This is a genomic window from Azospirillum sp. SYSU D00513 (assembly GCF_017356015.1).
Classification (GTDB): Bacteria; Pseudomonadota; Alphaproteobacteria; order Azospirillales; family Azospirillaceae; genus Azospirillum.
On sequence record NZ_JAFIQV010000009.1, the window covers coordinates 1 to 55,897 of the forward strand.

The window sequence follows — 55,897 nt, forward strand, 5'->3', positions numbered from 1 at the left end:
GACCTCACCTAAGCGTCAGAAACTGTATCGTCTCTAAAAACCTAGCCGAGATGCGTCACGGCAACCGCTGGCCCAATCCCCACTCGGGACCGGACCCGCGTCAACGGCCAAACCAAGCCGCCGCCTGCGCATCCCTTCTCACAACACGGTCTTCACTTTTAAAAGATCCCGCGGCTCAAAGCTCTGAGCCGCATCGGCCTGCCCCCGGGCAGCTAATGCCAGGGCAACATTCGGCCGGAATTTCAAGACAGCAACCGCCGGAGACACGCAAACCGACGCACCCTTTCAGGTTCGCTTCGATCCGCCGTTCCGGAGGTTTTTCCGACCCGCCGCCGTCTCAGTCTTGAGCGGCCACCGCGTCGGTGAGCGGTTTATATGCCCATCCCGCCTCGGCGCGCAAGAGGTTTTTTACAGTGGCGTGAATTTTTGTCCGCCCCCCTCCCCGACCGCACGCACCGGCGGGTCGCCGGGGAACCGGATGCCCCAGCCCCGGTTGGCTGCTTCGCTCTCATACGATAAGGACGGAGACGGCACATGGAACTGAAGGGCAAGGTCGCGCTGGTCACCGGCGCGGGATCCGGCATCGGCAAGGCAACCGCGGTGCGCCTCGCCGAGGAGGGGGCGAGCGTCGGCGTGCTCAGCCGCACCGAGGAGGAGGTCCGGGAAACCGTCCGCGAAATCGAGGCGAAGGGCGGCAAGGCGGTGGCGCTCCTCGCCGACGTCGCCGACGCCGAGGCCATGAAGCAGGCCGTGGACAAGCTCGTCGGCACCTATGGCCGGCTGGACATCGTCTTCGCGAACGCGGGCATTAACGGCGTCTGGGCTCCGGTCGATGAACTGCAGCCGGAGGAATGGGACCAGACCATCAACGTCAACCTCCGTGGCACCTATCTGACGGTCCATCACACCGTGCCGCACCTGAAGAAGGCCGGCGCCGGGTCCATCGTCATCACCGCCTCGATCAACGGCACGCGGACCTTCAGCAACGCCGGCACCGTCGCCTATGCCAGCACAAAGGCGGCTCAGGTCGCCATGACGAAGATCCTGGCGCTGGAACTGGCCAAGCACCGCATCCGGGTGAACGTCGTCTGCCCGGGCCGGATCGACACGGAAATCAACGACAACACCCAGCCGCGCCACACGGAGGAGGCGGTGGTTCCCGCCGAATATCCGGAGGGCAAGATCCCCCTGACCGGAGACACGCCGGGCAGCAGCTTCGACGTTGCCGAAACGGTGCTGTTCCTGGTGTCCGACCGCGCCAAGCACATCAGCGGCACGCCCGTATGGATCGACGGGGCTCAATCCCTCCTGGTCTGATGGTGATGCGGGCCCCCTCCCCGGACCGCCCTCGCCTCACCGCCGCCGCAGCCCGCGGACCGCCGTTTCCATCGCCATGCGGCCGCCGCCCTCCACGACGTCGGCCACCGTTCCATGGAAGCGGGCAAAGGCGCCGGCCGCGCGGCCGACCGCCGTGTCCGCCCCGCAGCCTAGCCGGTCGAGCGCCCCGCAGGCCCAGTCGTAATGGCGCGCCTCGTCCTCGGCGCAGCGGTTCAGCAGAGCCGCGACCTCCGGCGGATGGGGCCGCGCCGCGTGGCGGGCGTATTTCTCCTTCGACTGCCATTCATTCGACAGGAACGCCAGCAGCACCGCCCGTTCCCCGCCCGGAAGGCCCGCCGTCTGCACAGCCAGCTTGAACAGCCCGGTGGGGAGATGCGGCATGGCGATCGGCATACCGTTCAGGTCACGGATCAGCGCGGTCAGCTCGCGCACATGGCGTTCGTGATCCTCCCGGAAGGAGGTGAGCGCCTCGCGGAATTCGGGTGTCCGGAGCCCGGAGATGGCCACGGAATAGGCCGGCAGGGCGTCATGCTCGAGTTGCAGAAGATCGGTCAGTTCGGCGTGAAGTGCTGCAGTGTCGCCCCCATTCCTATCCATTGCATCCCTGTCCATCGCGGATCGCATGGTCTGCTCCCTCTGTCCATCTCGTCTGGTTCCGCCGTGAAAACAAGTGCCGCAGGCCTTTGTTGCCCGCCAGCGAGGGCTCCGCACCCAAGGGCGAGACCTTCTCCAAAGGAATTCACGTGTCGGTAACCTCTGGGATGAGATAAGGAGAGGTATATGCAGAAAGTTTGAGCGAAATCCCCAGCAATGTCCCTGCGCGCCCGCATTCTCCTCCTCTGGTCCGCCGCCGTCAGCATCCTGCTGGCGCTCTGCGCCGTGCTCTTCGTCAACCTGGAACATGCGGTGGAGGATGCGGAATGGGTAGAGCGCACCAAGGACATCGTGCTGCTGATCAGCCACATCCAGTCGGACGTGCGCGACGCCGAGACGGGGCAGCGCGGCTATCTCCTGACCGAGCGCTCCACCTACCTTGCCCCCTATGAGAGCGCGGTCAGCACGACCTGGGGCAAGTTCGACCGCGCCGACGCCCTGATGACCAACCCCGGCCAGAAGGCCCGCCTCGCCGCACTCCAGGGGCTCATCCGCGAGAAGCTCGACGAGCTGGGGGAAACCGTGCGGCTCGGCCAGGAGGGCAAGTTCGCCGAGGCCCGGCGCCTCGTGCTCGAGGACCGCGGCCTCGTCCTGATGGGGCGTATCCGCCTGCTCGTCGGCGAGATCGAGGCCGTGCAGGCGGAGCTGCTGGAGACGCGCCGCCGGAACGCGGCCGAGCAGCTTCAGCAAGTCCACAACATCGTCCTGTTCGGCGGCCCGCTGACCGCCGTCTGCCTCGCCCTGCTGGGCCTCACCACGGCGCGGCGCATCGGCCGGCCGCTGGAAGGCCTGCTGGAAGGCACGCGCCAGCTCAGCGCGGGCCGGTTCGAGCATCGCATTCCAGTGGTCCACAACGACGAACTCGGCCTGCTCGCCAAATCCTTCAACGCCATGGCCGAAAGCCAGGCGGAAAGCCTGCGCGCCCGGGAAAGGGCGGACGCGGCGCTGCAGAGGACGAACGTCGAACTGCAGTCGCATGGCCGCTCGGTCGAGCTGCTGGGCAAGATGGCGCAGCGGCTTCAGAGCGTCACGGACGAGCGCGAGTTCGGCGCGGTCGTCCAGCAGTTCGTTCCCAGGGTGCTCACCGGGCTGCCCGGCGCGCTCTACGCCCACAACAACTCGCGCAACCTGCTGGTCCGGCTGGCCGTCTGGGGCGGTGCCGACGCGCCCGCCGAATGCGAGCCGGACGATTGCTGGGCGATGCGCCGGGGGCAGCCGCACGTCGTCACCGGCCATGAGCCGGACATCCGTTGCGCTCACATCGGCGAGGATCACGCCGGCCACGGCGCCGCCGGCTATGCCTGCCTGCCGCTCTCGGCCGGCGGCGACATGATTGGTCTGCTGCACCTGGAGGGCGAGCTGGGCGACGCACAGGCGGACGTGGCTTCGGCCCTGATGGAGAACGTGGCGCTTGCGCTCATGAATCACCGCCTGCGGGCGAGGCTGCGCGAGCAATCGATCCGCGACCCGCTGACCGGCCTGTTCAACCGCCGCTACATGGAGGAGGCGCTCGCCCTGGAGTTCGCCCGGGTAGAGCGCACCGGCGAGCCAGTCGGCATCATCATGGCCGACATCGACCATTTCAAGCGCTTCAACGACACCTTCGGCCACGACGCCGGCGACGCCCTGCTGCAGGCCGTTGGCAAGCTGCTGCATGAGCTGTTCCGCAACGGCGACATCGCCTGCCGCTACGGCGGCGAGGAGCTGACGGTCATTCTGCCGGGCAGCGGCATGGCCGCGCTGGAGGCACGGGCCGAGCAGCTGCTGCGCGCCGTCCGCGAGCTGTCGCTGGTCCACAAGGGCCAGCCGCTGGGCCGGATCACCATCTCGCTCGGCCTCGCGATCCGGCCGGACCATGGCGCCACACCGGCCGCCGTGCTCGCCGCCGCGGACGCCGCGCTGCTGCGGGCCAAGCGGGGCGGACGCGACCGTCTGGAACGCGCGCCGCTGCTGGTGGCCGAACCGGTTTGACTCAGGCCGCCTCGGCGGCCTCGCGCGGAACCAGGGCGGCCGCCGCGAGCATCACCTCCGGCCCAGCGCCAGGGCGGTGGGCGTTTTCGCTGAGATGCCGGCGCCAGGAGCGGGCGCCGGGTAGCCCCTGGAACAGCCCGAGCATGTGGCGGGTGATCGCCGACAGCTGCTGGCCCTTGGATAGCTGCGCCTCGACGTAGGGCACCATAGCTTCCACCACGGCGTGACGTTCGAGGCCGGGCGCACCGCCGAAGAAGCGGCGGTCGGCGTCGGCCAGCAGGTAGGGCGCCTCGTAGGCGGCGCGGCCGATCATCACGCTGTCCACATGGCCCAGCTGCTCCGCCGCCTCGTCCAGCGTGCGGATACCGCCGTTGATGGCGATCTCCAGATGCGGATATTCCCGCTTCAGCCGGTGGACCAGATCGTAGCGCAGCGGCGGGATGTCCCGGTTCTCCTTGGGGCTCAAGCCCTTCAGCCAAGCCTTGCGCGCATGCACGATGAAATGCGTGCAGCCGGCCGCCGACACGGCGCGGACGAAGCCCTCCAGCGTCGGCCATTCCTCCATCTCGTCGATGGCGATGCGCGACTTCACGGTCACCGGGATGGAGACCGCGTCGCGCATGGCGTCGACCAGCCGCGCCACGAGGTCCGGCTCCGCCATCAGGCAGGCGCCGAAACGCCCGGACTGCACGCGGTCGCTCGGGCAGCCGACATTGAGGTTGACCTCGTCATAGCCATGCTCCTGCGCGATGCGGGCGCAGGCCGCGAGGTCCGCCGGCTCCGACCCGCCGAGCTGGAGGGCGACGGGATGCTCCGCCCGGTCGAAGCGCAGGTGCCGCTCGCGGTCGCCGTGCAGGATGGCGCCGGTGGTCACCATCTCGGTGTAGAGCAGCGTGTTCCGCGACAGCAGGCGGTGGAAGTACCGGCAGTGCCGGTCCGTCCAGTCCATCATGGGCGCAACGCTGAGGGGAATAGCCTTTTTCATCAGTAACTTAGCTCGCGCTTCTGCTCGTTCGGTGCCGCCTGGAGCCACAACATCGCCCCACATTTTCCAACATTCCGTTGACGCGGCTCCAACAAGGTTGTCAGGCCGGTACCCATGTTGTCAGGCGACAAAGGCTTTCCATGGGTGCCATGACCGAACGCGTCAAAAAGGACGGAAGACGCTTCTACTTGGCGCAGATCAAGATTGTCCGCAAGGGTGTGATCGTCCATCGGGAAAACCAGACCTTTGAGCGCCGACGGGCGGCGGCTTGGCTGGGAAAGCGCGAGGCGGAGCTGAACGCGCCGGGGGGATCCGGCCTGCCTGAGGCGTGCTCCCCTTCATGCTCGAACACCATCCGAACCGCGCGCTCGCGGACTTCAGGGGCGTATTTGGGTATGCCTGTTTCGTCATGATGACCCCACTCTCTCAGAAAATGGAGCCTCCGGGAAACCCGGCGCGGTTCAATCTGGACCGGAGCGTCAGCCGTGAGCGGGCAGCCAAGCGCGACCATCCCGAAGGCGATCCCCGCCGACTCGAAAGCCCGCGCCGCCTGCTGGAGGATTTCGCGCCGATGGCAGACGAACCAGACCGGGCCAAGTGGCAGCGCGCGATCTCGACGGCGGTCACGGTCTTGCCGGAGCCGGTCGGCATCTGGAGAACGACGCTGCCAGCCTCGACAAGCGCCGCGCTCACGTCGTCCATGGCCTTGATCTGTTAGTCACGCAGATTGCGGGTCATTCGGTCTTTTCCCGTTTCGGTATGCATATGGTGTATCGCGCACTCGTTCAGGCGGGTAGGGGCGGCGTGATTGCGCACCCCCGCCTCGGACTTTCACAGCAAATCGCCCTGGAACTGTGCGGACGACAGGTCGAGGTTCAGGCCCGCCTTGGCGTAGACCGCCTTCAGGTTCTCCATGGCGGCCCGCCGTCCGCCGGTTTTTACGATGTGGTCCATGGTCCGGTTGGCGGCGTTCAGTTCCATCACCCGCACCCGCCGCTCGGCGAGCGTGAGCGTGTTCACAGCCGGCGCGGTGCCGTCCAACACGTCCAACGCCCACTGCCGGAACTTCTTGGCCCGCTCCGTCTTCGCCAGCATCGCCATCAGGTAGCATCCGCGGGCGGAGAAGATGCGAACCTGCTGCGGGCCGCAGGCCGTCTCCATCGTCAGTATCGTGGTCATGGCGTCCGTGAACTCGTCACGGTTCTTGTCGTAGACCCGGCGCAATGCCCCAGGGCTCCGAATCCAGGTTAACGGATTTTCACGTTGAGGATGCCGTGGAGGTAATCAGTGTCCCATCCCGCGATTTTTCGTCGGAGCTTGATGCTGGTGGGTTTTGGTTGTGCGGACGTTGCGGTGCGACGCCGCAAGCCGGACCGTTGCCTCGAAGGCTCCTGGGCGGTTCGGACGAGGTTGATGGCGAAGTGGCGGATGACAGCCATGTTCATGGCGCCATGGCCTTTGCGCAGGCGGGACTGGTCGTCCTTGAAGACGACGTCGAGAACCCAGTGGAGTTGGTTTTCGATGCCCCAATGGCCGCGCACGGCCTCAGCGGCCACCTGGGCAGAGAACGTGGCCGAGGTGATGTAGTAGCGGGTTTCGAAGCGGCAGCGGTCCTTCAACTCGACTTGACTGCGCACGCGCACAAGAGCGGCGACGTCGGGCAGCCTCAGGTCGCCGGGAAAGCGGCGCCCACCTTGCAGCCAGTCCACTTCCCGGGCGAGCGTGACGGTCCGTTGCTCGATCCGCCCATGGCCCTTGTCGACGCTGACCACCTGCTCCAGCAGGGACTCCGGAGCCGTGGTGAAATAGTCCTCGATCTCCGCGCGCAGACTTGGCTGGTTGGCTTTGACCGCCAGCAGATACTCGGCCCCGGCGTCCCGGACCGCCTGGGCGATGGTCGCGTTGCAGGCGATGGCGTCGATGCTGACGACCGCGCCCTTGAGCCCGTCGGCCGCCGCCAGCCGCTCCAGCAGCGGTGGAATGGCGGCGAGTTCGTTCGCCTTGTCGGCCACGGCTTCCTGGCCGAGGACCAGCCGGCTGGTGGTGGCGAAGGCGGAGACGAGGTGCAGTGGCGGCTGACCGGCACCGCGGTCGTGGCTGCGCCGGGAGGTCTTACCGTCAATGGCCACCAGGTCGGGCCGGTCGGGCCAGACCTCGCGCACCCAGGCCGTGAAGCAGTCCTGGAACAACGCCGGGTTGATCCGGTTCATGAACAGGGTCAGCCAGCGGCCGCTCGGCACCCCGCGATCATAGGGCAGCAAACGCCGCAGGAATTCCAGCTGGCTCTCTCCCCATGCCGCGATCGCCTCGTAGTCCTCACAATCCGCAATCGTTCCGCATACCGTCAGGAGAAGAAGCTCCGGCAGCGGGTAGGCGACCCGCCAGGGCTCGCGCGGGTCATCGATCGCCGAAAAATGATCCAAAAGCGCTTTCAGCCGCGATGTTCCGCCAAACTCGGCATCCAGAGAGGTCATGGCTTCTCACCAAAGGTCGCGGTGACCCCACCGAATCAGAAACCCTCACCAGCGTAAAGCCTCGTTAACCCGAGTTCGGAACCCTGCGCAATGCCCGCTCGACATTGACAAAGGGGGTGACAGAAGTGTCATCCCCTTTGATGCCGTAGAGAGCGCGGACCAGATCGGGGAAGGCGATCCAGGGACGCCCCGCCCGATCCACAACCGACAGGCACACCCCGTCGAACTCCACCACAGAAGGGAGCATGTTTAGGTCTCCAGTACGGCGGCCGGTGGTCCACCCGACACGCTCAGGGATCGCATTCGCGATACGACCGCCGCATTGAAGCTCGGCAAATCTCATATCGCGTGTTCCGCCAGACCACCCAGCGGGGACCGAAGATCAATTCTAGGATTTCCGCCCGCTCGGCGGTATTCGCTGTAGGAACGATAGACGTTTGGCATTTTCAGGCCAAAACCACACCGAAGGTCTACATTCGCCCTATGCCACGCCCATGCTCTGAGCGGCCAGCATAACTTGCCAGACATGCCGGGCTCGCCAGTCGGTGCCCTGGACCGGCCCGCCCTCCTCTTCGGGGCGGGTGATCATCTGGTCGTAGAGAACCCGGAGCTTCACGGCGATCCCGCCGGATGTTTGCGGGTCCGCCTCCTCGATGGCCTCCTCCACCTTCTCCAGCCGGGCAGTCAGGTCGTCGTAGCGGGGCTCATTGTAACGCTTGGCCTCCCACATTATCCGGCGCTCCGCCTGGATCTCCCGGTACTTCTCCCCCAGCAGGAGGAGCGCCGCGTCGGGCTGATTGGAGTCGGCGACCGCGCACAGCCGCTGAAGGTGTTCGGCGAAGGCGGGTTCGGCGCCGGCGGCGGGGAGCGCCAGCGGGACGGACGCGGCAGTAGCGGCAACGGGCGGCGTGGCGGCCTGGGCGAGGAAGGCGCGGCGGGTCTTGTTCATGGTGGCGCCCTCCTTCAGGCGGTCAGCGGGAAGTTGAGCCGAGCCGCCGCGACCTTCCGCGACTTCTCGAAGAGCGGTCGGAGCAGTTTGTCGGTCCAGCCCGCATCATCGACCGGCGGGTAATCCACTTCGGTGACCTGCCTGTTGCTCAGCCCGCCATGTGTGTGGTGGAAGCTGGCATAGGTCTGGAGCAAGGCGTCCTCCCCCGTCGCCGGGTCCAAGGCCATCAGGGCTTCATAGGCGGCGTCGATCCGGACAAAGGCCGCGTCCACCTCCTCGTCGCTTATGCCGGGCACGGACGTACTCCAAAGCGTTTCAGCCCAGCGATCGAAGTACGCTCTCTTTTTTCAGAATGCCGGGATCGGATTGGTTCGAAATCAATTGGAACACGGCCAGCGTCGTATCTTGTCGACTTTTCCACGCTTACGTCCGGGAGGTTAATGGTGCCTTCCGCGTTGTCGAACGCTCATCAAAGGGCGAGCTATCCTTATTCCCGGTGAGAGTGCTGAAGCAGTCTCACTGGACGAACGGTTCATGAGCGCTACTCGCTAGCAGGGATCGTACTTGCCCCTACGAAGAAGGCCGCCCAGTGAGGGGCAGTCCATTTCTGTAACTACGATTAATGTGGGCGCCTCCATTTTTTGGCGCTACATTAAGTCCCATGAAGATCACCTGCGATCCCGCGAAGCGCGCCGCCACTTTAGCTGACCGAGGGCTGGATTTTGAGGACGCTGCCGAGGTGTTCGCCGGCTTCACCCTCGACGGGCCGGACGACCGCTTCGACTATGGCGAAACCCGCATGGTCACTGTCGGTCACCTTCGCGGTCGCATGGTGATCGTTGTCTGGACGCAACGTGGCGAGGCTCGCCACATCATCTCCATGAGGAAGGCCAATGAGCGAGAACAAGCACGATATCGGCAGCAATCTGGCGAAGGTTGACGCCCACACCATCCAGCCGGCGGAATACGACGAGGCCCCCGAACTGGACGATGAGTGGTTTGCCGACGCCACCATCCATGAGGACGGACGGCTGGTGCCGCGAGGGCGCCCACGGCTCGAAAACCCCAAGCAGCAGGTCACCCTGCGGCTGGACGCCGAGGTCGTGGAACGGTTCAAAGCGGACGGCCCCGGCTGGCAGACGCGCATCAACGACGCCCTCCGGAAGTCGGCTGGGCTCTGACGGCCACGCCCGAACAGACTGAAGACCACATGTGGGCCGCCCCGTAGAGGAGCGGCCCTTACCCTTCCTGCGCCCCCTGCTCCCGCTTCCAGGCCATCCGCTCATCGTCAAGCTGGGTGACTATCTCGTGCAGGAACTCGAACTCCTCTCCGACGATACCGTACCGGGCGGCGAAGCGGTCGATCAGCCGCCAGGGGATGCGCCCAGGGACCAGCTCCACCATCATCCCGTCCATGGGAAGGGCTGTCGGTAGGGAGTGCTGGGGCCGGTCTGCGTGGAAGCGCCAGAAGGCGTGCCAGACCGTCCCGGCCCATTCCGGCAGTTCGGCCGGCTCGGATCGTCCGCTTCCGCCTGGGCGAGGAGGAACGCGGCGTCCGGCTCCTCCTCCGCCACCTCAGCCAGCCAGTTGCGGGTTTCGGTCCTGCGCGTCAAGCGGTCGCGAAGGACGGCGCGGAGTTTCCCGCGACCTCCTCTTGGAACTCGACCTGGCGGCGTTACCCCTCGGCCGTCTCCGCCGCGTCGGGCAGCGTCGCCGGAGCCTGCGGGACCCGCGAGCGGAAGCCGGTGACGGTTTTGCGCAGTTCCTCCAGCACGAGGCTCTGCGTGGCGTCCAGCCCGCCCTTGGCCCGGTGGACGAGGACGAGCGGGTGGCGCGGCGCGCGGTCGAGCAGCGGCAGGAAGACCAGCTCCCCGCGCCGGCACTCCACATGCACGTCCAGCTCGTTGAGGAAGGTCACGGACTGGCTGCGCGAGGCCGTCTGTTTCAGCAGGTCGAGCGAGTTGGTCTCGATCGCCATGTCGGTCGGGATGCCGCCGCGCTCCAGCACGTCGGCGACCAGCCGCCCGATGGTCAGGCTTCGGTCCGGCACGATCAGCGGGTAGGACAGGCATTCGCTCACATACACCGCCTCCTTCCCCGCCAGCGGATGGCCGGGCGCCACGACGGCCCCGACCTGGAGGCCGATGGAGGCGGCGACGCGCAGCTTGGGGTCATAGGGCAGGCTGAAGCCGAAGCCGATGTCCGCCTCGCCCGAGGTGACCGCCCCCACCACCTGCGCCAGGGACTGCGCCATGATCACGAGCTTCACGAAGGGGTGGCGCTCGCGCATCCAGATGACCGTGTCCGGCAGCACCGTGTTGGCGAGCCCCGCCATGGTGGCGATGCGCACCAGCCCGCGGCGCTGCCCCTTCAGGTCCACCAGCCGCGAGCGCAGCAGCGCGTGCTCCCGCAGGGTCTGGCGGACATGGGCGATCATCAGCTCCCCCGTCGCGGTCAGCCGCAGCCGGCGCGGCAGCCGCTCGAACAGTGGCGCGCCGATCTCCTCCTCCAGCGCCAGAATCTGCCGGTTGATGGAGGAGGCCGCGACGTTGAGCTTGTCCGCCGCCTTCCGGATCGACCCCGCCCGCGCGACCTCGTCCAGATAGACCAGCATGCGGGAATGCAGCACCCTCAACCCCCTACCGATGCCTTTCAGGCAACAGTATGCATGCTTTTTGATGCTTCTCAAGCGTCGCTCCATCGCCTGTAATGAGGCCGTAGCGCACCGAACCGACGCCCTCGAAGGCCAGGTTCCTCTCCCGAAATGTCCCCCCTCTCGAACCGGCCCCCTCGGGCCGGAACGCAACCGCCTTGCCAATTCGGCCCCTCGCCAATCGGTCCTTGTCCAAATTCGGAGTTGTGGAATGGGAATGTTCGATCCGGCCCGCCGCCGCGTCCTGTTCGGCGCCGCCGCCCTCGCACTGGCCCTCGGGGGCCAAAGCGGTCCCGCCCGCGCGGCGGAGAAGGTCACCTTCCTGACGAGCTGGTTCGCCCAGGGCGAACATGGCGGCTTCTACCAGGCCAAGGCGACCGGCCTTTACGAGAAGGCCGGGCTGGACGTCACCATCCGCATGGGCGGGCCGCAGGTGAACGGCCTGCAGCTCCTGGTGGCCGGCGAGGCCGACATCATCATGGGCTACGACATCCAGACGCTGAAGGCGATCGAGAACGGCCTGCCGGTGCAGACCGTGGCAGCCTCCTTCCAGTTCGACCTTCAAGGCATCATGACCCATGCCGACGTGGAATCGCTGGCCGGGCTGAAGGACCGCAAGATCCTCCTCGCCACCTCCTCGCGCACCACCTTCTGGCCCTGGCTGAAGGCCAATTTCGGCTTCACCGACGCGCAGAGCGCCCCCTACACCTTCAATCTCCAGCCCTTCCTGCTCGACCCGAACGCCGCCGTGCAGGCCTACCCGTCCTCCGAACCCTTCGAGGCGCGCAAGCAGGGCGCCAAGGTGAAATTCTTCGCCCTGGCGGGGGCCGGCTACCCGCCCTACGGCACGACCATGGTCACCACCCGCAAGACGGTCGCCGAGCGGCCGGACATGGTGCGCCGCTTCGTGAAGGCGACGCTGGAGGGCTGGAGGAGCTACCTGGAGAACCCGGCGCCGGCCAATGCGCTCATCAAGCAGGACAACCCGAAGATGACCGACGACCGGCTCGCCTTCGCGGTGGAGCAGCTCAAGGCCCTGAAGGCGCTGGACGGCGGCGACGCGGCCGTCGCCGGCATCGGCACCATGACCGAGGCGCGCTGGAAGGAGACCTACGATTTCCTGGTCGGGACGGAGCTGCTGAAGGCCTCCACCGACTGGAAGAGCGCCTTCACGACGGAGTTCGTGAAGGATCTGCGCGTCGGCGTCCAATGAAGCACCAGGAAGCCAGCTTGCGCGTGGTCTCGGCCTCTCCGGCTCCGACCGCCGCCGATCCGGCGGAAGCCCCGCCGGTCGTGGACATCCTTTCGGCGGAAAAGGTCTTCGCCAACGGCATGCGGGGCCTGGCCCCCATCGACCTGACCATCCGCCAGGGCGAGTTCGTGAGCCTGATCGGCCCGTCGGGCTGCGGCAAGAGCACGCTGCTGAAGCTGGTCGCCAACCTGCACCAGCCGAGCGACGGGCGCATCGCCTGGTGGCGCGGCGACTTCCGCCGGGTGGGCGAGGCGGGACGGCGGCTGGCCTTCGTCTTCCAGGACCCGACGCTGATGCCCTGGGCGCGGGTGGACGCCAACGTCCGCCTGCCGCTCGACCTCGCGGGCGTGCCGAGGGCCGGGGCCGCGCCGCGCGTCGCGGCGGCGCTGGAGCAGGTCGGGCTCGGCCGCCACGGCCGCCACTACCCGCGCCAGCTCTCCGGCGGCATGCGCATGCGCGTCTCCATCGCCCGCGCGCTCGTCACCGAACCGAACCTGCTGCTGATGGACGAGCCCTTCGGCGCGCTGGACGAGTTCACCCGCAACAAGCTGGACGACGACCTCGTCCAGCTCTCCTGGGAGCGGCAACTCACCACCGTCTTCGTCACCCATTCCATCTACGAGGCGGTGTTCCTGTCCACCCGCGTCATCGTGATGGCCGCCAATCCTGGCCGCGTCTTCCACGAGTTCGCGATCGACGAGCCGATGCCGCGCGGCGACGCCTTCCGCGGCAGCGCCCGCTTCGCGGAGCTGTGCCGCGGCCTGTCGGCGGTGCTGACCGAGGCCTCCATCGCCAGCCAGCGGAGGGACTGAGATGCGCCCGTCCATCAAGAAACCCCTGATGGGGCAGGAATGGTTCGTCCGCTTCGCCTCGCCCGCCCTGGTCGGCGTGCTGCTGCTCGCCGTCTGGCAGGCGGCCTGCCGGATGAACGAGGTTCCCGTCTATCTCTTCCCCGCCCCGACCGACATCATGGCGACCTTGGCGCGGGAATGGCCGGCGCTGATCGGCGCGCTCGGCAGCACATTGGCGGTGACGCTGAAGGCCTTCGCGCTGGCCGTGCTCTTCGGCACGGGCCTCGCCTTCCTCTTCGTGCAGAGCCGCTTCATCGAGTTCAGCCTGTTCCCCTACGCGATCCTCCTGCAGGTGACGCCCATCGCTGCCGTGGCGCCCCTGATCATCATCCTGGTCAAGGACACCTCGACGGCCCTGACCGTCTGCGCGGCGGTGATCGCGGTCTTCCCGATCATCTCCAACACGACGCTGGGGCTGAAGAGCGTCGATCCGGGCCTGCTGAGCTTCTTCCGCATGAACAAGGCCGGGCGGCTGCAAACCCTGTGGCGGCTGCGCATCCCCAGCGCCCTGCCCTTCTTCCTGGCGGGGCTGCGCATCTCCTGCGGCCTGTCGCTGATCGGCGCGGTGGTGGCGGAGTTCGTCGCCGGCACCGGCGGGCGCAGCGCCGGCCTCGCCTACGAGATCCTGCAATCGAGCTTCCAGCTCGATATTCCCCGCATGTTCGCCGCCCTCTTCCTCATCACCGTCACGGGCATCGGCCTTTTCCTCCTGATGGCCGGCCTGTCCCGCCTGCTGCTCGGCCATTGGCACGAGAGCGCAATGGAGAGCGAATCGTGAAGTCCCCCGTCAACTTGCCTGCAAAGTCTCTGGTCATCCGGGGCGCCCACGGCATCCTCACCGGCCGCGCCGGCGTCGGGGAGCGCGCCTCCGGCGACATCCGCGTCGCCGACGGCATCATCGCGGAGATCGGCGAAGTCGAGGCCCGGCCCGGCGACACGGTGCTCGACGCGCGCGGCTGCGTCGTCTATCCGGGGCTGATCTCCACCCACCATCACCTGTTCCAGAGCGTGCTGAAGGGCGTGCGGGCCGGGATCGACCTGCCGCTGGAGGGCTGGCTGCGCACCGTCCCCTACAGCCACTGGCACAAGCTGGACGAGGAGGCGCTGGCCGTCGCCGCCACCATCGGCTACGCGGAGCTGCTGCTGTCCGGCACGACGACGGTGGCCGACCACCATTACCTTTTCGCCGACAGCTACCGCTTCGATCCGGCGGAGGTGCTGTTCGACCGGGCGGAACGGATGGGCGTCCGGCTGGTGCTGGCGCGCGGCGGGGCGACGAAGGCCCGCAGCTTCGACATCCCCGGCACCCACCCCATGCCGACCGAGACGCTGGACGCCATGATCCGCAACGTCGGCGACCTCGCCGCGCGCTTCCATGACACGCGGCCCGATTCCATGCGCCGCGTCGCCTTCGCCCCCACCACCCCGCCCTGGGCGGTCGAGCCCGGCGAGCTGGACGTGATCGCCGGGGCGGCGCGCGACATGGGGGTGAAGCTGCACAGCCACCTGTCGGAGACGCGCAACTACGTGGACTATTGCCTGGAGGTCCACGGCATGCGCCCGATTCCCTGGGTGGCGGAGCATGGCTGGCTCGGCCCCGACGTGTGGTTCGCCCACCTCGTGCACATGGACGAGTCCGAGATGCGGATGCTGGCGGAGACCGGCACCGGCATGGCGCACTGCCCGCAGAGCAACTGCCGCCTCGGCTCCGGCGTGGCGCCGGCCGACCTCCTCGACCGCATGGGCGGCCGGGTGTCGCTGGCGGTGGACGGTGCGGCCTCCAACGAATCCTGCGACATGATCAGCGAGATGCACACCGCCTGGCAGGTTCACCGCGCCGCCAAGGGCGCCGCCGCCGTCCGGGCCGAGGACGTGCTGCGCTGGGCCACCGCCGGCGGCGCCGACGTGCTGGGCCTGCCCGCCGTCGGCACGGTCGAGGTCGGCAAGGCGGCCGACCTCGCCGTCTTCGACCTGTCGCTCCCCCGCTACGCCGGGCTGCACGACCCGCTCATCGGCCCGGTCATCGGCGGCGGCGGCGCGCTCGCCCGCCATGTGCTGGTCGCCGGCCGCCCGGTCGTCGAGAACGGCGCCATCCCCGGCCTGGACCTGCCCGCTCTGGCCGCCCGCGCCGCCCGCGTGGTCGCGCGCATCACCGCCTGACAATCCTCCTCCTCCCAAGGTGACCCCATGCTGACCACCAAGCAGAAGACCCTGCGCAAATTCTGGTACGCGGTGATGCCCGTCCACAGGCTGAACGACGGGCCGAAGCCCTTCCGGCTGCTGGGCGAGGACATCGTTCTGTTCCTGGACGCCGCGGGGCGGCCGGCGGCGCTGAAGGACCGCTGCTGCCACCGCACGGCGAAGCTCTCCAAGGGCTGGTGCGAGAAGGGCACCCTGGTCTGCGGCTATCACGGCTGGGCCTACGACCGGGGCGGCGAGGTCGTGAAGGTGCCGCAGGTCAGCAGCGAGCCGGTCGAATCCGGCTTCTCCACCCCCGCCTATCACTGCGAGGAGCGCTACGGCTACGCGTGGGTCGCGCTGGAGGACCCGATCCAGCCGATCTTCGAGATCCCGGAGGAGAACGACCCCGGCTTCCGCCGCATCTTCCAGTTCTACGACGAGTGGAAGACGGCGCCCCTGCGCATGATGGAGAACAGCTTCGACAACGCGCATTTCTCCTTCGTCCACCGCGCCACCTTCGGCCAGCCCGACCAGCCCAAGCCGCAGCGATACGACATCGCGGAGACCGACTACGGCTTCTACGCCGCCTCCACCGTCGAGGTGAAGAACCCGCCGGAGGCGCACCGCGTCACGGGCACGTCGGACCCGGTCACCAGCCGCAAGATGGTGAACCACTGGTACCTGCCCTTCAGCCGCCGCATGGACATGGAGTATCCCAGCGGCCTGCGCCACATCATCATCAACTGCGCCACCCCCATCGACGACGGCCGCATCCAGCTGATGCAACTCCTCTACCGCAACGACACGGAAAAGGACTGCCCGACCCAGATCCTGATCGACTGGGACTGGAAGATCACCTTCGAGGACAAGGAGGTGCTGGAATCGACCGACCCCGACGCCACCATCGACATCTCCCGCAAGGTCGAGGCGCACATGGCGTCCGACCGGCCGGGCATCATCATGCGCCGCCGCCTGCTGGAGCTGCTGCGCGCGCACGGCGAGGACGAGGTGACGGACGCGCGGGCCTGACCGCCGCCGGAACGGGAGGACCCTCATGAGACTGCTGGTCAGACAGGTCCGCATCGAGGCGGAGGACATCCGCTCCTTCGAGCTGGCCGACCCGGAGGGCGCCGAGCTGGCGCCCTTCACCCCCGGCGCGCACATCGACGTGCGGGCACCGGACGGCCCCATGCGCCAGTATTCCCTGTGCAACGGGCCGGAGGAGCGCGACCTCTACCGCATCGCCGTGAAGCGGGAGCCCTGGTCGCGCGGCGGCTCCAGGGCCATGCACGGGCTCCAGCCCGGACAGTTCGTGGAGGTGTCGGCGCCGCGCGACGCCTTTCCGCTCGACCACGGGGCGCCGCATTGCCTGCTGCTGGCGGCCGGCATCGGCATCACCCCGCTCCTCTCCATGGCCCGCCATCTCGCCGCAAGCGGACGCTCCTTCGCCCTGCATCACTTCACCCGCTCGCCGCGCCACGCGGCCTTCCTGCGGGAGATCGAGCGCGGCCCGCTCGGCCCGCGCTCGGCCTTCCATCACGGGCTGGAGGGGGAGGAGCTGCACGGCACGCTGGGCCGGCTGCTCGCCGAGCGCCCGGCCGGCGCCCTGCTCTACCTGTGCGGTCCGGCTGGCTTCATGGCGCAGGCCGCCGAGGCGGCCGCCCCGGCCTGGCCGGCCGAGTCCATCCGCCGCGAGCATTTCGCCGCCCCGGCCCCGGTTTCCGGCGATGCCGAGGGCGGCTTCTCGGTGGAGCTGGCGCGAACCGGCCGCACGGTCGCGGTGCCGCCGGACCGCAGCATCGTCGCCGCCCTGGCCGAGCAGGGCGTGCGCATCGACACCTCCTGCGAGCAGGGGGTCTGCGGAACCTGCCTGACCCGCGTGCTGGCGGGGGAGCCGGACCACCGCGACCTCTTCCTGTCCGAGGAGGAGCGCCGTGCCTGCGACCAGATCCTGCCCTGCGTGTCCCGCGCGCGGGGCGGGCGGCTGGTGCTGGACCTGTAGCGCAATCTCAGGTCCCTCTCAGGTCGCGCTCAAGTCACCGGGGCCGGGTTGAAGAGGGTCAGCGCGTTGCGCAGGCCCCAATGGTCGGCCCAGGTCTTCTTGCGGCCGCTCGCCACATCCAGGATGAAGCGGAACAGCTCCTCGCCCACATCCTCGATGCTGGCCTCGCCCGTGGCAATGCGGCCGGCGTCGATGTCGATCAGGTCGCGCCAGCGCTCGGCCAGCGCCGTCCGGGTGGAGACCTTGATCACCGGCGCCATGGCGAGGCCGTAGGGCGTGCCGCGGCCGGTCGTGAAGACCTCGACGTTGCAGCCGGACGCAAGCTGGAGCGTGCCGCAGATGAAGTCGCTGGCCGGCGTCGCCGCGTAGATCAGCCCCTTGCGCGTGGCGCGCTCGCCCGGCGACAGCACGCCGGCGATGGGGCTGCTGCCCGACTTGGCGATGGAGCCCAGCGCCTTCTCCACGATGTTGGCGAGGCCACCCTTCTTGTTGCCGGGCGTCGGGTTGGCGCTGCGGTCGGCCTGCCCGGCGCTCAGGTAATTGTCGTACCAGGCCATCTCGCGGATCAGCGCGCGCCCGACCTCCTCGTCCACCGCGCGGGGGGTGAGCAGATGGATGGCGTCGCGCACCTCCGTCACCTCGGAGAACATGACGGTGGCACCCGCCCGCACCAGCAGGTCCGCGCAATGGCCGAGCGCCGGGTTGGCGGTGACGCCGGAGAAGGCGTCGCTGCCGCCGCACTGCATGCCGACCACCAGCTCCGACGCCGGGCAGGTCTCGCGCCGCCGCTCGTTCAGCTCCGTCAGGCGCTTCTCCGCCATCTCCAGGATGGAGGCGATCATGTCGCCGAAGCCCTGGTGCCGCTCGTCCTGGAGCGTGACGATGGCGGATTCCACCCCGTTGGGCAGCAGCCGCTCCGGCTGGAGCTTCTCGCAACCGAGACCCACCACCATCACCGCCCCGCCCAGGTTCGGGTTGCGGGCGAGGTTCTGCACGGTGCGGATCGGCACCACCGCCTCCGGCGCGTTGATCGCCACCCCGCAGCCGTAGGTGTGGTTCAGCGCCACCACGTCGTCGACGTTGGGGAAGCGGGGCAGCAGGTCCCGCTTGATGCGCTCGACCGCATGGTCGAGCACGCCCGCCACGCACTGCACGCTGATGCTGATGCCCAGCACGTTCTTGGTGCCCACCGAACCGTCGGCGTTGCGGTAGCCCTCGAACGTCTGGCCCTCCAGCGGCGGCTGGGGTGCCGGCACGGCGGTGGCGAGCGGCAGGCTGTCGAGATCGGGGGCCTGCGGCATGCGCACCAGCGACTCCTCCACCCAGCTCCCCCGGGGGATGGCGCGCATGGCGTGGCCGATCACCTGCCCGTAACGGACGATCGGCTCGTCGGCGGCGAGGTCGCGCAGCGCCAGCTTGTGCCCCTGGGGCACGAAGTCGCGCAGCACCAGCCCGCAGGGGAATTCCGTCCCCGGCGGCAGCCCGCCGGCGTTGACGAGGATGGCGACGTTGTCGTCCGCGTGCACCCGGATGTAGAGGGGCTTGTCCGTCATGATGGGCTGGTCCTCAAGGCCGCGCGGGTTGGGCGGCACCGTTTCGAAGGGTAAGGGGAAAGGCGCGTCACCGCAGGGCGTCCAGGGCGAACATCCAGAGGGCGACGAAGACCGCGCCGGCCAGCACGTAGCGCCCGTTCCACTCGCGCCCGACCGTCTGGCTCGACACGCCAGCCAGCCGGGCGACCGTCAGGGTCGCGGCCCCGATGGGTGTGGTGCAGCCCGACAGGCCCCAGGCGCCGAGCAGGCCGCTCGCCAGCACCAGCGGGTCGATGCCGTGCTGGGTCAGGTCCGCGAAAGCGTGGCCGAGCAGCGTCACCGTCACGATCTGCGGTACGCCGTAACGCGCGAGGAACATCATCGACCAGGCCAGCAGCACCATCACCACCGCCGCCGGGAAGGGCAACAGCGCGACGACCCGCGCCGTCCATTCCGGGGAGATGAAGACCGAGGCGACCGTGCCGAAGAAGGTGGCGCCGCCAAGAATGACGAACTCGTTCCTGTAGCTCGGCATGCTGATGGTGAGCCGCACGCCGAGCCGGCGGGCCGCACGCAGTGGCGCCCGCGCCGGGCCGGCCGTCCAGTACTGCACCGTCAGCCAGACCAGCGCCGAGAGGGGCACGACGATCATCGCCCCGACGGCCGGCCGGATGCCGAGCAGCACCGCCAGCAGCAGCGACCCCGCCACCACGGCGGTGATCAGCGCCGCCAGCCCGGCCATCGGCCGCCAGCTCCGCTCCGGCCCGGGCTGCGGCGGCACGGTGGGGCGCGGGAAGGTCATGCGGTCCACCGCCCAGCCCAGCAGCACCAGCAGCATGCCCAGCACGAACTGGATCGGCACCAGCACCGACCAGTCCAGGTCCGGCACCGCCGTCTGGGTGACGACGAAGGCCACGGACAGCGGCGACCAGACCGGCATCAGCACATAGCCGCGCAGGATGGCGGTGAGCATCCTCTGCTGCCGGATGCCGGCGATGCGGGCGTCGCCGCCCGCGGCCTCCAGCGTGTTGCCGCGCTGGACCATGGCGCCCAGCAGGGTCAGCACGCCGAAGTTCAGCACCACCGACACCATGTGGCTGCCCAGGCTCAGCACCAGATAGCGGCGCCCCGGCGGCTGGCGGACCATCAGGTCGCCGCAGCGCTGGATAAGGGCCGAAGTCTCGGCCGCGTCGCGCAAGAGGCTGACCGAGGCGAACAGCCCGATCACGAAGGAGGCGTTGGCGAGGCCGCGCAGGATGACGGCGCCGGACTCCGGCCCCGGCAGGAACATCCAGGCGGCGAAGGCGCTCGTGATGCAGCAGGCCAGCATCACCCGCCCGCCACGCACGAGCGCCGGTGCTTCCAGCGCCACGAAGACCACCATCGCCAGCCCGGCCATGAGCTTCGCCGCCGGCGCGCCCAACAGTTCCCAGCCGATGGCGCCGAAGACCACGGCGACCACCGCGAGCGTGGAGACCAGGATCTGGGCGCGCCGCCGGAGCGGGACGGCAGCGGCTTCGGATGCAGGGGTGGCGGTCATTCGGTGTTGCGGCTTGGCGGGCAATGGAAAGGAATGAGCGGTTGTGTCCCGAGGGCGACGGTGGAGGCTATAGGCGGCAGCCGCGGCACCGCGCAATCTTCCCCGGCGCGGCACCCCACCCTTATCCCACCGGTGCCGGCTGGCCCGTCCAAGGGGTTTCTGGCACGGGCGTCAGCGGCCCCCGGCCCGCGAACCAGGCCTCCAGATTGTCCAGGAGGAGCTGCCCCATGGCCTGCCGGGTGTGCAGCGACGCCGAGCCGACATGCGGCAACAGAACGACGTTGTCCAGCGCGATCAGCTCCGACGGGACCTGCGGTTCCTTCTCGAACACGTCGAGGCCGGCGGCGAGGATGCGCCCCTCCGTCAAGGCGGCGATCAAGGCACGCTCGTCCACCACCGTTCCGCGCGCCACGTTGATGAGGATGCCGTTGGGACCCAGCGCATCCAGCACCTCCGCGCCCACGAGGCCGTCCGTCCCGGCGCCGCCGGGCGCGATGACGATCAGCACCTCGACCGCCCGCGCCATCTCGACCAGCGACGGATAATAGCCGTAAGGCACGCCCTCCTGGCGCGAGCGGCCGTGATAGACGACCTCCAGCTCGAAGGCGGCGCAGCGTTTGGCGATGGCCTTGCCGATGCGGCCGAGCCCGAGGATGCCGACGCGCCGCCCGCGCAAGGATGCGGACAGCGGGAAGGCGCCCTTCAGCCAGCGCCCCTCGCGCAGGAAGCGGTCGGCCTGCGGCAGGCGCCGCACCGTGGCGAGCAGCAGGCCAAGCGTCAGGTCGGCCACCTCGTCGGTCAGAACGTCCGGCGTGTTGGTCACCACCACGCCCCGTGCCGCGGCGGCGGCCACGTCCACCCGGTCGTAGCCGACCCCGAAATTCGCCACGACTTCCAGCGCCGGGAAGGTGTCCATGAAGGCGGCGTCGATCTCGACCTTGCCGCCCGCGGCGATGCCGCGGACGCGCGGGCCGACCTCGCGCAGCAGCGCCTCCCGGTCCGAGGCCTCCCACAGCTTGTGGACCTTGAAAGTGGCCTCGAACGCCTCGGGCGACCGTAGCGCGAAGGGCGAGGTCTGGAGGATCTCCACCGGCGCGCCGCCCGTTTCCTGCATGCTCATGAACCAACCCTTCCTGTGTCTGTCCGGCCGGCCCATGTCCTGATTCCGGCGGGCCGGCCGGGGTGCGGAGGCGATGCGTCGCGGCGGTCAGTTCGCCGTGATGCCCTTCTGCTTGATGATCTCGGCGTAGCGCTTGCGGTCGGAGTCGATCAGCGCCTGGAACTCCGCCGGACTGCTGCCGACGGGGGTGGCGCCCTGCGCGATCAGCTGGTCCTTGATGCCGCTGTCGAGCACCGCCTTGCGGACGTCGGCCGAGACCGTGTCAAGGATCTCCTGCGGCGTGCCGGCCGGCGCCAGCAGCCCGATCCAGGAGATGGCGTTGAAGCCGGGCAGCGCCGTCTCGGCCAGGGTCGGCACCTCCGGCAGCGCCGGCGAACGGGCCGCACTCGTCACGGCAAGTGCGCGCAGCTTGCCCGCCTTGATGAAGCCGCTGCTCTCCAGGATCGTCGCGAAGGACAGGTTCACATGCCCGCCGATCAGGTCCTGGATGGCCGGCCCGCCGCCCTTGTAGGGCACATGGACGAGCTTGGCGCCGGCGGCGTCCTCGAACAGGGCGCCGGCCAGATGCATCGAGCCGCCGTTGCCGGAGCTGCTGTACATCAACTCGCCCGGCTTGCCCTTGGCGAGCGCCACCAGCTCGGCCGGGTCCTTGGCCGGGAGGTCCGGATGGACCACCAGCACCTGCGGCAGCTCGGCGACCAGCGAGACGGCGGAGAAGGCGGTGTCCGGGTTATAGGGAAGCTTCGGATAGAGGATCGGGTTGATGGACTGGGTGCCGAAATTGCCCATCAGCAGCGTGTAGCCGTCGGGCTTCGCCCGCGCCACGATGTCCGCGCCGATGGCGCCCGCGGCACCCGGCTTGTTCTCGACCACCACCGGTTGGCCCCAGCGCTCCTGAAGCTTCTGGGCGAGCAGCCGGGTGCCCGTGTCCGTGCCGCCGCCCGGCGGGAACGGAACCACGATGGTGACCTGCCGCTCCGGAAAGGCGGCCTGGGCGGCGGTGGCGCCCAGCGCACCGGCGAACAGGGCGCCAGCGGTGAGCACGGTCGTGGCAAGCGCCAGAGCCCTACGGGACAATTGCATTGCGATCCTCCATTTTCGGTTTTTGTTTTCGTCGGGCCGGGCCGGACGGCACCAGCCCTGGACGCGGCATCGGGATCGCGGCTTCTTGGCCGCCGCTTCATCCCGGCGCTTTCTTCCGGCCCCGGCCTTCGTCGGGGCCTTGTTCCGGATTCTCGTTCTCGGGGTGCCTATTCCTGGAAGGCTTCCTCGCGCTTGCGGCGGATCGAGGGAGCCAGCACCGTCACCAGCATGGCGAGCGAGACCACCAGCAGCACCGCACTGATCGGCCGGGTCACGAAGACCGTCGGGTCGCCCTTGCCCATCAGCATGGCCCGGCGCAGGTTTTCCTCCATCATCGGGCCGAGAATGAAGCCGAGCAGCATCGGCGCCGGCTCGCACCCGACTTTGCGGAACACGTAGCCGAGCAGGCCGAAGCCGGCCATCAGCAGCACGTCGAAGGTCGCGTTGTTCAGGCTGAACACGCCGATGGCGCAGAAGACCAGGATGGCCGGGAAGAGCAGGTGGTAGGGAACGGAGATCATCTTCACCCACAGCCCGATCAGCGGCAGGTTCAGGACCAGCAGGAACAGGTTGCCGATCCACATCGAGACGATGATGCCCCAGAACAGCGCCGGCTGTTCGGTCATCACCGACGGGCCGGGCTGGATGCCCTGGATGATCATCGCGCCGATCATCAGCGCCATGACCGGGTTGGAGGGGATGCCGAGCGTCAGCATCGGAATGAAGCTGGTCTGGGCGCCGGCGTTGTTGGCCGATTCCGGGCCGGCCACGCCCTCGATGGCGCCCTTGCCGAACTCCTCCGGATGCTTGGACATCTTCTTTTCGAGCGAATAGGCCGCGAAGGAGGAGAGCATGGCGCCGCCGCCCGGCAGGATGCCGAGCAGCGAGCCCAGCACGGTGCCGCGCAGCACGGGGCCGACTATGCGCCGAAGGTCCTCGCGCGTCGGCATCAGGCCGGTGACGCTCTTCACCATGGCGCTGCGGGTGCCCTCGTTCTCCAGGTTGGAGATGATCTCGGCCAGCCCGAAGACGCCCATGGCGACGATGACGAAGTTGATGCCGTCGGCGAGCTGCGGCAGGTCGAAGGTGTAGCGCTGCACGCCGGAATTCACGTCGGTGCCGACCATGCCCAGCAGCAGGCCCAGCACGATCATCGCCAGCGCGTGCAGCAGCGAGCCCTGCGCCAGCACGATGGAGGCGACGAGGCCCATGACCATCAGCGAGAAATACTCGGCCGGGCCGAACTTCAGCGCCATGTCGGCCAGCGGCGGGGCGAACAGCGCCAGCAGCAGCGTCGCGACGGTGCCCGCGAAGAAGGAGCCGATGGCCGCCGTGGCGAGCGCGCGGCCCGCCTTGCCCTGGCGCGCCATCTGGTAGCCGTCCAGCGCCGTCACCACCGACGAGGATTCGCCCGGCAGGTTGACGAGGATGGCGGTGGTGGAGCCGCCGTACTGCGCGCCGTAATAGATGCCGGCCAGCATGATCAGCGCCGATTCCGGCGGCAGCCCGAAGGTGACCGGCAGCAGCATGGCGATGGTGGCGGTCGGCCCCAGCCCCGGCAGCACGCCGATGGCCGTGCCGAGGATCACCCCGAACAGGCAGTAGGCCAGGTTCCAGATGGAAAAGGCCGTTCCCAGCCCCTGGGCGAGATTCGCGAAAAGCTCCATGACGCCGGCCTCCTCAACCACCGAACCAGGAGCCGAACAGCGGCATCGGCACGCCCAGCCCCCTGACGAAAACGAACACGCAGAAGGCGACCAGCGCCACCAGCGCCACGGCCGCGCGCCATTCGAAGCGGAACATCCGGCTGGCCGAGGCGCTGAGCAGGATCAGCACCAGCAGCGAGACGACCAGCCCGGCGGGCTCCAGCAGAACCCCGAACAGGGCGGTGGCGCCGACCACGAGGGCGAGCCCCTTCCAGGCGACGGTGCCGACGGCCTCTCCCGGCACGAGGAAGGAGCGGATGACGGACAGCAGGCCGAAGAGAATCAGCATGCCCCCCAGCACCGTGGGGAAATAGCCCGCCCCCATCCGGCTGCTCGTGCCCATGGAATAGTCCCGGGCGATCCACACACCCGCCAGGCCGAAGGCGAGATAGAGCACGCCGGCCAGCAGGTCCTTGGGGTTGCGCGATAGCGATGTCACGTGTCTCGTCCTCGATTGCACGGCCGCCGCGGGGCCGGTCCCGGAAGATGTCCCGGCGAAGGGAGGCGGCCGGACCGGCCGGCCGCCTCCATGCTTCGTCACTCGGCCGTGATGTTGCCGGTCTGGACGACCTGCTTCCAGCGCGCGTTTTCCTTGGCGAGGAAATCGGCGAACTCGGCGCTGGTGTTGTTCACGACCTCGAAGCCCATGTCCTTGAAGCGGGCCTGCACCTCGGCGTCGTTCAGCGCCTTGGACAGGGCATCGGACAGCTTGGACTTCACGTCCGCGGGCAGCCCCTTGGGTGCGGCGACCGCCTGCCAGGAATAGACCGCCATGTCCTTGATGCCGGCTTCGGCCATGGTCGGCGTGTCCGGGAAGGTTTCGGTCCGCTTGTCGGCCGTGACGCCCAGCAGCTTCAGCTTGCCCGCCTTGATCTGGGTCGCGACCGAGCCCTGGTTCTGGAAGGAGGCATCGGCGTGGCCGCCGATCAGGTCGGAGATGGCGGGAGCGCCGCCCTTGTAGGGAACATGCAGGCCCGTGGTGCCGGTCTTCTGCCAGAAGAGTGCTGCCGTCAGGTGGTCGGACGAGCCGGCGCCCGAGGAGGCGAAGGTGACCTTGTCCGGGTTCTTCTTCAGGTAGTCCAGGAACTCGGCGACCGAGTTGGCCGGGAAGTTCGGGTTGGTGACCAGCACGTTCGGGGTCCGCACGGCGACGGTCAGCGGGTCGAAGTCCTTCGTCGGATCGTATTTCAGGCCCGGCTGCAGGTAGGGGATGATCGAATAGGTGCCGATGGAGGCGACCAGCAGCGTGTAGCCGTCCGGCTTGGCCTGGGCGACCAGCGTGGCGCCGATGGCGCCGGTGGCGCCCGGACGGTTCTCGACCACGACCGGCTGGCCGAGCGTCTCCGCCATCTTCTGGCCGATGATGCGCGCGGTGTTGTCCGACGCGCCGCCCGCCGGGAAGGGCACGATCATCGTGATCGGCTTCTCCGGGAAGGCGGCCTGGGCCGGCGAGGCCAGCGCGAGGCCGAGGCAGACGGCGCCGAGAAGCTTGAGGGTCTTCATGTTTCCTCCTGGATTCTGGATTGTTCCTGCGTGGATCACGGTCTTCCGCCGCTTTTCCCGCCACATGCGCGGGGCCGGTTCGTTCCGGCCCCCTGATCTTGGCAAAAGATTCTTGGCCCAAGGATCTTGGCCGAAGCCGGGCCTTGCCGCAGCCCGGTTCATACTGAGGCCCTTTTTACTGCGGGCCGAGCTTTTCGATGAGGGCGCGCAGCTCCTCATGCTCCTGCGGCGTGCAGTCCACCAGTGGGGCGCGCACCGGGCCGGCGGAATGGCCGACCACCGTGGCACCCGCCTTGACGATGCTCACCGCATAGCCGGCGCGCCGATTGCGGATCGCAAGGTAAGGCAGGAAGAACTCGTCGATCAGACGGTCCGTCGTCGCCGTGTCGCCCGCCGAGAGCGCATGGTAGAACTCCATCGCCGTCCGCGGAATGAAGTTGAACACCGCCGACGAGTAGACCGGAACGCCGATGGCCCGGTAGGCCGGCGCATACACCTCCGCCGTCGGCAGACCGCCCAAGTAGGCGAAGCGGTCGCCCATCTTCCGGCGGATCGTCGTCATCAGCTCGATGTCGCCAAGCCCGTCCTTGAAGCCGATCAGGTTCGGGCAGCGCTCGGCCAGGCGCGCCAGGGCGTCGGGGCCGAGCTTGCAGACCGCGCGGTTGTAGATGATCACGCCGATCTTCACCGAGCGGCAGATCTCCTCCACATGCGCCGCGACACCGGCCTGGTCGGCCTCGGTCAGGTAGTGCGGCAGCACCAGGATGCCGGCCGCCCCGGCGCGCTCGGAGGCTTGCGCCAGCTCGACGGCGATGCGCGTGGAGTAGCCGACGCCGGCGATGATCGGCGTGTCGTCGCGGCAGACCTCGACGGCCAGCTTCACCACGTCCTTGTGCTCGTCGGGCGTCAGCGAGAACAGCTCGCCCGTGCCGCCAGCGGCGAACAGCGCGGACGCGCCATAGGGCTTCAGCCACTCCAGGCGCCTGGCGTAGCCCTTCGGCTCGAAGGCGCCATCGGCGGTGAAGTCGGTGAGCGGGAACGAGAGCAGGCCTTGGCTGATCACGGCCTTGAGGGCATTCGGCTCCATGGGGTCTTCCTCGTCAGGCGCGCCTCTCAGCGGGCGCGGGGGTCTGTCCACATGTTTATAATGATATCAGTCATCATACAAGATGCTTTGTGGCGCGAACGGACGGTTTTTGCCCTCCGCTCGCCGGCGGGGGAGGAGCGGCAACCGCTCCCCCGCCATCACTCCGCGAAGGCGACCTCCCGCTTGCGGCGCAGGCTCGGCGAGACGAGCGCCACCAGCAGGGCCACGGCAACGGCCAGCAGGGCCGCGCTGATCGGGCGGGTCACGAAGACCGCGAGGTCGCCGTCCGCGATCATCATCGCCCGGCGGAAATTCTCCTCCAGCATCGGGCCGAGCACGAAGCCCAGCACCAGCGGCGCCGGCTCCACCCCGACCTTGATGAAGAAGTAGCCGATCAATGCGGAGCCCAGCATCACCCAGATGTCGAAGACGCTGTTGTTCACGCTGTAGGCGCCGATGCAGCAGAACAGGATGATCGCCGGGAACAGCATGCGGTAGGGAATCTTCAGCATGCTGACCCACAGCCCGATCAGCGGCAGGTTGATGACCAGCAGCATGAGGTTGCCGGTCCACATGCTGGCGACCACGCCCCAGAAAAGCGCCGGCTGCTCGGTCATGATCTGCGGGCCGGGCTGGATGCCCTGGATCATCAACGCGCCGATCATCAGCGCCATCAGGGGGTTGGACGGGATGCCCAGCGTCAGCATCGGGATGAAGCTGGTCTGGGCGCCGGCGTTGTTGGCCGCCTCCGGCCCGGCGACGCCCTCGATGGCGCCCTTGCCGAAGCGCGACGGGTCGCGCGCCACCCGCTTCTCGAGCGCGTAGGCCGCAAAGGGCGGCAAAGCCGCGCCCCCGCCCGGCAGCACGCCCAGCAGCGATCCCAGCACCGTGCCGCGCAGCATCGCCGGGAAGCCCTGGCGCAAATCCCGGCCGGTCGGCATCAGACCGGTGATCTTCTGGGTCAGCAGAGTGCGGTCCTGCGGCTTCTCCAGGTTGGAGGCGATCTCGGCCAGCCCGAACAGACCCATGACCACCGGCACGAAGCCGATGCCGTCCGCCAGCTCCGGCAGGCCGAAGGTCATGCGCGGCACGCCGGAATTCACGTCGATGCCGACGAGCCCCAGCAGCACCCCGATGACGATCATCGCCACGGCCTTGACCGCCGAGCCGTGGGCCAGCACGACGGCGGCGATCAGCCCGACGATCAGCAGGCTGAAATACTCGGCCGCCGTGAATTTGAGCGCGAGCGCCGCCATCGGTCCGCTCAGCAGCGCGATCACCAGCGTCGCCACCGTGCCCGCGAAGAAGGAGGCGATGGCCGCCATGGCGAGCGCCGGCCCCGCCCTGCCCTTGCGGGCGAGCTGGTAGCCGTCCAGGCAGGTCACGACCGAGGAGGTCTCGCCCGGCATGTTGACCAGGATGGCGGTGGTCGATCCGCCGTACTGCGCCCCGTAGAAGATGCCGGCCAGCATGATGAGCGCTGCTTCCGGCGTCAGCCCGAAGGTGAAGGGCAGCAGCAGCGCCACCGTCGTCATGGGGCCGAGCCCCGGCAGCACCCCCACCAGCGTGCCGATCAGCGCGCCGGTGAAGCAGAACATCAGGTTCGACGGCTGCATGGCCGTGGCGAGGCCGAAGGCGAGGTTTCCAAGCAGTTCCATGGCGCCCGCCCCCTCACCAGGGCCAGATCGCGACGGGCAGCGACAGCGCCGTCACGAAGAGAAGGACCGTCAGCGCGGTCAGCACGGCGGCGAAGAGCAGCGTGCCGAGCAGGCGCCCGCCGGGGGCCGCCGCACCGCCGATGAGGATGGCCGCCAGCGAGGCGGCGACCAGCCCCAGCGCCGGCAGGACCAGCGCGAAGGTCGCCACCGCCCCCAGCACCGCCACCAGCGGGCGCAGGCTTATGGCCGGCAGCGCCCGCCGGGGCAGGATCCCGGCGCGCAGGACGAAGAAGGCCCCGAAGCCCAGGATCGTCCAGGCGATGACCCGCGGCACGAAGCCCGGCCCCATGTCGGCGGCGGTGCCGGCGGCGAGCCGGGACGTCTGCCAGAAGGCGACGCCCGACAGCGCCACGAGGAAGAGCCCGAAGAGAAGCTCCTGTGCGTCGATGCCGTTCCTGAACGGCGTCCGGGGCCGCATCGCCCTTACTCGACCTTGATGCCGGCGTCGCGGATGGCGCCGCCCCAGAAGGCGATGCTCTCGTCCATCCAGCGGGTGAACTCGGCCGGCGTGTTGACGCGCACCTCGCCGCCCTGGTCCTGGATCTTCTGCTGCATGTCCGGAGCCGCGAGGATCTTGTGGATCTCCTTGTTCAGCCGCTCGACCATGGCCGGCGGGGTGCCTGCTGTGGTCAGGACGCCCTGCCAGGTGCCGGCGTCGGCCGCCGGGAGGCCCAGCTCCTTGAAGGTCGGCAGGTCGGGCAGGCTCGCCATGCGCTTGTCGCCGGTCACGGCGATGCCCTGGAGCTGGCCGTTGGTGATGAAGCTCTGCGTCGCCGTGGCGCCGTTGATGATGACGTTGCTCTCGCCCGCCACGACGGCGCGCGTCGCCGCCGCACCGCCCTTGTAGGGAATGGCCTTCCATTCGATGCCGGCGCCCTTGCCGACGAGGATGCCGGTGATGTGGTTGACGGCACCCACGCCCGCGTTGCCGACCGCCAGCTTGCCCGGGTTGGCCTTGCCGTAGGCGGCCAGCTCCTGGAAGTTCTTCGCCGGAACGGACGGGTGGACCGCCATGACGTAGGGGGCGAACATCACCATGCTGACCGGCGCCAGATCCTTCTGCACGTCGTAGGTCAGGCTGCTGAACAGGCTGGGCGAGGTGGCGAGGTTGCCGACATCCACCAGAAGCAGCGTGTGGCCGTCCTTGGGCGCCTTGGCGACGAGGTCGGCGCCGATGTTGCCGCCGGCACCCGGCTTGTTCTCGATCACGACCGGCTGGCCGATGGCCTCCGACAGCTTCGGACCGATCAGCCGGGCCAGGATGTCCGAGGTGCCGCCCGGCGCGAAGGGCACGATCAGGCGCACGGGGCGCTCGAAATTCTGCGCCTCGGCCCGGCCCTGCAGGCCCGGCACGAGGCCGCCCGCCAGCGAGAAGGCAAGGCCGAAGGCGGCGGACAGAAGAAGGGTGCGGCGGTTCATTGGATTTCCTCCCCAAGCATCGTTCTTTTGCGCGGCATGCCCTTGTTCCGGGCGGCTTTCCACGCGGCGGTGACCCGGCCGGACCGGCGGCTAAGCACCCCCTTTTCCGGCGAAATCATGTCCTACGGCTGTATCACGACATCAGTCATCATACAAGGCGAAACGTGGGGGTTGCCCACAATCAGGAGGCCGCACCTTTTCATTCGTCCTGGTTCATTTGGCCCTGATTCATTTGACTTTGGTGTCGCCACTGGCGCGCAGCCGTTCCCGACTGCCGTTCAGGTGCAGGCGGATGGCGGCGCGCGCGCCCTCCGGATCCTGCCGCTCGATGGCGGAATGGATCGCCGCGTGCTCCTGGTTGATGCGCGTCAGGTACTCCTGGCGCGAGGCCCCTTGCAGGTGGGCGTTCGGCACGCGCGCGCGCGGAATCAGCAGCGTGCCGAGATAGGTGAAGAGCGCCAGGAAATGCCTGTTTCCCGTCGCCTCGGCGATGGCGCCGTGAAAGGCGAGGTCGCTTTCCACGGCATCCTCCCCCGCCTCGATCGCGGCGGCCATCGCGGCCATGGCGGCGCGCATCTTCGCCAGATGGGTTTCGTCGCGGCGGATGGCGGCCAGATAGGCGGCCTCCGACTCCAGGCTGATACGGACCTCCAGCACGGAGACGGCCTCGTTCACCAGCTCCAGGGTCGAGGCGTCGATCCGGAAGGGCTGCACGGCGGCGCCCCGCAGCACGAAGGCGCCGACGCCCTGCTGGGTGGACACCATGCCGACCGCCTTCAGGTTGGCGATGGCCTCCCGCACCACGGTGCGGCTGACGCCGAACTCGTCGATGAATTCCTGCTCGCTCGGCAGCTTCTCGCCGCTCTTGTACTCGCCGCGGGCAATCCGCTCGGCGATGGCGTCGACCAGCTGCTTTGCCAGCGTGTCCCGGCGCTTCAGCGCTACCATGGGGCGTCCTCTCGTCTCCGGCGACCGGAGCCGTCAGCCCCGCGCACAATCCGGGACTGTAACACCGCCCAACCTTGTCCGACAAGAAAACAAGTGTGGCCAGACTTACGCCGGTATGGCCCGACGGTTCCTTCAGTCGCGGGAGAGCTTTCCGTCCACGAGTTTTCCGTCCACGAGGCGCCAGAGCTTCAGCGGGTTGCCGTCGCGCAGAGCCTCGGGCAGGAGCGTCTGGGGCAGGTCCTGGTAGCAGACCGGGCGCAGGAAGCGGCGGATCGCCAGCGTGCCGACCGAGGTGGTGCGGCTGTCCGAGGTGGCCGGGTAGGGGCCGCCATGCACCATGGCGTGGCCGACCTCCACGCCCGTCGGATAGCCGTTCACCAGGATGCGGCCCGCCCGGCGCTCCAGCGTCGGCAGCAGAGCGCGCACCTCTTCGGTGTCCGCCTCCTCCATGTGCACGGTCGCGGTGAGCTGCCCTTCCAGATGCTCGGCCACGCGCCGCATCGCCGCGATGTCCGGGCAGCGGATCACCAGCGAGGAGGAGCCAAAATTCTCCTCCTCAAGGCTCGGGTCCGACAGGAAGCTTTCGGCATCCGTCACGAACACCGCCGCCTGGCACTGGTGCGGGCCGTTGCAGGACGCACCACGGCCCAACTCCGTCACCTTCGGGTTGGCGGCGAGCTTCTCAAGCCCGGCGGAATAGGCGGCGTGGATGCCCGGCGTCAGCATCGTCGCCGCGGGCGTGGCGCCCAGCGCGGTGGTGGCCGATGTGAGGAACTCGTCCAGACCCGGCCCGTCCACCACCAGCACGAGGCCGGGGTTGGTGCAGAACTGCCCGGCACCCATGGCGAGCGAGGCGATGAAACCCTTGCCGATGGCCTCGGCGCGGCTCGCCAGTGCCGCCGGCATGACGAAGAAGGGGTTGATGCTGCTCATCTCGGCATAGACCGGGATGGGCTCGCGGCGCGAGGCAGCCACCTCCATCAGCGCGGTGCCGCCCCGGCGCGAGCCGGTGAAGCCCACCGACTTGATGTGCGGGTGCGCGACCAGCGTCGTGCCGATCCGGCTGCCCGAGCCGAACAGCATCGAGAAGACGCCCTCCGGCAGACCGCATTCCTTCACCGCCGCCTGCACGGCGCGCCCGACCAGTTCCGACGTGCCGGGATGGGCCGAATGGGCCTTCACCACCACCGGGCAGCCGGCGGCCAGCGCCGAGGCCGTGTCGCCGCCGGCGACGGAGAAGGCGAGTGGGAAGTTGCTGGCGCCGAAGACGGCGACCGGGCCGACGGCGATGTGACGCTGGCGCAGATCGGCGCGGGGCAGCGGCTTGCGCTCGGGCAGCGGCGTGTCGAAGCGCGCCTCCACCCAGTTGCCCTCGCGCAGCGCCTCGGCGAAGAGGCGCAGCTGCCCCACCGTGCGGGCGCGCTCGCCCTCGATGCGGGCGCGCGGCAGGCCGCTCTCGGCCGAGGCGCGCTCGACCAGTTCGTCGCCGAGGTCCAGGATTTTCTGGGCGGCGGTTTCCAGGAAGCGGGCGCGGTCGTCGGGGCTGGTTTCGCGGTAGCTGTCGAAGGCGGCCCAGGCCAGCTCGCAGGCGCGGTTCACCTCGGCCTCGCCGCCGCCGCCGAAGGCCGGCTCCATCCTCTCGCCGGTCGCGGGGTTCACCGCGTGGAACTCGGTTTCACGGCCGCGGACTGCGGCGGCGCCGATCAGCATGTCACCGGTGATGGGCAAGGCGGGCTCCTTGGAATGGGCTTCGGACTTCGGGGGAGGCGGCATTACTGTGTCGTAATTTACTGCGGGCCGAGCTTTTCGATGAGGGCGCGCAGTTCCTCATGCTCCTGCGGCGTGCAGTCCACCAGCGGGGCGCGCACCGGGCCGGCGGAATGGCCGACCACCGTCGCACCCGCCTTGACGATGCTCACCGCATAGCCGGCGCGCCGGTTGCGGATCGCAAGGTAAGGCAGGAAGAACTCGTCGATCAGACGGTCCGTCGTCGCCGTGTCGCCCGCCGAGAGCGCATGGTAGAACTCCATCGCCGTCCGCGGAATGAAGTTGAACACCGCCGACGAGTAGACCGGAACGCCGATGGCCCGGTAGGCCGGCGCATACACCTCCGCCGTCGGCAGACCGCCCAAGTAGGCGAAGCGGTCGCCCATCTTCCGGCGGATCGTCGTCATCAGCTCGATGTCGCCAAGCCCGTCCTTGAAGCCGATCAGGTTCGGGCAGCGCTCGGCCAGGCGCGCCAGGGCGTCGGGGCCGAGCTTGCAGACCGCGCGGTTGTAGATGATCACGCCGATCTTCACCGAACGGCAGATCTCCTCCACATGCGCCGCGACACCGGCCTGGTCGGCCTCGGTCAGGTAGTGCGGCAGAACCAGGATGCCCGCCGCCCCGGCGCGCTCGGAGGCTTGCGCCAGCTCGACGGCGATGCGCGTGGAGTAGCCGACGCCGGCGATGATCGGCGTGTCGTCGCGGCAGACCTCGACGGCCAGCTTCACCACGTCCTTGTGCTCGTCCGGCGTCAGCGAGAACAGCTCGCCCGTGCCGCCGGCGGCGAACAGCGCGGACGCGCCATAGGGCTTCAGCCACTCCAGTCGCTTGGCGTAGCCCTTCGGCTCGAAAGCACCATCGGCGGTGAAGTCGGTGAGCGGGAACGAGAGCAGGCCTTGGCTGATCACGGCCTTGAGGGCATTCGGCTCCATGGGGGTCTTCCTCGTCACGTGCGCCCCTCAACGGGCGCGGGGATCTGTCCCACTCTCTATAATGATATCAGTCATCATACAAGTGGGCTTGTGGCCCTGCCGTCCGTGCCCGGACATCGCCGCGCAGCCCCGCCGCCTGCCTGCGGAGAGGACAGGCGGCGGGGTCGTGGATGCCGGGGAGCGCCCTGCTTGCCCGTCTGTTTTGCTTGGGGTTTCCCCGGTCAGGAGCGGTTCTTGAACTTCGCCGCGAGCTGTTCGGTGCCGCGGGCGAGCAGTGCCTGGTCGGACCCGACCGCGACGTAGGTGCAGCCCATCTCGAGGTAGCGGCGGGCGAGCGTCTCGTCGCCGGTCAGGATGCCGGCGGGCTTGCCGCAGGCCAGGATGCGCTTGATGGCGTCCTCGATCGCCTCCAGCACCTCCGGATGCTTGAGATCGCCGACATGGCCGAGTGCCGCCGACAGGTCGCCGGGGCCGATGAACAGGCCGGTGACGCCCTCCACCGCCGCGATGGCCTCGATGTTCTCGAGACCGCGGCGCGTCTCGATCTGCACGAGGACCGCCAGCTCCTGCTCATAGACCTGCGCGTAGTTCTTGACCCGCGCGAACTGCGAGGCGCGCGGCGCCGCCGAGAAGCCGCGCACGCCCTTCGGCGGATAGCGTGTGAAGGACACGGCGTCGCGCGCCTCCTCCGCCGTCTCCACGGAGGGAATCAGCAGGGACTGCACCCCGATGTCCAGGTAGCGCTTGATCGTCACCATGTCGTTCCAGGGCACCCGGACGACCGGGTGGGCCGTGCCGCCCATCATCGCCTGAAGCTGGCTGTAGACCATCGGCAGCTCGTTCGGCGCGTGTTCGGTGTCAAGCACCAGCCAGTCGAAACCGGCCCCGGCCAGGATCTCCACCGTGACGTTGCTCGACAGGATCGACCAGAATCCGATCTGCGTCCGCCCGGATTCAATGGCGTGCTTGAAGCTGTTCTTCATGATGTCCATGGACGTTTCCTCTTTTGTCTGTTCGTTATCGTCTTGTTGGCCGTTTTCATCGCGCGCCGATGAGGATCGCGCGGAAATCATTGACGTTGGTAAGCGTCGGCCCCGTCACCAGCCGGTCGTCCAGCGCCTCGAAGAAGGCATGGGCATCGTTGTCCTCCAGCATGCCCAACGCGTTGAGGCCGAGGTCCCTGGCACGCGCCAGGCTGCCGGGACCGAGGAAGGCGCCGGCGACCTCCTCCTGTCCGTCCGCTCCGTCTGTGTCCGCCGCCAGCGCGTGCACGCCCGGCAGACCGTTCAGGGCCACGCCGAGCGCGAGAAGACATTCCACGTTGCGCCCTCCCCGTCCACGGCCCCTGACCGTCACCGTCGTCTCCCCGCCCGACAGCAACACGCAAGGGGTGGCAAAGGGCTGCCCGTGCCGCGCGGCATGCGACGCCATTCCCGCCAGCACCTTGCCGACCTCGCGGGCCTCCCCCTCCAGCGCATCGCCGAGGATGTGAGCCTCCAGCCCGGCCTCGCGCGCCACGTCCGCGGCGGCCTCCAGGGCCATCAGCGGCGTGGCGATCACGCGGGTCTCGCAGGAAGCCAGGCGTGGATCACCGGGTTTGACGCTTTCACCCCGTCCGCTCTCCAACAGCGCCGTCACCGCCGGCGGAACCCCGACACTGTAGCGCCTGAGGATCGCCAGCGCATCGGCGCCGGTCGTGGGGTCGGCCACCGTCGGGCCGGAGGCGATGTCGGCCGGGCCGTCGCCCGGCACGTCGGACATCAGAAGCGTGAGCATTCTGGCGGGGTGGCACGCCGCCGCCAGCCGGCCGCCCTTCACGGCGGACAGGTGCCGGCGCACGCAGTTCATCTCACCGATGGAGGCGCCGGACGCCAGCAGGGCACGGTTGACCGCCTGCTCGTCTTCGAGATTCAGCCCCTCCAGGGGCGCCGCCAGCAGGGCCGATCCGCCGCCCGAGATCAGGAAGAGCACGAGATCGTCGGGCGTAAGGCCGCGCGCCAGCTCCAGGATGCGCGCCGTCGCCGCCAGCCCCGCCGCATCAGGCACGGGGTGGGCGGCCTCGACGACCTCGATGCGATCACAGGCAACCGCATGGCCATAGCGCGTGACCACCAGCCCGGACAGCGGTCCCGGCCAATGTTCCTCGACCGCTCTCGCCATCGCCGCCGACGCCTTGCCCGCCCCGATCACGATCAGGCGCCCTTTCGGCGGGGCCGGCAGGTGCGGGGGAACGCAATGAGCCGGCTGCACGGCGGCCACGGCGGCGTCGAACATCCGGCGCAGCAGGTCGCGCGGGTCCATGGTCATCCCCTGCCCTCCCGCCGCCGGTCAGGCGGTCTGGCCGATCTCGAAGTTGGCCATGGTCTCCAGGGCGCGGACCATGGCCGAATGGTCCCAGCCCTTGCCGCCATGGGCGGCACAGGCGTTGAACAGTTCCTGGCAGGTGGCGGTGTTCGGCAGCGAGACGCCGAGCGAACGGGCGGTGGAAAGGGCCAGATTCAAGTCCTTCTGGTGCAGCTCGATGCGGAAGCCGGGATCGAACGTGCGCTTCACCATGCGCTCGCCGTGCACCTCCAGGATGCGCGACGATGCGAAGCCGCCCATCAGCGCCTGGCGCACCTTGGCCGGATCGGCGCCGGCCTTCGCGGCGAACAGCAGGGCCTCGCCGACCGCCTCGATCGTCAGGGCGACGATGATCTGGTTGGCGACCTTCGTGGTCTGGCCGTCGCCGTTGCCGCCGACCAGCGTGATGTTCTTGCCCATCAGCGCGAACAGCGGCTTGACGCGCTCGAAGGCGGCCTCGGGGCCGCCAACCATGATGGTGAGCGAAGCCGCCTTGGCGCCGACCTCGCCACCGGACACCGGCGCGTCCAGGTAATCGCAGCCGAGCGCGTTGATGCGCTCCGCGAAGCCCTTCGTCGCGACCGGCGAGATGGAGCTCATGTCCACCACGGTCTTGCCGGCGCTCAGCCCCTCGGCGACTCCGCCGGGGGCGAAGAGGACCTTTTCGACGTCGGGCGTGTCCGGGACCATGATGAAGACGATGTCGGACTTCTCGGCGATGTCCCGGGCGGTCGGGAGCAGCTTGGCTCCGCCGGCGATCAGCGCTTCCGGAACTGACCGGCTCGTGCTGACGAAGAGGTCGTGGCCGGCGGCCAGAAGATGGCCCGCCATCGGCGCGCCCATGATCCCGAGCCCGATGAATCCAAGCTTGCTCATGTTCCGTTCCCTTCTCTTTCGGCCCGCACGCTGGTCCGGACCGTGGTTTCCGGCACGGACGGGCGGACCGCTCACCGGCCCGCCCGCCCGTCCGTGTTTCCTCCTTCGGCCTCCCGTCCGGCGATCAGCGGACCAGGCAGGGGCGCTTGTTGTCGAACTTCCAGCCTGGGATCAGGTACTGCATGGCGATGGCGTCGTCGCGGGCACCCAGCCCGTGCTCCTTGTAGAGCGCGTGCGCCTTCTCGACCTCGGCCATGTCCAGCTCGACGCCGAGGCCGCCCTTCTCCGGCACGGCGACGAGCCCGCCCTTGATCTGGAACGGCTCCCTGGTCAGGCGCTGGCCGTCCTGCCAGATCCAATGGGTGTCGATGGCGGTGATCCGGCCGGGGGCGGCGGCGGCGACGTGGGTGAACATCGCCAGTGAGATGTCGAAATGGTTGTTCGAGTGCGACCCCCAGGTCAGGCCCCAGTCGTTGCACATCTGCGCGACGCGGACGGAGCCCTGCATCGTCCAGAAATGCGGGTCGGCCAGCGGTATGTCCACGGACTGGAGCTGGACCGCGTGGCCCATCTGCCGCCAGTCGGTGGCGATCATGTTGGTGGCGGTCGGCAGGCCGGTGGCGCGGCGGAACTCCGCCATCACCTCGCGGCCCGAATAGCCGTTCTCGGCGCCGCAGGGATCCTCGGCGTAGGCCAGCACGTCGCCCTTGCCCTTGCACAGGCGGATCGCCTCCTCCAGCGACCAGCCGCCGTTGGGGTCGAGCGTGATGCGCGCGTTCGGGTAGCGGCGCTTCAGGGCGGTGACCGCCTCGATCTCCTCCTCGCCGCGCAGCACGCCGCCCTTCAGCTTGAAGTCGTTGAAGCCGTAGCGCTCGTGCGCGGCCTCGGCCAGCCGCACCACCGTCTCGGGCGTCAGCGCCTCCTCGTTGCGCAAGCGGAACCAGTCGTCTCCGGCGTCGGGCTCGGCCCGGTACGGCAGGTCGGTCTTCCTGCGGTCGCCGACGTAGAACAGGTAGCCCAGCATCTCCACCGCGTCGCGCTGCTGCCCCTCGCCCAGCAAGGCCGCGACCGGCACCTCCAGCGTCTGGCCGAGCAGGTCGAGCAGCGCCGATTCCAGCGCCGTCACGACATGGATGGTCGTGCGCAGGTCGAAGGTCTGGAGGCCGCGCCCGCCGGAATCGCGGTCGGCGAAGCTTTTGCGCACCGCGTTGAGGATGTTGTTGTAGCGGCCCAGCGTCTGGCCGACGACCAGCGGGCGCGCGTCCTCCAAGGTCTGGCGGATTTTCTCGCCGCCCGGCACCTCGCCGACGCCGGTGTGGCCGGCGTTGTCGCGCAGGATCACGATGTTGCGCGTGAAGAAGGGCGCGTGCGCGCCGCTGAGGTTCAGCAGCATGCTGTCCTGCCCGGCCACCGGGATGACCAGCATCTCGGTCACGGTGGGGGCGCCGCTGTAGGCCTTGGTCGTCGGTTCGGTCACGGTTTGTCTCCTGGTCCCCGGAGCGGGTTTGCCTCGGCCCCGGTCACGCCGTCCGCGCGGCGTCATGATAGCGCTGTCAGCAGAAATGTTAGCGCTGTCAGGGCCAGCTTGCAAAGACTTTTGTTGGCATAGGACGCAGTTGCCCGTTCGGATAGGGGGCTGCTATGATAGCGCTGTCGTGACGCAGCCCCGCTCTGACGCAGTCCCGCTCTCAAGCCCAGGCCGAACCGTGAGTCATACCGATCCCCCACCCGGCCGCCGCCGGGGCGCCGCCCGGCCCCAGGCGGCCGGCGCCGAGGGCGGACGCGCGTCGGCGCGCTCGTCGGGCAGCGTCACGCTGGACGACGTGGCGAGGCTGGCGGGCGTCTCGCCCATCACCGTGTCGCGCGTGCTGAACCGGCCGGAGTTGGTGACCGCCGACACCATCGAGGTGGTCCGCGAGGCCATCGCCCGCACCGGCTATGTCCCGAACCTGCTGGCCGGCGGGCTCGCCTCGCGTCGCAGCCGCCTCGTCGCGGCGCTGGTCCCGACCATCTCGCATTCCATCTTCGCGGAGGCGATCGAGGCCCTGACCGACCGGCTGGGCGAGGCGGGCTATCAGGTTCTGCTCGGCCTGTCCGGCTACCCGGCGGCGCGGGAGGACGACCTGCTCGCCGCGATCCTCAGCCGGCGCCCGGACGGCATCCTGCTGACCGGCATCAACCATTCGCCGGAAACGCGCCGGCGGCTGCTGGCCGCGAAGATCCCCGTGGTGGAGACCTGGGACCTCACCCCCACCCCCATCGACCTGCTGATCGGCTTCTCGCACGAGAAGGTGGGCCGGGCGGTCGCGGACCATCTCGTTGGGAAAGGCTACCGCCGCTTCGGTCTGGTGGGGGCGAGCGACGAGCGCGCGCTGAAGCGGCGCAAAGGCTTCGTGGCAGCACTCGCCGCCCACGGCATCACGGAGGTGGAGTCCAGCAGCGTCCCCGCCCCCGGCAGCCTGCGCCAGGGCCGCGAGGCCCTGGCCCGCATCCTCGACGGCGGCTTCCGGCCCGACGCCGTCTTCTGCAGTTCCGACGCCATGGCCCATGGCGTCCTGACGGAAGCCCAGGCGCGCGGTCTGTCCGTTCCGGGCGACCTCGCCGTGCTGGGCTTCGGCAACCTCGACTTCTCCGCCCACACCCACCCGGCGCTTTCCACGGTGGGCATCGACCGCCAGGCCATCGGCCGGCACGCGGCGGAAGCCATGCTGGCGAGAATCGAGGGCGAAACCGTTGCCGAACCGGTGATCGACGTCGGCTTCACCCTCATAGAACGCGCCAGCACCTGACCCTCGGGGTCAGGCCCGGCGCTACAACGTCAGGAAACCGGGTCCAGCGCCGCCGGCCGCCCCGCTCCGGCGTTCGCCGCCTCGGCCACGGCCACCGCACCCGTGGCGCCCGCGGCCATGGTGGAAGCGATGGCGCCCGCGACCACGCTGGAGGCGGCGACCTGCTCCAGCAGGGCCTCGACCTTCGGCATGTGGACGACCTGCTGGTTGAAGGGGATCTGGATGTCCCGCTTGCGGAACTCCTCGACGATGCGCATGCGCAGTTCGTTGCGGACCGGCAGGATGAAGTCGGTGTTGGACACGAAGATGCGCAGCTCGAACTCCAGCGCGCTCGGCCCGAACTCGCGGAACATCACGACCGGCTCGGGATGGCTCAGCACCAGATGGTGGCCACGCGCGATCTCCAGCAGCAGGTTGTAGACCTGCCGGACGTTGCAGTCGTAGGAGACGCCGACCTTGATCTCGATGCGGGTCGTCTTGTCCTTCAGGGTCCAGTTCACGACCGCCTTGGAGATGAACTCCGAGTTCGGGATGATGACGGAGGCGCGCTGGAAGGTCTGGATCTCGGTGGCGCGCACGCTGATGCGGCGGACCGTGCCCTCCATCCCGTTGACCACGACCCAGTCGCCGACCTTGATCGGGCGCTCGACCAGCATGATCAGGCCGGAGATGAAGTTGCTGACGACGTTCTGCAGGCCGAAGCCGATGCCGACCGACAGCGCGCTGGCGATCATGGCGAGGCTCGACAGGTCGAGCCCCAGCGTGCCGACCGACACCAGCACCGCCGCCGTCGTGCCAAGATAGCCGATGCCCGTGCGGATCGAGTTGCGCACGCCGTCGTCAATGGAGAGCTGCGCCAGCACACGCTCGTCGAGCTGGCGCTGCACGAAGCGGGTGATGGTGATCAGGACGCCGAGCATCGCGAAGGCCGACAGGATGTCGCCCGGCGCGATGCGCACCCCGCCGACCGTGATGCCGCCGAGGAAGGAATCCGCCATGCCGCGCATTTCCGACAGCGTCATGCCGGTCAGCGGCAGCAGGACAAAGGCGGCGGCGACCAGCAGCAGCCCGTCGATCGACAGGCGCCCGGCATGGCCGAGCAGGCGGCGGCCCTTGTCGCCGCCGGCGATGATGTCGCCGACCTCGGCGATCCTGCCCTCGCGCCGCTCCAGCAGCAGGCACAGCAGCTCGCGCAGGATGCCGCGCGCCACCAGCAGCACGCCGCCGATGATGATGGCCGTCAGCATCAGCTTCGACGCGTAGACGGCGAGCGCCAGATAGCCCGCCGCCGAGGCGACGACGGCCGCCACCGCCACCGCCCCGACCAGGAAGCGCAGCCGCGGCCAAGCGCGGCGGGGTGCTGCCGGAGCGGCGGGCGCCAGCTCGGCCGCGTCCGTCGCGTCCGTGGGGCAGCCGCAATCGTCGGCCTTGGTCTCCTGCGCGACGACCCACAGGCTGCCGGGCAGCAGGACGAGCAGTGACGCGGCGATCAGCAGCATCGTGCCGAAGCCGGTCACCGACCGCAGCTCGGGCGGGGTGAACATCGCCTCGGACAGGCCGATGCCGGCACCGGCAAGCGCCAGCCCGAGGGCGGCGACGCCGATGCGGCGCACGAGCCTGCGGGCGCTGCCCGGATCCAGCTCGGCGAGCTGCCAGGCCGGATACTCGGGCGCCAGCGTGGCGCGGGCGACGCCGGTGACCAGGAAGAAGGAGGTCAGGCCGCCCGACACGCTCAGCACCAGGGCCGACAGCGGGCCGACGTCCGTCGCGCCCTTCAGCAGCCCCAGCAGCGACACGGTGAAGACGACGTTCGGCACCACCGGCATCAGGCAGCGGGCGAAGGCCTCCACCGCCATGGCGCCCACGCGCTGCCGGTAGCTCGGCCGCTCCTCGGTGCTGCGGTGGCCGTAGCGGCGCAGCAGCACCCGGCGCACCGGCCAGGCCACCAGGAACAGGAAGGCCGCAAGGGCGCCGAGCCCGTAGAGCCGCCCCTGCCAGGCGTCCCCGGCCAGCACGACCGAGAAGGCCCGGTCCATGCGGTCATGGACCAGCGCCACCTGCTCGGGCAGCTCGGCCCAGCTGTCCGGCGACAGCGGCATCGGCCCGCGCTTGACGATCTGCTCGGTCAGCTGGCTCATGCGCTGGTCGGCCGCGGTGCGCAGCAGGATGTCCACGCGCGTGGCGACCAATTCGGCCTGCTTGGTGCGCCCCTCCACCTCGGACAGCGCCTGCTGGAGGCGCTTGCGCTCGGCGGCGACGGGGGCGGCCTCGGCCGGCTGCCCTTCCGCCGGGGCGGGACCCACGGAATCGAGCATGCGCTGCGAGGTCTCGCGCGCCACCGCGGCGGCGCCAACAACGTTGCGCGCCTCCGCCTGCACGGCGGCCAGCTCGCCGCGCAGCGCCTCATACTCCTCGTTGCCCAGCTCGCCGTCGGCGATCCGGCTGGCCGACCGGTTCAGGATGCCCTGCCACTTCGCGAGCTGGGCCTTGAAGTCCTGCGCCTCGGCCTGGGCCTGGGCGGGTGCGGCGTTCTGGGCCAGGACCGGCAGCGGTGCCGAAACGTCGGCGAGCAGCAGGCCAGCCAGGAGGGCGGAGCCGATCCGGCGGCGGAGGGCGGAGGAGGTCAGCATCAACGTCCAAAGTCTTTCGGCTGTGGAGCGGCGTGCCCGGCGGAGCGCCCGGACGCGGCACGAAGCGGACAGTCCATAGCGCCGTTCAGGCTTGCTGGAAAGCGCGCAACGCCGTGTCACAGCGATATGATAGGCGCGGCATCAAGCTTGAGCATGGCTGGACGCTCCATCCGCCCATCCCGCGCGCCTTTGCGGCAGGCGACGTCTCGATTTCGCATGCCGAAGCGGTAAAATGGCAATATACCTGACCCGCCCGCGCCGGAAGACTGCGTGCGGCAACGACAACGGGAGATGGCGTGATGGCGAGTGATAGGTCGGGCGTGCTCTTCGCCCTGGTGTCGGGCGTGGCCGGGGAGGCGCGGGCAGAGGCGCTGTTCCGGATGATGAGCATCCACCCTGCCCTCGTCGAGGAGGCCGGGCCGAAGGTGTCGCGCGCGGTCATGGCGCAGGGGCTGAACATGCTCCTGTTCGAGGATCTGCTGGCGCGGGTTCCGGCCGCCGCCGACTACGCGCGCGACCGGGTCGCGAAGGGCGAGCGGCTGGTCCACGACCACGGCGCCGTCCGCACCGTCGCGGTGGCGGGCATGGGCGGGCTGCCCGCCGGGCAGGCCTCGCTGGTCCGCGTGCTGGAGCCCTTGGGCTACCAATTGAACGGCACCTACCCGCTCGACCGGCTGAAGATGACCGGCCGTTCCTACGCGCAAGAGGACTTCCCCGAGGACATCGCCCAGTTCTTCGTCAGCGAACTGCATCCGGAGCGCTTCTCCGAGGGCTTCCAGGCCGCCGTGCTGCGCGTGACCGGCAATTCGCGCGATCCCCTGACGGGTGAGGCGAAGGCCGTGCTCGACCAGTTCGCCTCAGCGGGCTCCGTCGCTCTCGACGCCGCCGTGGCCGCCCTGCCGGTGCTGGCCGGCTGCTTCGACCGCCAGCACGACCACCCGGCGCTGGACGATTACGAAGCGCTGAAGGCCGAATCGGCCGAGATGGCCTGGATCGCCACGGAAGGCAACGCCTTCAACCACGCGACCGACCGCGTGCCCGACGTGGACGGCCTTGCCGAGGAGCAGCGCGCGCTCGGCCGCCCGATGAAGGATTCGGTCGAGGTCTCCCAATCCGGCCGCGTCAAGCAGACCGCCTTCAAGGCGGCGATGGTCCAGCGCGCCTTCCGCCTGCCCGACGGCAGCCTGTTCGAGCGGACCGTCCCCGGCTCCTTCTACGAGTTCATCACCCGCCTGCCCCTGGTGGACGAGACGACCGGCGCCAAGAAGCTCGACCTCGGCTTCGACAGCTCGAACGCCCAGGGCATCTTCAAGATGACCGCCAGCCAGGCACGCTGATCCTTATCCACCACCCCGCAAAGCAAGCGCTATGGAATGCGCGTATCTTGCCAAGCAGTAACCGACTGAGAATAGATAACTTTTCCGTCATCCCCGCGAAAGCGGGGATCCAGAAGTCCGCGGAACGAACGCTGTGGGCGAGTCCTGGACCCCCGCTTTCGCGGGGGGTGACGGAAAAGTGGTCGGTCTTTCAGTAAAACCTGCTTCAGGAACTGGATAAACGCAGTGGCGCCCTCGCGGGGATGACGGAAAGGTGATTGCCTTTCGATCTGTTGCCGCCTTGCGAGGCATGTACACTCCACCCCATCCGGACAAGCGCGAGGAGTTCCCCATGGCTTCCGACACCACCGCCCCCGGCGCATCCAGCCTCGCCGGCGAGGTCGACACCCTGCTGCAGCGGCTGGGCGTGCCGCGCGACGCCTACACCGGCGGCACGCTGGAGGTGCGCTCGCCCATCACCGGCGAGACCATCGCCCAGGTGCGCGAGGTGACGCCCGACGCTGTGTCCGGCGTGATCGGTCAGGCGCAGGAGGCCTTCCTGGCCTGGCGCAAGATCCCCGCCCCGCGCCGGGGCGAACTGGTCCGGCTGCTCGGCGAGGAGCTGCGCGACGCCAAGGACACGCTCGGCCGCCTCGTCACGCTGGAGGTCGGCAAGATCACCTCCGAAGGGCTGGGCGAGGTCCAGGAGATGATCGACATCTGCGACTTCGCGGTCGGTCTGTCGCGCCAGCTCTACGGCCTGACCATCGCGACCGAGCGCGCCGATCACCGGATGATGGAGAGCTGGCACCCGCTGGGCGTGACCGGCATCATCTCCGCCTTCAACTTCCCGGTCGCAGTCTGGTCCTGGAACGCCGCCCTGGCGCTGGTCTGCGGCAACCCGTGCGTCTGGAAGCCGTCGGAGAAGACGCCGCTGACCGCTCTCGCCACCCAGGCGATCTTCGAGCGGGCGGCGGCCCGCTTCGGCGGCGTGCCGGCGGGCCTCTCCGCCCTGCTGGTCGGCGGGCGCGAGGTCGGCGAGCGGCTGGTGGACGACCCGCGCGTGCCGGTCGTCTCCGCCACCGGCTCCACCGCCATGGGCCGGGCGGTGGCCCCGCGCCTCGCCCAGCGCTTCGCCCGCGCCATCCTGGAGCTGGGCGGCAACAACGCGGCCATCGTCTGCCCCTCGGCCGATCTCGACCTCACCCTGCGCGGCGTCGCCTTCGCGGCGATGGGCACGGCGGGCCAGCGCTGCACCACGCTGCGCCGCCTCTTCGTCCACGCGGACGTCTACGACACGCTGGTGCCCCGGCTGAAGAAGGCCTACGGCTCGGTCACGATCGGCAACCCGCTGGAACCCGGCACGCTGGTCGGCCCGCTGATCGACGAGGGCGCCTTCCGCGGCATGCAGGTGGCGCTGGAGCAGGCGCGCGCGGCCGGCGGCACGGTCACCGGCGGCGGGCGGGTGGACACCGGCCATGCCAACGCCTTCTACGCCCAGCCGGCGCTGGTGGAGATGCCGGAGCAGACCGGCCCGGTCCTGAAGGAGACCTTCGCGCCGATCCTGTACGTCATGCGCTATACGGAGCTGGAAGAAGCGATCCGCCTCCAGAACGACGTGCCGCAGGGCCTGTCCTCCTCCATCTTCACGCTCGACATGCGCGAGGCGGAGACCTTCCTGTCGGCGGCCGGCTCCGACTGCGGCATCGCCAACGTCAACATCGGCCCCTCGGGCGCCGAGATCGGCGGCGCCTTCGGCGGCGAGAAGGAGACCGGCGGCGGGCGCGAGGCCGGCTCGGACAGCTGGAAGGCCTACATGCGCCGCGCCACCAACACCATCAACTACGGCCGGACGCTGCCGCTCGCCCAGGGCGTCAGCTTCGAGATCAAGGACGCGCCCTGACGGGCGTTTCCGTGACGCAGGACGGAGGACGGAGGATGAGAACCGACCCGCTCACCCGCGGCCTGTGGGACGCGTCGGCCCCTCCCCCGCCGGACACGGCGGCGCTGGAGGGGGACGCGCGCGCCGACGTGGTGGTGGTCGGCGGCGGCTTCACCGGCTGCTCGGCCGCCCTCCACCTCGCCGAGGCCGGGGCAGCGGTGGTCTTGCTGGAGGGGGCGGACATCGGCTTCGGCGGCTCCGGGCGCAACGTCGGGCTGGTCAACGCCGGGCTCTGGCTGCCTCCGGCGGAGATCGAGGCGGCACTCGGCACCGAGGCGGGCATGCGCCTGAACGAGGCGCTGGGCCGCGCGCCCGCGCTGGTGTTCGAGCTGATCGAACGGCACGGCATCGCCTGCGAGGCGGTGCGCAACGGCACGCTCCACCTCGCCCACGCCCCGGCCGGCCAGCGCGAGTTGGAACGGCGCCACGCGCAGCTCTCCGCGCGCGGCGCACCCGTTGTCCTGCTCGACCGGGACGAGGCGGCGCGGCGGGTCGGCAGCACGGCCTTCCACGGCGCGCTGTTCGACCCGCGCGCCGGCACGATCCAGCCGCTCGCCTACGCCCGCGGCCTCGCCCGCGCCGCCATCGCGGCGGGTGCCCGGCTCCACACCCGCTCCCCCGTCCGTTCCATCGAACGGCAGGGCCGGGGCTGGCGGGTGACGGCGGCCGGGGGAACGGTCACCGCCGACCGGGTGATCCTCGCCACCAACGCCTACACCGGCCCGCTGCTGCCGGCCCTCACCGCCGCCCTCACGCCGATCCACTATTTCCAGTTCGCGACGGCCCCCCTGCCCGACGCGGTGCGGCGAGGCATCCTGCCGGGGCTGGAGGGGAGCTGGGACACGGCGTCGGTCATGTCCTCCTTCCGGCTCGACCGGGCCGGGCGGCTGGTGGTGGGCAGCATCGGGCGGCTCGACCATCCGGGCGCCCGCATCCACGAGGCCTGGGCGCGGCGCGTGCTGGGTCGGGTCTTCCCGCAAGCGGCGGGGGCGCCCCTGGAGTTCGGCTGGTTCGGGCGGATCGGCATGACGCCCGACCACATCCCCCGCTTCTTCGAGCCCGAGCCGGGGCTAACCGCCTTCTTCGGCTACAACGGGCGCGGCATCGGCCCCGGCACGGTGTTCGGCCGGGCGCTCGCCTTCCACGCGCTGGGCCGCGACGACCACCCCCTGCCCATGGCCCCGTCGGACGTCGGCCCCGTGCCCTTCCGCCGCGTCAAGGAAATGGCACTGGAGGCGGGTGCCTGCGGTTACCACGCGGCGCGCACGGTCGCCTGACGGCATCGGTTTTCACCCACGCAAACGCCCGGCCTCGAGGCCGGCATCGAACAGGAGCCCCATGGATTCGGTCACGCAGATGCTTCTCGGTGGCGCCGTCGCCCAGGCGGGCTTCCGGCGCCGTCTCGGCCGCGGCGCGATGGTGGCGGGTGCCGCCATCGCGCTGGTCCCCGACCTCGACGTGGCGGCGGGCTGGATCAACACCTTCACCAACTGGAAGCACCACCGGGGCCTGACCCATTCGGTCTTCTTCGGCCCGGTCGTCGGGCCGGCGCTGGGCTGGATGGCCTGGAAATGGCATCGCTGGCGCCGCCGGACGCCGACCCCGCCGGGGATGGTGCCGGCCCTGCCGGAGACGCCGGACGAGACGCTGCGCTCCTGGATCTGGCTGGCGATCCTGGCGCTGATGACCCATTGGCTGATCGACCTGCCGACCAGCTACGGCACCCAGGCGCTCTACCCGCTGAGCGATTTCCGCTTCGCCTGGAACGCGCTGGGCATCATCGACGTCGTTTACAGTCTGATCCTGATCGTCGCGCTGGTCATCGGCTTCGCCATGAAGAACCGGCCGCGCTTCGCCGAGGACGCGGCGGCCGTGGCACTCATCCTGGTGACCGCCTACACGCTGACGGGCCTGGCGATCAACGGCCATGTCGAGGCCCGCGCCCGCGAGCAGCTCGGCCCGGAGACGCGCGTCACCGCCTACCCCACCCTCTTCCAGCCGGTCTACCGGCGCGTCGTGGTGGAGCGGCCGGACGAGATCCTGGTCGGCTACCATTCGGTGCTGAACGACGCCAAGCCCATCGACTGGAAGCGCTTCCCGCGCGAGCAGGGACCGGCCATCGCCGCCGTCCAGGCCTCGGAAAGGGGCCGGCTCTTCACCTGGTTCTCCATGGACAACGCCTACTGGACCAGCCGCCCGGCGGAGAACGCCAACAGCCTGGTGGAGGCATCCGACACCCGCTACGGCGTACCGGGCGACACGGAGCTGGGCTTCTGGGGCATCAGCGCGCTGGTGGACCCGCAGGGCAACATCGTCGGCGAAGTCGAGGCCTTCAACCGCCGCCCGGCCGCCTCCTCCCGGACGCTCGGCGATTATTGGAAGGCGGTGCTCGGGAACTGACGCCCGGCGCGCCGTCAGGAACCGCTTGCGGGGAAGTTGGTTGTTCTCCCCGGAAGGGGAGCCCGGCCGGGAACCCCGCCAGGGCAACGGGAGCGGCGCGCCATGGAAGTGTTCAAGGAATTCACCTTCTGGATCTTCTTCTTCGGGCTGCTGGCCGCGTTGGCGGGCGCCTTCGCGGTGGTCTACACGACCAGCAAGAAGTGGGGCGAATACTCCCCGCCCGAGGGCAAGCAGCACCATTAGGAGTTGTTAGGGATCAATCATTGGACCACAACCGCAGTTGGCTCGGCGTTTGAATTTGGCGTCGGTGTCGAAGCTCTTGTTGCTGCTCGCCCATGACGCCAAACCTGCGCTTGCGGCGTCCCCGGGACGGGGAGTAAGCGATGCTCCAAGTCTTCACCAAGTCAATTTCGGTTGCAACCGACCACCAGGTTTCTAACAGCCTCCAGCTCAGCGGCGGACCGAGCCCGCTCCCAGCATGGCTCGGTCCGCTTGGAGGCGAGCCCATTGCACGCTTGCCAGACAGGCTGGAATGGCATGGTGCTCGATATCATGGTCCGGAGCCGCCGAAGCGAGAGGACGGCCAAACGCTTCTTCCGCAAGCTGCTGAAGAAACGGCATTATCCACCCCGTGTCATGATCACGGACAGGCTGAAATCCTACGCCGCTGCGAAGCGGGACCTGAAGCTCGGGAGCGAGCACCGGCAAAACCGATACCTGAACAACGCCTGGGAAGTTTCGCACCAGCCGACACGACGGCGTGAGCGACACATGAGGAGGTTCAAATCAGCTCGGCATGCCCATCGCTTCCTATCCACACACAGCCCAAGTCATGATCCGTTTCAGCCTCGCTGCCATCTGGTCTTCGCCACCGAATACCACATCGCCTGTGATCGCGCCTTTACCAGCTGGCGCGAAATGAACAACGTGGTCCGGATTGCCCGATATATCCGGAACAATAGCTGTTCCAGCCAACGGTTCGTCAACCACCCGGGGAATTGACGATACCGCGCCACGGCACCGCTCCCAATCCCGACCTGACGCCCCTCTCGAAACCCTATATCATCACCCCTCCAACAATCCGCTGGGCGCACAACCCCGGCGACCAGGGGGAGGACCGCCGCCATGAATCTGTACCAAATGCTCCAGGACCGCGCCGCCGCCGGGCGGCCCGTTCGGGTCGGGTTGGTCGGGGCGGGGAAGTTCGGGTCGATGTTCCTGTCGCAGGTGCCGACCACGCCGGGGCTGGAGGTGGCGGTGATCGCCGACCTCGATCCGGAGCGGGCGCGGGCGGCCTGCCGGGGGGTCGGGTGGAGCGAGGATCGCCTCGCCGGGACGGTGTTCACCGAATCCGGGGCGGAGGCCTGTGCCCATCCGGAGGTGGAGGTCGTGGTGGAGGCGACCGGGGCGCCGGCGGCGGGCATCGCGCACGCGCGCGCGGCCATCGCGGCGGGCAAGCATGTGGTGATGGTCAATGTGGAGGCCGACGTGCTGGCCGGCGCGCTGCTGGCGGAGGAGGCGCGGACCCATGGCGTCGTCTATTCCATGGCCTACGGCGACCAGCCGGCGCTGACGGCGGAGCTGGTGGACTGGGCGCGGGCCTGCGGGTTCCAGGTGGTCGCGGCGGGCAAGGGCACCAAATACCTGCCGGCCTATCATGCGGTGACGCCGGACGACGTCTGGTCGCATTACGGGCTGACAGCGGAGGAGGCGCGCCAGGGCGGCATGAACCCGCAGATGTTCAATTCCTTCCTGGACGGCACCAAATCGGCGCTGGAGATGGCGGCCATCGCCAACGCCTGCGACCTCGCGGTGCCGGAGGACGGGTTGCTCTTCCCGCCCTGCGGGGTGGACGACCTGCCCCATGTATTGCGGCCGCGCGATGCGGGCGGGGTGCTGGAGGCGGAGGGCATGGTCGAGGTCGTCTCCTCCCTGGAGCGCGACGGGCGGCCGGTCCACCGGGACCTGCGCTGGGGCGTCTATGTGGTCCTGAAGGCGCCGAACGATTACGCCAGGGCCTGCTTCCGCCAGTATGGGCTGAAGACCGACGCGTCGGGCTGGTACGCCGCCATGTACAAGCCGTACCACCTCATCGGTCTGGAGCTGGGCATTTCCGTCCTGTCGGCGGCGCTGCGGGGCGAGCCGACCGGACAGACGCGCGCCTTCCGCGGGGACGTGGCCGCCGTCGCCAAGCGGGCGCTCCGCGCCGGGGAGACGCTCGACGGCGAGGGCGGCTACACGGTCTGGGGCAAGCTCATTCCCGCGGAGCGCAGCCTGCGCGAGGAAGCGCTGCCCATCGGGCTGGCGCACCGCGTCACGCTGCTGCGGGACGTTCCGGCCGGCGCCATCGTCCGCTGGACCGACGTCGAGACGGGCGACGGCGAGGCGTTCCGGATCCGCCGGGAAATGGAGCGGCGCCGGCGCGGGTGACAGGCGGCCGGTCCCCGGGACCCGATCCCGCGGAGAGTGTCACGGTGATGCCCGCCTCGGCGTGAGGACCCCGGTCCTTCAGGACGCGGAACCTACGGGGCTCGGCGCCTCCTGGATCAGCCGCGACCGGGCCTCGGCGGGCCCGCCCTCCGCCCAGGCCAGCAGGGAATCCAGCACCGGGCAGAGGGACTGGCCCCAGTCCGTCAGGTGATACTCCACCTTGGGCGGAACCTGAGGATGAACGGTGCGCCCGACCACCCCGTCCTTCTCGAGCTGGCGCAGCTGCTGGATCAGCATCTTCTGGGAAATGCCGGGTATGGAGCGCTCCAGATCGGAAAAACGCCGCACCTGGCCACCGAAGAGCTGGAACAGGATCAAGAGCTTCCACCGGCCCTCCAAGATCTGGAGCACGTTCTGCACGCTTCCAGCCGCCGAATGAGGCGTGTAGGAGGCACGCTTACCTTCCGGTAAGTGCCTTACCTTTTCGTGCGTTCTTGTCATTTGGGCCGCTCGATAGCAGTTTTCCGCCGACGCAATGTAGTCCCGGAGACAGCTCATGAACAAGGACTTGCCGCCCCCGATCGCCGCATACGTCGAGGCGAATGCCCGTCTCGACGCCGACGGCATGCTCGCGGCCTTCGCCCCGGACGCGGCCGTGATCGACGATGGGCGACGGTACGGGGGGCGCACGGAACTCAAGGGCTGGATCAGGACGGCGACGCTCGGCAACCGGGCGGTCTTCAGCCCCGATGCCTGGCGCGAGGAGGATGGCCGCATCGTCGTGGACGGCCTGACCGCCGGCGCGTTCCGCGGCAGCCCGATCCGCTTCACCTTCCGGTTCACGCTCGCGGACGGGGCGATCGCCGCCCTGGAGGTCGCATGACGTCCGCCCGCATCGATCCCGCCGAGTTCCAGGGGCGCCGCGTCGTCGTGACCGGCGGCACCAAGGGCGCCGGCGGGGCGACGGTCCGGAGGTTCGTGGCGGGCGGCGCCCAGGTCCTGACCGCCGCGCGCGGGAAGATCGACGGTCTGGAGAGCGTCCGCTTCGTGGAGGCGGACCTGACCACCCCGGAGGGCGTGATGAAGCTCGCCGAGGCGGCCCTGGAGCAGCTCGGCGGCGTGGACATACTCGTGCACGTGCTGGGGGGCTCCGCCTCGCCGGGCGGCGGCTTCGCGGCGCTGACAGACGATCACTGGCACGCCGAACTCGAGCTGAACCTGCTTTCGGCCGTGAGGCTCGACCGGGCCCTGCTGCCGCAGATGATCGCGCGTGGCGAGGGCGCCGTCGTCCATGTCTCGTCCATCCAGCGGCGGCTGCCGCTGCACGAGTCCACGACGGCCTACGCCGCGGCCAAGGCCGCGTTGACGACCTACAGCAAGGCCCTGTCGAAGGAACTCGGACCCAAGGGCGTGCGGGTCAACGTCGTCTCGCCGGGCTGGATCCTCACGGAAGCCTCCGAGGCCCTGGTGACGCGGATCGCGGCCAGCAGCGGCGGAACGCCGGAGGAGGCGCGCCAAAGCATCATGGATGCGCTCGGGGGCATTCCCCTGGGGCGCCCCGCCCGGCCCGAGGAGGTGGCGGAACTCATCGCCTTCCTGGCCTCGGAGCGGGCCTCGGCCATCCATGGCGCGGAACACGTCATCGACGGCGGAACGGTGCCGACGGTCTAGCCGCGCGGCCCAGCCGGCCGCCGGCAACCGATCGCGCGGCCGTGCTTCGCGGCGGGGGCCATCCCGTGTCCGCCAGGCCCATGTCCGCCAGCCCCATGTCCGCCAGCGCCATGTCCGCCTTCGCCTGATCCGCCCTCGACCCCGGCCCCTCCGCCCGTCGGCGCGTCTTGCGCAACGGGCGCCCGGGGCTCCGGAGGCGATGCCCATTCATTGCAGGAAGCGATTTGCCGATGCCGTCTCAGAACTCCCGTTCCGAGGAGTACGACTTCGCCGTTGCCGCCCGTGAGAACCAGGCACGGCTCACGGCCTCGTTGAAGCCGATGTATGATTTCATTGTCTGCGGAGCGGGCGCTTCGGGCTCGGTGGTCGCCCGCCGTCTGGCGGAGAACCCGGACGCCCAGGTGCTGCTCGTCGAGGCCGGTGGCGACGACGAGGCCGAGACGGTGCTCGATCCGGCGCAATGGCCGCTCAATCTCGGCAGCGAACGCGATTGGGGCTTCCAGGCACAGCCGAACCCCCATTTGAACGGCCGCGCGCTGTCCATGTCGATGGGAAAGGGGCTTGGCGGCGGATCGAGCGTCAACGTGATGGTCTGGGCACGCGGGCACCGCAGCGACTGGGATCATTTCGCGTCCGAATCCGGCGATCCGGCGTGGGGATACGACCATGTCCTCGACCTCTACCGGCGCATCGAGAACTGGCGGGGCGCGCCCGATCCCCACTTCCGCGGCACGTCCGGACCGGTGTGGGTCCAGCCGGCGGCCGATCCCAACCCGATCGCGCACGCGATGCTCGAAGCCGCCCGGGAGCTTGGCATCCCCACATTCGACCATCCGAACGGCCGGATGATGGAGGGACCGGGCGGCGCGGCCATCACGGACATGCTGGTCCGCGACGGCCGCCGCCACTCGCTCCACCGCGCCTATGTGCGGCCCTGGCTCGACCGGCCCAATCTGACCGTTCTGACCGACACCCTCGTGCGGCGCGTGGTGCTCGACGGCCGCCGGGCCGTCGGCGTCGAGGTGATGCGCGGCGGCCGGGTCCTGACGATCGGTGCGGGGCTGGAGGTCATCCTGTCGCTGGGCGCCATGCACACGCCCAAGGTGCTCATGCATTCGGGCGTCGGCGACCGCGAGGACCTGGCACGCGTCGGGATATCCGTGGCGCAGCATCTGCCGGGCGTGGGGCGCAACCTTCAGGACCATGTGTCCTTCGGTTGCATCTGGGACTACGCCGAACCCATTCCGCCCCGCAACAGCGGCAGCGAAGCGACCCTTTATTGGAAAAGCCGTCCCGAGCTGGAGGCTCCGGACCTGCTGTTCTGTCAGGTCGAGTTCCCGGCGCCCAGCGACCGGACCATGGCCCGCGGCGTGCCCCGGCACGGCTGGACGATGTTCGCCGGCCTCGCGCGTCCGGCGAGCCGCGGGCGCCTGCGCCTGCGGAGCGCCGACCCGCTCGCCCCGATCACGATCGACGCCAACATGATGTCCGACCCCGCGGACATGCGGACCGCCGTCGCGTGCGTCGAGCTTTGCCGCGCGTTGGGCAACGCGAGCGCGTTCCGGCCCTTCGTCCGCGGCGAGGCCATGCCGGGCGGCCTCAAGGGGACGGAGCTGGAGTCGTTCATACGCGACGCCGCCGTCACTTACTGGCACCAGAGCTGCACCGCCAAGATGGGGCGCGATGAGATGTCCGTGGTGGACGCTTCGCTGAAGGTCTACGGGATCGAAGCCCTGCGCGTCGCCGACGCCTCCATCATGCCGCGGGTGACCACGGGCAACACCCAGGCGCCCTGCGCGATCATCGGCGAGCGGGCGGCGCGGATGCTCCGCGAGGCGCACGGCCTATGAGGCCGCACCCTTCCCGGGGTGCGGCACGGACCGCCGCTCCGAGCCCGTCGGGCACAGCCTCCCGCCGGATGTCAGGGGCGGTCGGGGCTCCAGCGCCCGATGCGGCTGTAGATGCCGTCCCGCAGCCGCCGGACCTCCCTGTTGAGGTCTCCAAGCTCCGCAGGGGTCTGGCCGGACGCATCGAGCAGGGCTTCGCCGAGGCAACCGGCCCTGTTCTCCAGGGCGCGCCCCTCGTCCGTCAGCGCGACGATCACCTGCCGCTCGTTGCCGGGATTTCGGGTCCGCCGCACCAGCCGGGCCGCTTCCAGCCGCTTGAGAAGCGGCGTGAGCGTGCTGGACTCCAGGGCGAGCTGCTCGGCCAGGGCGCCGATGGTCTGTCCATCCTCGCGCCACAGGACATTGAGAACGAGATACTGCGGATAGGTCAGCCCCAGCGCGTCGAGCAGCGGCTTGTACGCCCGCTGTATGGCAATGCCGGCCGAGTAGATGGAATAGCAGAGCTGATGCTCCAGAGGCGGTGGGCGCTTCGGTTCGGCGGGCATGACGGGCTCCTTGCATCCGGCGGCGGCCGGAAATCTTATCGCGATAAACTTTACGCTTGATCATCCCCGCGCGCCACGTTAAAGAAGAAATATATCTCGATAACAGTTACCGAGATATCTGATTAAGCCTTCCATGCCGCGCCGGAGCCTCTTTCGGCCCGCCCGTGGCCGTCACCACCAACCCGATCACAGACCCCCAAGGAGAAACCCGATGACGACCAAGATCCGCCATCTCATCGCCAGCGCCACCGTCGCCGCCGTGGCGAGCGTCTCCGGCGCCGTGCAGGCGCAGCCCAAAACGCCCATTCCGCAGACGCAGGCTGTCAGGAACGTCGTGCTGGTGCATGGCGCCTTCGCGGACGGCTCCGGATGGCGGGGCGTCTATGACGAACTGACCGGCCGGGGCTACAAGGTCAGCATCGTCCAGAACCCGCTCACCTCGCTGGCCGACGACGTGGCGGCCACCCGCCGCGTCCTCAGCCGGCAGGACGGCCCCGCCATCCTGGTCGGCCATTCCTATGGAGGCACCGTGATCACCGAGGCAGGGTCGGGGCCGGACGTGGCCGGCCTGGTCTATGTCGCCGCCCTGGCACCGGACGCCGGCGAATCCACGCTCGACCAGTTCGCCCAGATCCCCCCTCCTCCCGGCTTCATCATCGAGGAGCAGTCCGACGGGTTCGGCTTCGTGAACGGGCCGAAGTTCAAGGACGGCTTCGCCAGCGACACGAGCGACGCCGACGCGGCCTTCATGCGCGATTCGCAGGTTCCGATCGCGATGTCCGCCTTCACGGCCAAGGTGACCCAGGCGGCGTGGCGGGCCAAGCCCAGCTGGTTCGTCGTGGCGACGGAGGACGGCGCGATCGATCCGAAGCTCCTGCGCGAGACGGCCCGCCGCATCGGGGCGAACACCGAGGAGGTGAAGGGCAGCCACGTCGTCTTCCTGACGCAGCCCAAGGCCGTCGCCGACGTGATCGACCGTGCCGCACGGCAGGCAGCGCGCTGAGGCGCCGGAGAAACTGCATGGGTGGTGGACACCCGCCACCCGAACAGCGGAACGGACCAGCCGCCGCCATCCTGGTGGCGGCGACCGAACCGGGCCCTATCAAAGCCGCCCGGCGCCGCGTGAGGTTCCGGGCCGGCCGCCGCCCTCAGCCGACGATGTTGTAGCCGCCGTCCACGTAGGTGACGTCGCCGGTGATGCCGCGCGCGGCATCGGTCGCCAGGAAGGCGGTGCTGAAGCCGACCTCCTCGATGGTCACCAGCTTGTGGGTGGGGGCGCGCTCGGCGGCCTTGGCCAGCAGCTCGTCGAAATGGTCGATGCCGGACGCCGCGCGGGTGGCGATGGGGCCGGGGGAGATGGCGTGGACGCGGATGCCCTTCGCACCGAGTTCGGCGGCGAGGTAGCGGGTCGAGGCCTCCAGCGCGGCCTTGACCGGACCCATG

At 69.2% G+C, this 55,897-nt stretch carries 55 protein-coding genes (1 of these 55 cut by a window edge); 23 read left to right on the forward strand and 32 right to left on the reverse strand.

Features of this window, described 5'->3' with window-relative positions:
• Positions 1 to 534: 534 nt before the first annotated feature.
• Positions 535 to 1,317: an SDR family NAD(P)-dependent oxidoreductase gene (locus JUB11_RS08750; protein ID WP_207458143.1), complete on the forward strand. Its 783-nt coding sequence runs from the start codon at positions 535 to 537 to the stop codon at positions 1,315 to 1,317.
• A 36-nt stretch (positions 1,318 to 1,353) separates the two neighbouring features.
• On the opposite strand, the gene JUB11_RS08755 is transcribed toward JUB11_RS08750, so the two are convergent.
• Positions 1,354 to 1,935 (reverse strand): ferritin-like domain-containing protein, encoded by a 582-nt coding sequence (locus JUB11_RS08755; RefSeq protein ID WP_207458144.1) that lies wholly within the window; start codon positions 1,933 to 1,935, stop codon positions 1,354 to 1,356.
• Between the two features lie 213 nt (positions 1,936 to 2,148).
• Here JUB11_RS08755 and JUB11_RS08760 point away from each other — a divergent pair, with 213 nt between their 5' ends.
• Positions 2,149 to 3,963, forward strand: coding sequence for a diguanylate cyclase (locus JUB11_RS08760; protein WP_207458145.1), 1,815 nt, complete (start codon positions 2,149 to 2,151; stop codon positions 3,961 to 3,963).
• A 1-nt stretch (position 3,964) separates the two neighbouring features.
• Here the strand turns inward: JUB11_RS08760 and dusA are convergent, their stop codons facing one another.
• Both dusA and JUB11_RS08770 read right to left on the reverse strand, forming a co-directional pair.
• Complete coding sequence (gene dusA, locus JUB11_RS08765; RefSeq protein WP_247886935.1) at positions 3,965 to 4,915, reverse strand: tRNA dihydrouridine(20/20a) synthase DusA; 951 nt, start codon at positions 4,913 to 4,915, stop codon at positions 3,965 to 3,967.
• Positions 4,916 to 4,947: 32 nt separating this feature from the next.
• The gene (locus tag JUB11_RS08770; RefSeq protein ID WP_207458278.1) at positions 4,948 to 5,178 is read right to left on the reverse strand and encodes a hypothetical protein; all 231 of its coding nucleotides are present in this window, start codon (positions 5,176 to 5,178) and stop codon (positions 4,948 to 4,950) included.
• Positions 5,179 to 5,288: 110 nt separating this feature from the next.
• Between JUB11_RS08770 and JUB11_RS08775 the strand changes: the two genes are divergently transcribed.
• On the forward strand, positions 5,289 to 5,666 hold the full coding sequence (locus JUB11_RS08775) for a hypothetical protein (RefSeq protein WP_207458279.1): 378 nt from the start codon (positions 5,289 to 5,291) through the stop codon (positions 5,664 to 5,666).
• 113 nt (positions 5,667 to 5,779) lie between these two features.
• Here the strand turns inward: JUB11_RS08775 and JUB11_RS08780 are convergent, their stop codons facing one another.
• The 5 genes from JUB11_RS08780 to JUB11_RS08800 form a co-directional block, all read right to left on the reverse strand.
• Complete coding sequence (locus JUB11_RS08780; protein ID WP_207458147.1) at positions 5,780 to 6,172, reverse strand: hypothetical protein; 393 nt, start codon at positions 6,170 to 6,172, stop codon at positions 5,780 to 5,782.
• Positions 6,173 to 6,195: 23 nt separating this feature from the next.
• A complete protein-coding gene (locus JUB11_RS08785) occupies positions 6,196 to 7,422 on the reverse strand; it encodes an ISAs1 family transposase (protein WP_207458148.1) in 1,227 nt (408 codons plus the stop codon).
• 64 nt (positions 7,423 to 7,486) lie between these two features.
• The gene (locus JUB11_RS08790; protein WP_207458149.1) at positions 7,487 to 7,669 is read right to left on the reverse strand and encodes a hypothetical protein; all 183 of its coding nucleotides are present in this window, start codon (positions 7,667 to 7,669) and stop codon (positions 7,487 to 7,489) included.
• A 234-nt stretch (positions 7,670 to 7,903) separates the two neighbouring features.
• Positions 7,904 to 8,371: a hypothetical protein gene (locus JUB11_RS08795; protein WP_207458150.1), complete on the reverse strand. Its 468-nt coding sequence runs from the start codon at positions 8,369 to 8,371 to the stop codon at positions 7,904 to 7,906.
• Between the two features lie 14 nt (positions 8,372 to 8,385).
• Positions 8,386 to 8,667, reverse strand: a complete 282-nt coding sequence (locus JUB11_RS08800; protein WP_207458151.1) for a hypothetical protein — start codon at positions 8,665 to 8,667, stop codon at positions 8,386 to 8,388.
• Positions 8,668 to 9,032: 365 nt separating this feature from the next.
• Between JUB11_RS08800 and JUB11_RS08805 the strand changes: the two genes are divergently transcribed.
• Positions 9,033 to 9,311 (forward strand): BrnT family toxin, encoded by a 279-nt coding sequence (locus JUB11_RS08805; protein ID WP_207458152.1) that lies wholly within the window; start codon positions 9,033 to 9,035, stop codon positions 9,309 to 9,311.
• Positions 9,265 to 9,552: a BrnA antitoxin family protein gene (locus tag JUB11_RS08810; RefSeq protein WP_207458153.1), complete on the forward strand. Its 288-nt coding sequence runs from the start codon at positions 9,265 to 9,267 to the stop codon at positions 9,550 to 9,552. The genes JUB11_RS08805 and JUB11_RS08810 overlap by 47 nt, the downstream gene beginning before the upstream one ends.
• A gap of 58 nt (positions 9,553 to 9,610) precedes the next feature.
• Here the strand turns inward: JUB11_RS08810 and JUB11_RS08815 are convergent, their stop codons facing one another.
• Together JUB11_RS08815 and JUB11_RS08820 are read right to left on the reverse strand one after the other, a co-directional pair.
• Positions 9,611 to 9,787, reverse strand: a complete 177-nt coding sequence (locus JUB11_RS08815) for a hypothetical protein (protein WP_207458154.1) — start codon at positions 9,785 to 9,787, stop codon at positions 9,611 to 9,613.
• Between the two features lie 259 nt (positions 9,788 to 10,046).
• Positions 10,047 to 11,000, reverse strand: a complete 954-nt coding sequence (locus JUB11_RS08820) for a LysR family transcriptional regulator (RefSeq protein WP_207458155.1) — start codon at positions 10,998 to 11,000, stop codon at positions 10,047 to 10,049.
• 235 nt (positions 11,001 to 11,235) lie between these two features.
• On the opposite strand from JUB11_RS08820, the gene JUB11_RS08825 reads away from it, so the two are divergent.
• From JUB11_RS08825 to JUB11_RS08850, 6 genes are all read left to right on the forward strand, one after another.
• Positions 11,236 to 12,237: an ABC transporter substrate-binding protein gene (locus JUB11_RS08825; protein WP_247886936.1), complete on the forward strand. Its 1,002-nt coding sequence runs from the start codon at positions 11,236 to 11,238 to the stop codon at positions 12,235 to 12,237.
• 119 nt (positions 12,238 to 12,356) lie between these two features.
• Positions 12,357 to 13,088, forward strand: coding sequence for an ABC transporter ATP-binding protein (locus JUB11_RS08830; RefSeq protein WP_247886949.1), 732 nt, complete (start codon positions 12,357 to 12,359; stop codon positions 13,086 to 13,088).
• Positions 13,089 to 13,116: 28 nt separating this feature from the next.
• Positions 13,117 to 13,905 (forward strand): ABC transporter permease, encoded by a 789-nt coding sequence (locus tag JUB11_RS08835; RefSeq protein ID WP_207458266.1) that lies wholly within the window; start codon positions 13,117 to 13,119, stop codon positions 13,903 to 13,905.
• A complete protein-coding gene (locus tag JUB11_RS08840) occupies positions 13,902 to 15,287 on the forward strand; it encodes an amidohydrolase family protein (RefSeq protein ID WP_348771393.1) in 1,386 nt (461 codons plus the stop codon). Before JUB11_RS08835 ends, JUB11_RS08840 begins: the two co-directional genes overlap by 4 nt.
• A 27-nt stretch (positions 15,288 to 15,314) precedes the next feature.
• Positions 15,315 to 16,337, forward strand: a complete 1,023-nt coding sequence (locus tag JUB11_RS08845; protein WP_207458157.1) for an aromatic ring-hydroxylating dioxygenase subunit alpha — start codon at positions 15,315 to 15,317, stop codon at positions 16,335 to 16,337.
• Positions 16,338 to 16,362: 25 nt separating this feature from the next.
• On the forward strand, positions 16,363 to 17,310 hold the full coding sequence (locus tag JUB11_RS08850; RefSeq protein ID WP_207458158.1) for a PDR/VanB family oxidoreductase: 948 nt from the start codon (positions 16,363 to 16,365) through the stop codon (positions 17,308 to 17,310).
• 29 nt (positions 17,311 to 17,339) lie between these two features.
• Here JUB11_RS08850 and garD read toward each other — a convergent pair whose 3' ends face one another.
• The 18 genes from garD to gudD form a co-directional block, all read right to left on the reverse strand.
• The gene (gene garD, locus JUB11_RS08855) at positions 17,340 to 18,863 is read right to left on the reverse strand and encodes a galactarate dehydratase (protein ID WP_207458159.1); all 1,524 of its coding nucleotides are present in this window, start codon (positions 18,861 to 18,863) and stop codon (positions 17,340 to 17,342) included.
• A gap of 67 nt (positions 18,864 to 18,930) precedes the next feature.
• Positions 18,931 to 20,382, reverse strand: a complete 1,452-nt coding sequence (locus JUB11_RS08860) for a hypothetical protein (protein WP_247886937.1) — start codon at positions 20,380 to 20,382, stop codon at positions 18,931 to 18,933.
• A 121-nt stretch (positions 20,383 to 20,503) separates the two neighbouring features.
• The gene (locus JUB11_RS08865; protein ID WP_247886938.1) at positions 20,504 to 21,502 is read right to left on the reverse strand and encodes a 2-hydroxyacid dehydrogenase; all 999 of its coding nucleotides are present in this window, start codon (positions 21,500 to 21,502) and stop codon (positions 20,504 to 20,506) included.
• Positions 21,503 to 21,589: 87 nt separating this feature from the next.
• Positions 21,590 to 22,585, reverse strand: coding sequence for a tripartite tricarboxylate transporter substrate binding protein (locus JUB11_RS08870; protein WP_207458160.1), 996 nt, complete (start codon positions 22,583 to 22,585; stop codon positions 21,590 to 21,592).
• 167 nt (positions 22,586 to 22,752) lie between these two features.
• Positions 22,753 to 24,252: a tripartite tricarboxylate transporter permease gene (locus JUB11_RS08875; protein ID WP_207458161.1), complete on the reverse strand. Its 1,500-nt coding sequence runs from the start codon at positions 24,250 to 24,252 to the stop codon at positions 22,753 to 22,755.
• A 13-nt stretch (positions 24,253 to 24,265) separates the two neighbouring features.
• Entirely contained in the window at positions 24,266 to 24,730 is a 465-nt protein-coding gene (locus tag JUB11_RS33150; RefSeq protein WP_207458162.1) for a tripartite tricarboxylate transporter TctB family protein, read from the reverse strand.
• 98 nt (positions 24,731 to 24,828) lie between these two features.
• Complete coding sequence (locus JUB11_RS08885; protein WP_207458163.1) at positions 24,829 to 25,794, reverse strand: tripartite tricarboxylate transporter substrate binding protein; 966 nt, start codon at positions 25,792 to 25,794, stop codon at positions 24,829 to 24,831.
• A 175-nt stretch (positions 25,795 to 25,969) separates the two neighbouring features.
• The gene (gene kdgD, locus JUB11_RS08890) at positions 25,970 to 26,881 is read right to left on the reverse strand and encodes a 5-dehydro-4-deoxyglucarate dehydratase (protein WP_207458164.1); all 912 of its coding nucleotides are present in this window, start codon (positions 26,879 to 26,881) and stop codon (positions 25,970 to 25,972) included.
• Positions 26,882 to 27,039: 158 nt separating this feature from the next.
• Positions 27,040 to 28,539: a tripartite tricarboxylate transporter permease gene (locus tag JUB11_RS08895; RefSeq protein ID WP_207458165.1), complete on the reverse strand. Its 1,500-nt coding sequence runs from the start codon at positions 28,537 to 28,539 to the stop codon at positions 27,040 to 27,042.
• A gap of 13 nt (positions 28,540 to 28,552) precedes the next feature.
• On the reverse strand, positions 28,553 to 29,017 hold the full coding sequence (locus JUB11_RS08900; RefSeq protein WP_207458166.1) for a tripartite tricarboxylate transporter TctB family protein: 465 nt from the start codon (positions 29,015 to 29,017) through the stop codon (positions 28,553 to 28,555).
• Between the two features lie 5 nt (positions 29,018 to 29,022).
• Complete coding sequence (locus JUB11_RS08905) at positions 29,023 to 30,018, reverse strand: tripartite tricarboxylate transporter substrate binding protein (RefSeq protein WP_207458167.1); 996 nt, start codon at positions 30,016 to 30,018, stop codon at positions 29,023 to 29,025.
• A gap of 228 nt (positions 30,019 to 30,246) precedes the next feature.
• Entirely contained in the window at positions 30,247 to 30,966 is a 720-nt protein-coding gene (locus JUB11_RS08910) for a FadR/GntR family transcriptional regulator (protein WP_207458168.1), read from the reverse strand.
• 132 nt (positions 30,967 to 31,098) lie between these two features.
• A complete protein-coding gene (locus tag JUB11_RS08915; RefSeq protein WP_207458169.1) occupies positions 31,099 to 32,694 on the reverse strand; it encodes an aldehyde dehydrogenase (NADP(+)) in 1,596 nt (531 codons plus the stop codon).
• 59 nt (positions 32,695 to 32,753) lie between these two features.
• Complete coding sequence (gene kdgD / locus JUB11_RS08920; protein ID WP_207458170.1) at positions 32,754 to 33,665, reverse strand: 5-dehydro-4-deoxyglucarate dehydratase; 912 nt, start codon at positions 33,663 to 33,665, stop codon at positions 32,754 to 32,756.
• 221 nt (positions 33,666 to 33,886) lie between these two features.
• Positions 33,887 to 34,657: an HpcH/HpaI aldolase/citrate lyase family protein gene (locus tag JUB11_RS08925; RefSeq protein WP_207458171.1), complete on the reverse strand. Its 771-nt coding sequence runs from the start codon at positions 34,655 to 34,657 to the stop codon at positions 33,887 to 33,889.
• Positions 34,658 to 34,703: 46 nt separating this feature from the next.
• Positions 34,704 to 35,972, reverse strand: coding sequence for a glycerate kinase (locus JUB11_RS08930; protein ID WP_207458172.1), 1,269 nt, complete (start codon positions 35,970 to 35,972; stop codon positions 34,704 to 34,706).
• A gap of 21 nt (positions 35,973 to 35,993) precedes the next feature.
• Positions 35,994 to 36,884: a 2-hydroxy-3-oxopropionate reductase gene (gene glxR, locus JUB11_RS08935; protein ID WP_207458173.1), complete on the reverse strand. Its 891-nt coding sequence runs from the start codon at positions 36,882 to 36,884 to the stop codon at positions 35,994 to 35,996.
• Between the two features lie 124 nt (positions 36,885 to 37,008).
• The gene (gene gudD, locus JUB11_RS08940) at positions 37,009 to 38,361 is read right to left on the reverse strand and encodes a glucarate dehydratase (RefSeq protein WP_348771394.1); all 1,353 of its coding nucleotides are present in this window, start codon (positions 38,359 to 38,361) and stop codon (positions 37,009 to 37,011) included.
• A gap of 229 nt (positions 38,362 to 38,590) precedes the next feature.
• On the opposite strand from gudD, the gene JUB11_RS08945 reads away from it, so the two are divergent.
• A complete protein-coding gene (locus JUB11_RS08945) occupies positions 38,591 to 39,673 on the forward strand; it encodes a LacI family DNA-binding transcriptional regulator (RefSeq protein ID WP_348771395.1) in 1,083 nt (360 codons plus the stop codon).
• Positions 39,674 to 39,702: 29 nt separating this feature from the next.
• On the opposite strand, the gene JUB11_RS08950 is transcribed toward JUB11_RS08945, so the two are convergent.
• Positions 39,703 to 42,303 (reverse strand): DUF3772 domain-containing protein, encoded by a 2,601-nt coding sequence (locus JUB11_RS08950; protein ID WP_247886939.1) that lies wholly within the window; start codon positions 42,301 to 42,303, stop codon positions 39,703 to 39,705.
• A gap of 299 nt (positions 42,304 to 42,602) precedes the next feature.
• Here JUB11_RS08950 and JUB11_RS08955 point away from each other — a divergent pair, with 299 nt between their 5' ends.
• From JUB11_RS08955 to JUB11_RS08985, 7 genes are all read left to right on the forward strand, one after another.
• Positions 42,603 to 43,640, forward strand: coding sequence for a DUF1338 domain-containing protein (locus JUB11_RS08955; RefSeq protein ID WP_207458176.1), 1,038 nt, complete (start codon positions 42,603 to 42,605; stop codon positions 43,638 to 43,640).
• Between the two features lie 331 nt (positions 43,641 to 43,971).
• Positions 43,972 to 45,522: an aldehyde dehydrogenase family protein gene (locus tag JUB11_RS08960; RefSeq protein ID WP_207458177.1), complete on the forward strand. Its 1,551-nt coding sequence runs from the start codon at positions 43,972 to 43,974 to the stop codon at positions 45,520 to 45,522.
• A 35-nt stretch (positions 45,523 to 45,557) separates the two neighbouring features.
• Positions 45,558 to 46,838: an FAD-binding oxidoreductase gene (locus JUB11_RS08965; RefSeq protein ID WP_207458178.1), complete on the forward strand. Its 1,281-nt coding sequence runs from the start codon at positions 45,558 to 45,560 to the stop codon at positions 46,836 to 46,838.
• 61 nt (positions 46,839 to 46,899) lie between these two features.
• Complete coding sequence (locus tag JUB11_RS08970) at positions 46,900 to 47,961, forward strand: metal-dependent hydrolase (RefSeq protein ID WP_207458179.1); 1,062 nt, start codon at positions 46,900 to 46,902, stop codon at positions 47,959 to 47,961.
• Positions 47,962 to 48,063: 102 nt separating this feature from the next.
• Positions 48,064 to 48,204 (forward strand): hypothetical protein, encoded by a 141-nt coding sequence (locus JUB11_RS08975; RefSeq protein WP_207458180.1) that lies wholly within the window; start codon positions 48,064 to 48,066, stop codon positions 48,202 to 48,204.
• Positions 48,205 to 48,498: 294 nt separating this feature from the next.
• Positions 48,499 to 48,963, forward strand: coding sequence for a DDE-type integrase/transposase/recombinase (locus tag JUB11_RS08980; protein ID WP_207458181.1), 465 nt, complete (start codon positions 48,499 to 48,501; stop codon positions 48,961 to 48,963).
• A gap of 123 nt (positions 48,964 to 49,086) precedes the next feature.
• Entirely contained in the window at positions 49,087 to 50,391 is a 1,305-nt protein-coding gene (locus tag JUB11_RS08985; protein ID WP_207458182.1) for a Gfo/Idh/MocA family oxidoreductase, read from the forward strand.
• Between the two features lie 78 nt (positions 50,392 to 50,469).
• Here the strand turns inward: JUB11_RS08985 and JUB11_RS08990 are convergent, their stop codons facing one another.
• Positions 50,470 to 50,811, reverse strand: a complete 342-nt coding sequence (locus JUB11_RS08990; protein WP_348771396.1) for a helix-turn-helix domain-containing protein — start codon at positions 50,809 to 50,811, stop codon at positions 50,470 to 50,472.
• Between the two features lie 136 nt (positions 50,812 to 50,947).
• Between JUB11_RS08990 and JUB11_RS08995 the strand changes: the two genes are divergently transcribed.
• From JUB11_RS08995 to JUB11_RS09005, 3 genes are all read left to right on the forward strand, one after another.
• Positions 50,948 to 51,274 (forward strand): nuclear transport factor 2 family protein, encoded by a 327-nt coding sequence (locus JUB11_RS08995; RefSeq protein ID WP_207458184.1) that lies wholly within the window; start codon positions 50,948 to 50,950, stop codon positions 51,272 to 51,274.
• A complete protein-coding gene (locus JUB11_RS09000) occupies positions 51,271 to 52,062 on the forward strand; it encodes an SDR family oxidoreductase (RefSeq protein ID WP_207458185.1) in 792 nt (263 codons plus the stop codon). The genes JUB11_RS08995 and JUB11_RS09000 overlap by 4 nt, the downstream gene beginning before the upstream one ends.
• A gap of 230 nt (positions 52,063 to 52,292) precedes the next feature.
• Positions 52,293 to 53,912 carry a GMC family oxidoreductase N-terminal domain-containing protein gene (locus JUB11_RS09005; protein ID WP_207458186.1) on the forward strand — a complete coding sequence of 540 codons (1,620 nt, stop codon included), beginning with the start codon at positions 52,293 to 52,295 and terminating at the stop codon, positions 53,910 to 53,912.
• A 71-nt stretch (positions 53,913 to 53,983) separates the two neighbouring features.
• On the opposite strand, the gene JUB11_RS09010 is transcribed toward JUB11_RS09005, so the two are convergent.
• On the reverse strand, positions 53,984 to 54,454 hold the full coding sequence (locus JUB11_RS09010) for a MarR family transcriptional regulator (protein ID WP_207458187.1): 471 nt from the start codon (positions 54,452 to 54,454) through the stop codon (positions 53,984 to 53,986).
• Between the two features lie 211 nt (positions 54,455 to 54,665).
• Between JUB11_RS09010 and JUB11_RS09015 the strand changes: the two genes are divergently transcribed.
• Positions 54,666 to 55,457: an alpha/beta hydrolase gene (locus JUB11_RS09015; protein WP_207458188.1), complete on the forward strand. Its 792-nt coding sequence runs from the start codon at positions 54,666 to 54,668 to the stop codon at positions 55,455 to 55,457.
• Positions 55,458 to 55,602: 145 nt separating this feature from the next.
• On the opposite strand, the gene fabI is transcribed toward JUB11_RS09015, so the two are convergent.
• A protein-coding gene (fabI, locus tag JUB11_RS09020; protein WP_207458189.1) for an enoyl-ACP reductase FabI crosses the window boundary here: on the reverse strand, positions 55,603 to 55,897 show its end. The gene runs 494 nt beyond the window's last position; 295 of the gene's 789 nt are visible here — the last part of the coding sequence; the start codon falls outside the window, past its right edge; its stop codon occupies positions 55,603 to 55,605.

Coding starts and splice junctions, on each gene's coding strand:
- JUB11_RS08750 (WP_207458143.1), top strand. CDS start 535: ATGGAACTGAAGGGCAAGGTCGCGCTGGTCACCGGCGCGGGATCCGGC.
- JUB11_RS08755 (WP_207458144.1), bottom strand. CDS start 1,935: ATGGATAGGAATGGGGGCGACACTGCAGCACTTCACGCCGAACTGACC.
- JUB11_RS08760 (WP_207458145.1), top strand. CDS start 2,149: ATGTCCCTGCGCGCCCGCATTCTCCTCCTCTGGTCCGCCGCCGTCAGC.
- dusA (WP_247886935.1), bottom strand. CDS start 4,915: ATGATGGACTGGACGGACCGGCACTGCCGGTACTTCCACCGCCTGCTG.
- JUB11_RS08770 (WP_207458278.1), bottom strand. CDS start 5,178: ATGGACGATCACACCCTTGCGGACAATCTTGATCTGCGCCAAGTAGAA.
- JUB11_RS08775 (WP_207458279.1), top strand. CDS start 5,289: ATGCTCGAACACCATCCGAACCGCGCGCTCGCGGACTTCAGGGGCGTA.
- JUB11_RS08785 (WP_207458148.1), bottom strand. CDS start 7,422: ATGACCTCTCTGGATGCCGAGTTTGGCGGAACATCGCGGCTGAAAGCG.
- JUB11_RS08790 (WP_207458149.1), bottom strand. CDS start 7,669: ATGCTCCCTTCTGTGGTGGAGTTCGACGGGGTGTGCCTGTCGGTTGTG.
- JUB11_RS08795 (WP_207458150.1), bottom strand. CDS start 8,371: ATGAACAAGACCCGCCGCGCCTTCCTCGCCCAGGCCGCCACGCCGCCC.
- JUB11_RS08805 (WP_207458152.1), top strand. CDS start 9,033: ATGAAGATCACCTGCGATCCCGCGAAGCGCGCCGCCACTTTAGCTGAC.
- JUB11_RS08810 (WP_207458153.1), top strand. CDS start 9,265: ATGAGCGAGAACAAGCACGATATCGGCAGCAATCTGGCGAAGGTTGAC.
- JUB11_RS08815 (WP_207458154.1), bottom strand. CDS start 9,787: ATGGACGGGATGATGGTGGAGCTGGTCCCTGGGCGCATCCCCTGGCGG.
- JUB11_RS08825 (WP_247886936.1), top strand. CDS start 11,236: ATGGGAATGTTCGATCCGGCCCGCCGCCGCGTCCTGTTCGGCGCCGCC.
- JUB11_RS08830 (WP_247886949.1), top strand. CDS start 12,357: ATGCGGGGCCTGGCCCCCATCGACCTGACCATCCGCCAGGGCGAGTTC.
- JUB11_RS08835 (WP_207458266.1), top strand. CDS start 13,117: ATGGGGCAGGAATGGTTCGTCCGCTTCGCCTCGCCCGCCCTGGTCGGC.
- JUB11_RS08845 (WP_207458157.1), top strand. CDS start 15,315: ATGCTGACCACCAAGCAGAAGACCCTGCGCAAATTCTGGTACGCGGTG.
- JUB11_RS08850 (WP_207458158.1), top strand. CDS start 16,363: ATGAGACTGCTGGTCAGACAGGTCCGCATCGAGGCGGAGGACATCCGC.
- garD (WP_207458159.1), bottom strand. CDS start 18,863: ATGACGGACAAGCCCCTCTACATCCGGGTGCACGCGGACGACAACGTC.
- JUB11_RS08860 (WP_247886937.1), bottom strand. CDS start 20,382: ATGACCGCCACCCCTGCATCCGAAGCCGCTGCCGTCCCGCTCCGGCGG.
- JUB11_RS08865 (WP_247886938.1), bottom strand. CDS start 21,502: ATGAGCATGCAGGAAACGGGCGGCGCGCCGGTGGAGATCCTCCAGACC.
- JUB11_RS08870 (WP_207458160.1), bottom strand. CDS start 22,585: ATGCAATTGTCCCGTAGGGCTCTGGCGCTTGCCACGACCGTGCTCACC.
- JUB11_RS08875 (WP_207458161.1), bottom strand. CDS start 24,252: ATGGAGCTTTTCGCGAATCTCGCCCAGGGGCTGGGAACGGCCTTTTCC.
- JUB11_RS08885 (WP_207458163.1), bottom strand. CDS start 25,794: ATGAAGACCCTCAAGCTTCTCGGCGCCGTCTGCCTCGGCCTCGCGCTG.
- kdgD (WP_207458164.1), bottom strand. CDS start 26,881: ATGGAGCCGAATGCCCTCAAGGCCGTGATCAGCCAAGGCCTGCTCTCG.
- JUB11_RS08895 (WP_207458165.1), bottom strand. CDS start 28,539: ATGGAACTGCTTGGAAACCTCGCCTTCGGCCTCGCCACGGCCATGCAG.
- JUB11_RS08900 (WP_207458166.1), bottom strand. CDS start 29,017: ATGCGGCCCCGGACGCCGTTCAGGAACGGCATCGACGCACAGGAGCTT.
- JUB11_RS08905 (WP_207458167.1), bottom strand. CDS start 30,018: ATGAACCGCCGCACCCTTCTTCTGTCCGCCGCCTTCGGCCTTGCCTTC.
- JUB11_RS08910 (WP_207458168.1), bottom strand. CDS start 30,966: ATGGTAGCGCTGAAGCGCCGGGACACGCTGGCAAAGCAGCTGGTCGAC.
- kdgD (WP_207458170.1), bottom strand. CDS start 33,665: ATGGAGCCGAATGCCCTCAAGGCCGTGATCAGCCAAGGCCTGCTCTCG.
- JUB11_RS08925 (WP_207458171.1), bottom strand. CDS start 34,657: ATGGACATCATGAAGAACAGCTTCAAGCACGCCATTGAATCCGGGCGG.
- JUB11_RS08930 (WP_207458172.1), bottom strand. CDS start 35,972: ATGACCATGGACCCGCGCGACCTGCTGCGCCGGATGTTCGACGCCGCC.
- glxR (WP_207458173.1), bottom strand. CDS start 36,884: ATGAGCAAGCTTGGATTCATCGGGCTCGGGATCATGGGCGCGCCGATG.
- JUB11_RS08950 (WP_247886939.1), bottom strand. CDS start 42,303: ATGCTGACCTCCTCCGCCCTCCGCCGCCGGATCGGCTCCGCCCTCCTG.
- JUB11_RS08955 (WP_207458176.1), top strand. CDS start 42,603: ATGGCGAGTGATAGGTCGGGCGTGCTCTTCGCCCTGGTGTCGGGCGTG.
- JUB11_RS08960 (WP_207458177.1), top strand. CDS start 43,972: ATGGCTTCCGACACCACCGCCCCCGGCGCATCCAGCCTCGCCGGCGAG.
- JUB11_RS08965 (WP_207458178.1), top strand. CDS start 45,558: ATGAGAACCGACCCGCTCACCCGCGGCCTGTGGGACGCGTCGGCCCCT.
- JUB11_RS08970 (WP_207458179.1), top strand. CDS start 46,900: ATGGATTCGGTCACGCAGATGCTTCTCGGTGGCGCCGTCGCCCAGGCG.
- JUB11_RS08975 (WP_207458180.1), top strand. CDS start 48,064: ATGGAAGTGTTCAAGGAATTCACCTTCTGGATCTTCTTCTTCGGGCTG.
- JUB11_RS08980 (WP_207458181.1), top strand. CDS start 48,499: ATGGTGCTCGATATCATGGTCCGGAGCCGCCGAAGCGAGAGGACGGCC.
- JUB11_RS08985 (WP_207458182.1), top strand. CDS start 49,087: ATGAATCTGTACCAAATGCTCCAGGACCGCGCCGCCGCCGGGCGGCCC.
- JUB11_RS08995 (WP_207458184.1), top strand. CDS start 50,948: ATGAACAAGGACTTGCCGCCCCCGATCGCCGCATACGTCGAGGCGAAT.
- JUB11_RS09000 (WP_207458185.1), top strand. CDS start 51,271: ATGACGTCCGCCCGCATCGATCCCGCCGAGTTCCAGGGGCGCCGCGTC.
- JUB11_RS09005 (WP_207458186.1), top strand. CDS start 52,293: ATGCCGTCTCAGAACTCCCGTTCCGAGGAGTACGACTTCGCCGTTGCC.
- JUB11_RS09010 (WP_207458187.1), bottom strand. CDS start 54,454: ATGCCCGCCGAACCGAAGCGCCCACCGCCTCTGGAGCATCAGCTCTGC.
- JUB11_RS09015 (WP_207458188.1), top strand. CDS start 54,666: ATGACGACCAAGATCCGCCATCTCATCGCCAGCGCCACCGTCGCCGCC.